Origin of the sequence: Pseudomonas sp. JZ134 (assembly GCF_051027695.1) — a bacterium.
In the GTDB taxonomy this organism is placed as follows: domain Bacteria; phylum Pseudomonadota; class Gammaproteobacteria; order Pseudomonadales; family Pseudomonadaceae; genus Chryseomonas; species Chryseomonas luteola.
Map to the genome: position 1 here is coordinate 57,672 of NZ_CP069251.1, position 57,671 is coordinate 115,342.

Consider the following 57,671-nt stretch of genomic DNA (forward strand, 5'->3'; position numbering starts at 1 on the left):
GTGTCAGCGGCGGAAAGCTCTATATCCAAGCCCACCAGCCGTTATCGACAAAAACAGGGCAGCCAGCGGTGATCGATCAGAAAACTGCCTTGGTCAATGCGCTCATTCAGCGGACGGATCTGGGGCTGAACGCCCCAGTGGACTGGACCAGAATCGATGAGGCTGTAAAAACCTTGAGCGGCGTGCCGGTTGAGATTGCGACGCTAGGCCAGCCTGGCGTATAGACCTCTCAGGTAACAACAGCAACCTCTACTACGTATTAGCAGTAAGCAGTGATAGAAGCACCTGGATTGCTAGCGTTAGCACACTACTCATATTCGGTTGAGCAATCGATCCGGCTGCTGCGGGAGCTGCTTACACAGTGCCCGCAGAAGGAGCTTTGAAACTGGCTGGGTTTGACAGCCGGCACTGCTCTGAACCGTAACTCCTCTTGAATGAAGCACTACGCAGCTCATGCTTAATGGCATGTTGAGCTTGCCATGCCGTGAGGTGCAATCCTACTCAAAGGCTTCTCTATGGTTTAAGCACTGCATCCCTTGCCTTACGTCAATGTATCCGTTCGTAAAGGTCACGTAAACGTTGCTTAATAGCAAAGTGCTATGGTTAGAATCAGCGTGTCTTAATTCAGTGAAGTAGTGAAATTAAGGAGCGCAGATGCCTACGGACAACGCCAGCGGAGCGGTTGGTGATGTGTTGGAAAAGACGGGTGATATGGAGCGTGCGGACTATCTGGCCTTTGCACGAAAGCTCCATGATGCTGCCGTAGACGCTGCCAGAACGCAGCTATATCAACTCGATGATGCAGACGCCTGTACACGAGAGCTGCATGAATTGTATGAGCGCTTTCGCAAGCAATATCTGTGATGTATGAACCTGACAGATGAGGCGTCCAGGTTAGAACTTCTGCATTGCAGCCGGAAGAGTATTTAGAGCCGCTAACAAAACCCTCTTGAATCTAAGCTTGGCTATGTCCACGATAGAGGTATGAGACATCGCAAAGAGATTACGGCTGCGCTGTGGAAGCGCATCAAGCCGCTATTACCAGAGCATAAAATCTCACCCAAAGACGCCCGCCCTTTTCTGGATGATGAGCTTGCCCTTAATGGCCTCATATTTCTCCCGCGTACCGGCATCCCCTGGTAAGGTCTACCCCAGGAACTGTGCTACGGCAGTGGTATGACCTGCTAGAGGCGTCTTAAGCAATGGCAGGCGTGTGGTGTCTGGTACCGCTTGCACCGTGTCCTGCTCGAAGAACTGCGTGGCGCGGTTCGCCTGGATCTAAGCCGAGCCAGTATAGATGCCGCCAGCGTATCTAGCCCCGGGGACGTATGTACACGACGGCTCGGGGCAAGCTTGGCAGCAAGCGGCACCTAATTACCGATCGCAACGGCGCGCCACTCGCCTTTTATATCAGCGGTGCTAATAGGCATGACTCGGTTATGTTTGAGCCACTGGTTGATGTGTTATCAACGCTTCGAGGTAAACCAGAAGGAGTTAGCCGTTGGCCCGCGAGACTTCATGCTGACGAGGCTTACGACATAGAGCGCTGTCACAGGCATCTATGCAAACGAGAGATCACCGATCGAATCGCCTGTAAGGGTGTAGACAGCAAGGAGCGACTTGGCCGCTATCGCTGAGTAGTAGAGCGTACCTATGCTTACAAACATTGACCACGATACGGGACCGGCTGGGCTTGGCCGCTCTTGTGATATTTTTGGACATGACGGGCGACTGGGAGCATCTTTTCTGAGAACGAACCGCAGATTCGGATGATGTTGTATAAGGGATCTCGTCGAGGATCGCAGCGCTCTGAAGCGCTACGGTTATATCCTAGAGTGATTTAGCGTTTAGCGGATACGGATTTCTTTCCAGCTTCTTGGTCAGCCTCGAAAATCGGGGTCGGGAAGCGGCCGCGTTCCTTTGCGTACCACCACATAGCAAATACCCCAAGAAGAGTAGTTAGCACGGCCAAAATTAAGATGACATTCTGGGTGCCCAATGGCGCAGCTAAAAAAGCTACCAATAAACCTGCCAAGGGCTGGGACATGTTGTTCAGCAGCGTGATCACGCCTACCGTCTTGCCGAAGTCCCGGGTTGGGATCACCCGCTGCCGGATAGTGCGCATATAGACATTGAACATTTTGTCGAAACCTACGATCAATAGAAAACCTAGCACATAGCCGATCAGGTTCGGACTTAGCGCGCTCATAAATGCCCCAATTGCAATCATTGAATATCCGACACCCCCGAGTACTCGCAGAGGCAAAACAATCCGAGCTAGAAGAAACAGAATCACGATTGTTGTTACCGCTCCTGCCGCTTGCAGACCTGCATAGATATCCTTACCGGCGCCGTACTGGCCAATGACCATTGCTGCTGAGGTAGACAAAGTGACACCGACGATCAGATTAACTCCTACCGCTAGAGTGATGATCTTTTTCAGTTCCGCCATTCTACGGATATGGCCAAAAGCGATTCTTAAGGGCTGCAGCCAGATGTCTTGATGCTGCTCAAACACCTCTAGCGTGATACGGCTAAGACGTTGCCACGCCAGCATGCTCAGGTCAGCTAGAAGGAACAATCCAGCGATCCAAAGCACTACCCAATGCCAAGCCCAAACCTCAAGCATCAATGCCGCTACCAGAGGCCCGAGCACCAGTCCTGTCTGGTCGGCGATCTGGGAGTAGGACAAGGTCTTAGTGTAGCTGTAGTGCTGGAAGATATGCGGCATCAGTACTTCACGAGCCATGACGCCTTGCGTGGTAAGTACTCCGCACAGTGCCGACAGCAACACTAACCAGCCGATGCCGTCAAAGATTACGTAGAGCGTCATTGCCAGTACACAGAGGATCGCCCTGTAGATCTGACTGATGTGCAGGATCTTAATGGGTGGGTATTTGTCGCAAAGGGCGCCGCACAACGGGAACACAAGAAATCGCGGCAGTGATTCGACGAAAAAAGCTAGTCCCGCCAATGAAGCACTGTTGGTGGTCTGGAACACCACCAGCGGCACAATAAATAACAGTATCTGATCCGCCAACCTCGATAGAAAAAGTGAGATGAAAAAAGCGAGGTAATCCTTACGCATAAAGAATCCTCAAGAGTAAGCGATGTTGCATAGCGGCCAGAAGAAACACTAGTAAGCGGACCCTGAACTGTCATTGAGATTATGTCGCTCGTCACCACGCAGTGGCGGATTGAAGACGCTCACTAGCACCAAGTCCTCTTCCCTACCTCCGCGTAAAATATGCCGGTCATGTTGATCAAGCACATAGATATCTCCAGGTCGGATCGGAAATACATTGCCTTGCATGTCCTCGACTTCACCTACTCCTGCGATGCAATAGCACGCCTCCAAGTGGTTTCGGTAATGCAAAAGTGACTCTGTGCCCGCGCGGACAACGGTGTGGCACAATGTAAAGCCCATGGCATCGCGCTCAGTAAGTAGACGGTGACTAGTCCCGGCGCCCCATTCAACGAAGTAAGGGGTTTTCTCAACATCGGATTTATTTCGAACGAACATTTGAAACCTCTCTGGGATAGCCGATTGGAAAAATCAGGTCTCTGGAGCATTTACAATGGAGGACCGTAGAATGGCTTCACCGCTGGCCTGCATCGCTTCGTACCAAGCTACGTCGCGGTGTGCAGCCATCGCTTGGATGTCACGCCAGTGGCGCTGAAGCGGGTTGCAGGCCGCCAAGGATGAAGCGCCGAGCCTCTCCACAAGACGGCGTACAATCTGCACGCACTGTTGAGCTAAGTAGGCGCGATCACGTTTGAGCTGCAATAGATGCTGAGTGTCTAGAACCCAGTCATTAACCCCTGCCTCATGCAGCCGAGTGATTAGCGAGTCATACAAAAGCTCTGCGCTATATAGCTGCGCGGCCGAGTGAGCGGCCTGTTCGGAAATCCGAGGATCTTTCATCATCATGGGACCGTTGAACGTCGCTACAAACGCCGCAAGAGCACCCTCGGCACAGCCCAATAGCGGGCCAACGATCGATGTGGTGAGGTAGGGAACCAAGGGCGACCTATCGATGTAGTCGGGCGTTAGCGCAAACAGGTTCTGGGCGAACACCTCATGCAGCGCAAAGACGCGATCATCGGGCACTACTAACCCGCTGGTCATTACATCGTGAGATCCTGTTGCCGCCATACCGCAACTGTCCCAGGTCTCAAGCTTTTCAACTTCATTAGCGGGTACTAGCACCAGAAAACGTGGTGTGTGAGCAGCTTCGGGGTGCGTAAGGCAAGGTGCGTTGAGCATCAGCCAAGTAGCATCCTCAATGCCTGAACTGAAGCGCCATCGTCCGTCGACCCGTATACCTTCAGGCTCAAAGGACAATAGGCTATCGGCGCTGGTGGACGCTGAGACAAAAAGCTGGCGTGGGCCATCGTTGTACAGCTGATCGATGCAGGTAGAAGGGAGGCGACGTATAATTGAGCCGTGACCGCCGACTAGCGCAAGCATCCAACCTGTTGACGGACACGCTCGAGCGGCGATACGCGCGCTTTCTACTAATGTCGGCCAGTTACCGGTGTGTGTGATCGGAGCGAGTGGCGATACTAGATCTAGCAAGCCTTCGGTAAACAATTCGTCGAATGTGTCACTGCTCAGCCGACGATTTTTTTCAGCGGATACGGCTCGATCGCGCCATAGAGGCAAGTAGTGAGCTGCCCTGTGACAGGGCAAGGACAATGCGTTGCGATGTATCGCTTGCTCTGCGGTGTTAAGCATCTACAAGCGCCTTATCACCGCTTAGCATGGTGCCTAGATCGCCAAGACGCACAGCTTCAAAGCAAAAACCGGATGGCTGAACTACCGGGCCTAGTAGTTCCACAAACTGCTTAACCTTTTCTGGGTCGTCTGAGGCAACGAATTCACAGAAGTTACTGCTGCTCCAGAGTAGGTGCACGCTTTTGAAACGTGCGGACAAAGCGCTGACAAGTTCTTCGAATGTGACTTGGCCATTTTGCATTTGCTCGAGCATCTGTTGACGTTTCCAGTGGATCTCTTCTTCGCTGAAGTATCGGGTCTTGAATTCCTCATCCTTGATCCGTTCCCGTAGGTTATACTCATCTGGGTCAGGGTGATTGAGCTTTTCTAGAAAAAATACTAGCCCACTTGGCTTCAGAAATTGCTTGATATGGGAGATCTGGCTGGCTCGATCCTTTGAATAGAACTGGAATGCCGCCATCTCATAAATAAAGTCAAAACCCTCGCTGAATTGACCATATTCTGGGGCTTGCAGCAGAGCGGGGGTTACCTTAAACACGGATTCTGGAAAGAAAAGCGAAAGCGCCGGATCAGCGTGCCGCTCAAAGGGTATTTGATTGGCCAAGTTCGGAGAGGAGGTAAAACTGCGGATCAGTCCGTGCGAATGGCTGGCAAGGGCACAGCCGTTACTACCATCAAACGCGTCTACCTCGAATAGACTAAAGGTTTTGCCTGTTTCTGCGCTATCTGCGTGAGCTAAGCGGGTGAGAGCGACGCCAACTCTGGCGAGCTCTTCAAGAATGTATGGCACGCTTGCCAGGAAGTGGGAGAATAATGGTCCAGCATTTGCGATTAGTTGATCGTGGTAGTCGAGGACCTGTGGGTCTCGGATCATGGACCGCAGATGACTGTCCAGGGACTGTAGAGGTACTTGACTCGCGCCTGTGGCCAGACTGTGGAAGTGTCCCGCGAGTTTGAGCATCGCACTTTGTTGCAGGTCGCGGTCGAGGGCAGTGCAATCTATTTTCTGGAGTGGCGTCTTCATAGCATAGCCTCTAGTATCGGATCAGACCTTTAGCATTAAATTTGCCCGAATCGGTTTTTGGGAGAGCTTCGAGAAATACGCACTGGGTCGGAACCATGTGCCAGTCCAAATGCACCTTGCAGTAGTCGATCAGCATCTGTCCGCTCGTTTGTCGATGATCGATATCAAGCACGATGTAAGCCTTTGGCACGTGCCCGGCTGATTCGTCAGCGACCGGCACCACTAGCACCTCGGCAACAGCTGGGTGCGAGGCTAGGCACTCCTCAATTTCTCTTGGATTGACGTTCCACATATTGCGCGCGAAAACGTCGTCCTTGCGGGCGACATAGTAAAGATAGCCCTCGGCATCCTGCTTGAATAGGTCGCCAGTGCGGTACAACCGTGAATGACCGAAGGCATCGTAGATAAAGGCTTTGGCATTCGCCTCGGGCATGTTCCAATACTCGAGCATCAGGTAGTCGCTTGTCACAAGAAGCTCACCAACCTCGCCGGGCTGATAGATGACTTGGTCTTGCTCGTCCAACAAGTACAGACTGACACCGGGTAAAGGCTTACCTACTGACGTTGGGCGGCGGTCAATTTCCTCAGGAGACAAATAACTTACTCGTTTACATTCCGTGAGCCCGTAGTTGGAAAAGATTTGCACCTGAGGCAGCGCTTTGCGAATTCGCTGGATGTGTCGAGTGTGAAGGGCCTGCCCGCTGCTGGATATGTAACGCAAGCTTGGCACTCGCACTTGACACTCTGTTCCTGTGTTAGCTAGCAGGAAGAACACTGGAGGAAATACGTGCATTGCGGTGACGCTCTCACGTTCGACGACCGCGAATACATCTTCTGCGCTAAGTGCGGGCCTAGTTTCAATGACGCTGGTGGCCCCAGCGTATAATGGCATCATCACGTTATAGACGCCGTAGTCCGATGCTAGTGTCGAATAGCTGAGGATACGATCCTTAGGGGCAATCTTCAGGTACTCCGTAACCCGACTACAAGCTGCCAGCATTATGCGGTGGTTGACGAGCACGCCCTTAGGATTGAAGGTTGAACCCGTGGTATAGAAAATCGATGTAGGCCTTTCAGCATCGTCGATAAGGGATGAGGCAACTACATTTGTTTTGTTCCCATGCCTCAAGACTGCCTCGGCAAGCTGAATAACGCGAGGTACCGCTATCGGAATTGGAGTGGTAAGCAAAACAAGTTCGAGACCAGCTTCTTCGATCAGGCTAGGTAAATCATCGGTATAGTCGGTTATCAGGGTCCGGGCGCCAGATTGCTTGAGCTGATGAATTAGCTTTGTTCGATTTAGGGTGTGATGAGTCGCAGAGGTGATCGCTGCTATTTTCAGCAGTCCCAGGTAGCAGGCGATTAAGTCTATAGAGATCGATGCGTACAAACCCACACGGTCGCCTGGCGCGACACCGAGCATCGACAGCGCCGACGCGATGTCGTCTATCCGCTTTTGCAACACCTGATATGAAGTTACTTGCCCGTCGAGAACGATGGCCGGCTTTGTCGGATATCTATTGGCGTTACTTGCAATGACTTTATGGAAAAGCTGCATGCTCGACATTCCTTTATGCGAAACGTCCTGAAGTCATTTACGTTTTCGCGCACACAACGAGACATAGGTGCCCTGCCATGTGTAAGGATCTATAGGCAAGCTTTTGGCATCGCTCAAAGGCCAACTTTGTTTATCAAAAAAGTGATTGCATTCGAATATATCGAAATCACTAAGCCAAGCATCGAAAAAGGCTTCGCTGTCCTGGATCGATAGTCCGGCCTCTTTATCCCAAATGAAAGGCTATCCAGTCGCTTGAAAAAAACGGGTTAGATCCGACAGTAAATCCAGAAAAACATATCCGCCTGGTTTCACTGCGCTGATTATCTTTGGCATCACCTTCTGAAGCTCATCTTTCGTGAAAAAGTGGAGAACTTCTGAACATATAAGCACATCGTAACTTTCGAACTCAGGCGTATAGGTCAAAATGTCAGTCTGCTGAAAGTTCATGCCCTGTAGCCAAGGATTGAGTTCACGGCTATGAACCGTGCTATCGACCATGTCTACGCCGTTTAAGGTATAACCTTTACGCGCCAAGGCAGTGAGATTACGACCGTCTCCACACCCAAGCTCAAGCGCTGCACCCGGGCCATCAGGTAGCCTGGAAAAAAATTCTTGAGCTCCCCTCGTAATTCACCAAACAAAGTGCCGTGATCACAGGCGCTGTATTCACTGAGGTACCATTCTTTGAGAACGGAACTATCCATTATTTTCATAGTTATTCCCTGTTAATAATATAGGTCAGTGCACAACACTTTGCTTCGCGAAGAGAACGCGAGCCATGGAGAGTAAAGATGCCGTCGTGAATTTGGTCAAGCCTATAGGTCCTTGGGCGTTCATGCTCCTTAAGAGTGGTGCGGTCATAGCTCAATGATCCAAAAAGATAAGCTATAGCCCTGTCCAGACTGGGCAGATCCCGAACTCGCAAAGCCTGTCGACTACATGCAGCAAGCGGTGCAAGACGTGCTCAAGAAACATAGTTCGAAGAGTGGATTGACAAGTGCTTGCACACTCGCATCAGCTGAGCAGCTCTGTATGGTTACGCGGCTCGCCGCTACCTTTGAATTTCACACTCTGGAAAATCATTACGAGCGCGCTGCATAAGCACACGTACGGACGTTTTAAGAGCCGCTAACAAAACCTGATCAAGTGAGCGCAGGCAGAGGGTCTAAAATAGGCAATTTCAGCGAGTATCAGGCGTGTGCTTGCCTATACCAGCTAACCAGAAATGGGTTTTGTTAGCGGCTCTTAACCCTATGCGTGTATTTAAGAGGGTGATGCTAAGGCCGTAAAGAACTGTTTGGCTGGTGGTGTCCGTCGCTAGGATGGAACGACAGAGCCTGAATACATCAGGCTCAGCAGTCCTAGTTGTTTCTTTGGCCCATGGAGTTGCCATGCAGGGGAATGGGCTGCTTGGAAGCCTGGGGCGTGCTGTCTTGCCCGACCATCTCTTCGTAGACTGCAGGCTGAACCAGGAATAGCTGAACGTCTCCCTTCAGATTGACCAGTGTTTTTCGGCCTTCTTCGACCGAGGCGATATGCAGCGTTTCACCGTGATCGTTCACAACGGGATGGGATTCATTATTCATTAACGCATGTATGACGAAAGAGCCGCCCTCCATGGAAACGAAATGGATTTCCTTAACATCTCCGTCCTTCACATGCTTGGTCAGTTCTGCCACTTTCATGAAGGTTCTCCAGTGCTGGGGTTGTTGTTCAAATAAGCGTTTCGCTATCGTTCTTTGAAACGTGGTGGGTGGGCGAGTTCAATAGAGGAACGTCCGTCTTGTGATATCTGCACGGCCTTGTGGTGCCCATCATCTACCTTGCTACGATGAAAACGATGCGCGGCAACGTGACGCGCTGAAGGGGCGACATAAAACGTCTGTTCAGTAGTATGCTAATGAAATGACGATCCGCTGAGTCCTTCGGCTCGACTTTCAGAATCCTTCCTATTGCCGTGGCCATCCCTCCGCTCGTCAGACGTCGAATCTGCTACAGATTTTGTTTATTGCGAGGTTTCAAGTGCCCAGTTCTTTCCCTCTTTCTCGCCCACGCCGTCTTCGTCGGTCCGATCAGCTTCGCTCGATGTTTCAGGAAACTGAGCTGAGCCTCAATGATCTAGTACTGCCGATCTTCGTCGAGGAAGAAATCGATGATTTCGTTCCGATCAAAGCCATGCCGGGTGTCATGCGTATCCCCGAATCCAGGCTGGCCAGCGAAATCGAGCGTTATGCTCGCGCCGGTATCAAGTCGGTCATGACCTTTGGCGTGTCTCATCACCTGTCCCATGACGGAAGCGATACATGGCATGAGGACGGCCTGGTTTCACGTATGGCGCGTATCTGCAAAGACGCGGTACCGGAAATGATCGTCATGTCCGATACCTGTTTCTGCGAGTACACCACCCATGGTCATTGTGGCATCGTTCATGATGATCACATAGATAACGATGCCACGCTGATCAATCTGGGCAAGCAAGCAGTTGCTGCGGCTCAGGCCGGTGCAGACTTCATTGCGCCGTCGGCAGCCATGGATGGACAGGTGCATGCGATTCGCAGCGCTTTGGATGAGGCAGGCTTTATCAATACCTCGATCATGTCCTACTCCACCAAATTTGCGTCGGCAATGTATGGCCCGTTCCGCGAGGCCGGTGGTAGCGCGCTCAAGGGCAATCGCAATGCCTACCAGATGAATCCCATGAACCGCCGTGAAGCGATCCGTGAATCTTTGATGGATGAGCAGGAAGGCGCGGATGCGCTGATGGTGAAGCCTGCTGGCGCCTACCTGGATATCATTCGAGACATTCGTGAGGCCTCCAGGCTACCGCTGGGCGCCTATCAGGTCAGCGGTGAATACGCCATGATCAAGTTTGCGGCAGCCGCAGGGGCCATTGACGAACACCGCGTGGTACGGGAAAGCCTGGGCTCGATCAAGCGTGCCGGTGCCGACCTGATCTTTACCTATTTCGCCATGGACCTGGCCAAAGACGGTATCTAACACTGCGAATAGCGAGCCGGCACTCCTTTCGCCGGCTCCGCTCAAGGCTACAGGTAGATCACCAGCGGATGGCCATGCACTGGGTGCTCTTGAATCAAGACGTCCAGATCAAACACTGCCTTGAGGCGATCGGGGCATAAGACTTCTTCAGGGCTGCCCAAGCCCTCCATTTGACCATGCTTGAGCAGAAGCAGCCTGTCGCAGTAGCGGGCCGCCAGGTTCATGTCGTGCAGCACGACGGCTACGGCTAACCCTTGATTGGCCATCTGCCTGATCACCTTCAGAATGCTGTGCTGATGATGGGGGTCGAGGGCTGACGTCGGCTCATCCAGTAAGAGCACCTTGTCAGAGGTGGCAGGCCATAGCTGCGCGAGTATGCGGGCCAAATGGGTTCGCTGGCGCTCCCCGCCGGACAGGGTCGTATAGTGGCGTTGCGCAAGCTCGGTCAGGTCGCAAAGATCAAGTACCGTATCGACAATTCGGGTATCGGTATGGAGGCCTGTTGCATGGGGTAGTCTGCCGAAACCTGCAACTTGTCTTACCGTAAACGCAAAACTTAACGTCGAGGTTTGAGGCAGTACAGCCAGATTAAGAGCCCTCGCCTCGGGCGACCATGCTGCCAGGGGCGTTGCTCCAAGCATGATATCGCCTGAGGTCGGTCGTATGTCTCCACATAACGCGCCAAAGAGTGTGCTTTTCCCCGCGCCGTTGGGACCGATAACTCCCAGGATTTCGCCGCTGCGCAGTTCCAGATCAATGTCACGAATACGCCACCCGTTGGCATGCTGAACGCTTAATTCTGTTGCCTTGAGCATTACATGGCCCGTCGCAACAGCAGGAACAAAAAGAAGGGCGCCCCGATAAAAGCAGTCACGATCCCTATTGGCAATTCGGCGGGCGCCAGCAACAGGCGTGCAATGATATCGGCCAGAAGCAACAGGCTGGCGCCGCCAAACAGTGCGCTGGGTAAGAGTACCCGATGGTCGGGCCCTGCAATCAGGCGGAGCAGGTGTGGCACGACCAGTCCTACGAAGCCGATCAGGCCTGCTGCTGCGACTGCGGCACCTACACCCAAGGCAGTACACAGGATCAGCTCGCCCTTGAGTCGCTCTACATCGATACCCAAGTGTCGTGCCTCGGACTCTCCAAGAAGCAACGCATTCAGGGCGTCGGCACGCCGGGGCAACCATAGCGCTACGGCCAGGCCAATCCCCACCAGCGGCCATAGCCGGGCATAGCTGGCACCGTTCAGGCTCCCCAGGTTCCAGGAGGTCAACAGGCGCAGCGTGGTGTCATCAGCTAGATAGGTGAGCAGACCTATGGCAGCGCCTGCCATGGCCGTTAACGCAATACCTGCCAGGAGCATGGTGGCGACGTGTGCTTGACCGTGCCGGCAACCCAGCCGGTAAACGATGGCAGTGATTACCAGGCCGCCCATGAAGGCAAACAATGACAGCAGATAAGGCTGGAGCCCAATCGGCAGGATGAAGAGGTACTCGCCACCGACAATTGCCAGGGCTGCGCCCAACGCCGCTCCACTGGACACTCCAATCAGGCCAGGGTCTGCAAGGGGATTGCGGAAAAGCCCCTGCATGGCAACGCCCGTCAATGCCAGCACCGCACCAACCATCAGGCCCATCAGGGTGCGAGGCAAACGAATCTGTCCAACTACCAGTAGAGCCTGGTCACTGGCGGTAACAGGTAGACCGGAAAGATGAGCCAGCGCGCGCAACGTTTCGCCCAGGGGGAGGCGAAGCGGCCCCAGCGCCAGTGACAGCCACAGGCTGAGCAGGGTCAAGCCGATCAGCCCTATAAGCAATAACCGAGGCGACGCGCGCAGGCTCATGGTTGTCCGGCTGCCGGCTCTGGAAGATCTTGCAGGTAAAACTGTCCGGCTAGGTGCTCCGCTACTTCCGGCAGACGAGGTCCCAGTCCGCCTACCAGTACGGTGGCATCAATAGGCAGTAGGTGTCCTTCACGCACGGCCTGACTTTGCTCTAGGGCAGGATTCTGCTTTAACAGCGCCTGCGCAGCAGCAGCGGCCTCAAGGCGGCGGTCGGCAATAATGATATACGCCGGGTCAAGCCCAGCCAGCACTTCGCTGGAGAGCGCCTTGTATCCTGGCTGCGTCGCCAGGTTGATACCTCCTGCCTGCTTGATCAGCCAATCGCCGAGTGTACCGGGCCCTGCGATCAACGGCCGATCTCCCGTGCCTCCAATCAGTAGTAGCACGCCAGGGCTGGTGTGATGCGCCTGAGCTGCATGAATGCGGGATTCCAGGCTGTGCAACGCATCACTGTAGCGGGCAAATTGCCTTTGGGCCTCTTCCGGTCTCCCCAGCCAGGTACCCAGTGCTTCCAGGGTACGGTGCAGGGTGTCCAGACTGGCTTCGGCCGACAAGGTCTCTACTCGCACTCCTGTTCTGCGCAGTTGATCAAGTACGGGAGGCGGCCCCATCTCTTCGCTGCCTACCAGTATGTCTGGCCGCAAAGTAAGAATGCCTTCAGCGCTGAGCTGGCGTTGATAACCTATCCTGGGCAGCGTTTGAAGCGACTCGGGGTGCTGGCTTGTAGTGTCTACGCCAACCAGTCGGGATTGACCGCCCAGTACGGCGATCCATTCAGTCAGCGAGCCGCCTGCACTGACCCAGCGTTGGGGCTGCTCGGCAGATAAAACGACCACGGCGGTAGCCCAGAGCAGAAGTCCGATGGCAAGACGAATCTTTTTCACTGAGCAGACTCCGCCAGGGCTGTCCATTGTGCACGTTCGGGTTGGCCAGGTTTACGTGCGCCAAACATCTGCATGATCAGTTCTCCGTTGTGGTCATACGCCTCAAGGCTGGTAATGATGCCGTCCACACTCGGTTTACGCACGCGCCAAAGTGCATGGATACCCGACGTTTGCAGGTGCAGATTGAAGGCACTGTCCAATACATTGAACCAGGTGTCTACCCACTTGAGTGTTGTGAGGGTTCCGGTATGGATCTGAATACAGTGCTGGTTGCCCACAAATATCATGATGGGTAATTGCTGTGCCGCGGCAGTGTTCATGACCTGGGGCAGCGCGTCCACATTCAATGATTCAGCCCACTCCTTGCCCGCCAGTCGTAAGGCCTGGGTTCTGGCGATGCCCAGTCGCTGCAGGAGCGCATGGAAGTGGTGGGTATCCTTTAGCTGCGCCCACCCTGAGCGCAGGGCCTCGATATCAACCTTCTGATCGGAACAGGGCGGTACGCGCGTTTTCAACGGTACCCGTGTAAGTTCGCAGCTTTGCTCATTTTCCTTAAAGCGTGTCTTCAGCGCTTCCCAGGCATCCTTATGACTGTTCTCAGTCAGATAGACTTTATGAACCGCCATCCCTTGTGCATCAAAGACCTGAAGGCTATGTAACAGGCCGCGCGAAGTCACTTCGTCTACCGCAAACGCAAATGTCCAGCCTGAGAGAAACAGCCGTAAATCGATGTCGGGCGAGACGACCAACCCCATACGACCATTTCCTGATATGGCCAGTTCGCGGTAAGGCCCCTGGCGCTCATGGACGCAGTATTCATTGCGCGTAAGCGCCATGACAGGTCCCAAGTTGGCAAGCTCACCCAGTAGCGCTTTCCATTCAGGACGCAGGCGGATCACATCGTTCCCAATCCGACTGGCTACAAGCTCCGCCTCGCTGACCTTCAGCTGTTGGGCGGCATCACGTGCACGTATAGAGGGTTTTTCCAGGCGCAGACGTTGCCACTCCTTGAAGAGATCGCACGCAACGGCAGGCTCTAACGTAGACAGGCTCATAGGGGATTTCCTTGAAGGTTAGGGTAGAGCGGCATGGCTAGACATCCGTCTAGCGAACCAGTGCGAGTATATTAAAACGATAATCATTTACAATAAAGATGATATTAATTCTCATCTTTGGCTTTACAGATATCGCTCGGATAGTAATGATTATCAAATGCATTAAACAACACCGAGCCCTCTATGAATATGTCTCCGCCGTTTCCGCTTCGCCCGTGGATTGTCCTGTTGTGCCTGACACCTGGCTTTACAGCCGCCGCCGAAAGCGCCAGCGCTCTTCCAGTCACTACCATTACTGCAACCTTTACCGAACAGCCGATCACCGCCGTTCCCACTACCGTCACGGTCAAGGAACAGACGGATATAGACCGGGAAAATATCAATACCATCAGGGATCTGGTGCGGCATGAGCCGGGTGTCAGTGTAGGAGGTACAGGGCACGCAGCTGGCATTAACGGTTTCAATATCCGGGGGATCGACGGCAACCGAGTCTTGACCCAGATTGATGGCGTGACGGTACCGGACGCGTATGCGTTTGGTCCTTATGCCAATACCCGGCGAAATTATGTCGATCCCGACCTTGTCAAGCGGGTAGAGATCCTGCGTGGCCCGGCTTCTGCTCTGTATGGAAGTGATGCCATCGGTGGTGCTGTCAGCTACTTCACGCTTGATCCAGAAGATCTGCTCAGAGAGGGTAGGAACTATGGTGCCCGGTTCAAGACAGGATACAGCTCCGCTGATCGTAGTTGGTTGACCTCCGGTACAGTGGCAGGCCGGACCGGCGATTTCGATGCGCTGGTGCATTATGGCAAGCGCAGTGGGCACGAAACGGAGTCGTATGGGGGCCATCATGGACTCGGTAGCAGCCGTACCGCAGCCAACCCGGAAGATCACGACAGCTACAACGTGCTGGCGAAACTAGGCTATCACTACGATGACGACAGCCGTTTGCAATTGACCTATGAGCATTATCGCTCACGTTTGGACGGTGATATCAAAAGTGCACCGACCCGTATTTTCGGCGTACAGACGCGTAGTTATCTGGGACGTAATGTCGTTGATGTAGAGGAACGAGATCGCTTCAGTCTGGAGAACGCACTGAGCCTGACTACCGGCTTCGCTGATCGTTGGACCACGTTGCTCAGCTACCAAAACGGTGGGACGGATCAGCGCACTTACCAGCCCAATAGCAGCGCCAGCTATTACCGTAAGACCACGTATGAAGAGCATACTTGGGCATTCGATAACAAACTCGACAAGCATTTCGCCATGGGCGAGAGCGAGCATCTGGTGACTTATGGACTGCGTTATGAGCACCAGGAGGTCAACGGCTTGCGGACAGGGACATCCAACCGTGGTGTGGCTAATCTTTATGCCAGCGATTTTCCATCGCCTGCGGTGGACACCTGGGGAACGTTTGTTCAGGACCAGATCGATATAGGGGCCTGGACCTTTCTGCCAGCGTTACGCTATGACCATACGACGCTGAAGCCGGATGCCAATACAGCCTATCTCGCCGGGTTGGCCAGCGGTACGGCTTTCGATGATAGCGAAAAGAGCTGGCACCACGTTTCACCAAAACTAGGCGTGACCTATCGCTTCAATGATCATTACAGTGCCTTCGGCCAGTACGCCGAGGGCTTCCGCACACCAACACCCAAAGCGTTATATGGCAACTTCACCAATGAAAGCGCAGGTTACCAGGTGGTGGGCAATGCCGACCTTGATCCGGAAACCAGCCGTGGCGTTGAGTTGGGGTTTAGAGGACACTTCGATCAGGGCAATTTCAGTGTCGCGGTGTTCTATAACAAATATCGCGATTTTATTGAAGAGGATGCCCTGGGCGGAGGGGGCAGTTATGCTGTTTTCCAGTCCAGCAATATCAGTCATGCCACGATCAAAGGCGCCGAAGCCAAAGGGCATCTGGAACTGGACACCGTTGGCCTGCCTGAGGGCGCCTACAGCGAAGGCACCATCGCCTACGCCTGGGGCCGCAACGATGATACTGGTCAGCCGCTCAATAGCGTGAGTCCGCTGACAGGGGTCTTCAGCCTCGGATACGACGACCGCACAGGTCAATATGGCGGTCGTCTCGACTGGACACTGGTACAACGCAAGAAGCGTGTCGATGACGCGCGCTATCACGCTGCCGACGGCAGTACGCAGTTTCGCACGCCGGGGTTTGGCATACTGGATCTTACGGCCTACTACAAGCTCACCCGCGATCTCACGGTCAACGCTGGACTCTACAACCTCACCGACAGGAAATACTGGCTGTGGGATGACCTACGAGGTTATGACACAACCGGAGAGGGAGGAATGCTGGCGCCTGCCAATATCGACCGCCTGAGTCAACCTGGCCGAAATGTATCGATGAATATTGTCTGGGAAATTTGAGTGTTTGGGGTAAGGGGCGTCAGTAAAACAGGAGCTGACCGCCTCTACCTTCGAATTGGAGGCGGGTCTACAAATATCTTTGGACATAAGTCTCACTTTAGGGAAAAATCCGCTCGCCTTGTTGCTTATGGCCTCGAAGTCCACTTTGGTGAGGAAGTCATTATGCGTTACTACGTTATTATCTGGCTGGGTATCGCCGCCTGCTTTGCCTTTATGCAAGCGGATCATGCGCTTCCTGCCGTTCTAAGTCTCATGGCCAGCTGGTTGGTTGCCTTGTTCTTCAAGCCAGCGCCGACACGAGTGCGTGGATTCTCTCCCGTGATTGATACGACGCCCCCTCGTGCGGTTGCTGATACGCCGGCAGGGCAAGTCTGAGCGCCTATGACAAGCCTGACAGTGTTATCGGCTGGTAGCCTGTTTACAGAATAAGCCGCTTATCCAAGGTTAGGGGCAAGGTTCGAATCCGCTGTCCCGTTGCATGGAAAATGGCGTTGGCGACAGCAGCGGCTACGCCAACGACGGCAATCTCGCCAAGACCCTTGATGCCAAGAGGATGGCCGCGGCGGTCATCTTCTTCAATCATGATGATATCCAGATCCGGCACATCTGCCTGAGTGGGAATCAAAGCCTCGGAGAGGTCTGCATTCATCCAGCGGCCGTTGTGCCGGTCAAGACGCGTCTCTTCCATCAATGCCTGTCCCAGCCCCCATACCATTCCGCCCAAGAGCTGACTATGGGCAAGGGTTGGATTCACGATGCGACCACAGCCAAAGGCGCCTACCAGACGCTCAACCCTGAGAGTACCCAATTGCGGATCTACCAGCACTTTGACGAACTGTGCGCCAAACGCGGCGCGTCCTACCTCGGGTGGATTGATCTGATCTGCGGTACCGGCCTCGGCTTCAAGGTAATCCAGTTGGTGACGCGTTAGTAACGATACGAATGACTCCTGGCGACCTGTCTGTGAAACAAGGCCGCTTTCCTGGAGCTTCAGTTCTGCCGGGTTTGTCCTATGAAGCGGCGAGGCGGGATCTGTACTGGCTAGCGTACCCAGCTTCAGGCGCAACGCATCGGCTGCGGCGTGAAGCGCTGCGCCAAGACTCAGGGTTGTCGACGAGCTGGCCGTCAATGAGCTGTAGGGCAGTCGTGTGTCTCCCCATTCCAGTGTGACACTGCCCAACGGCAGCCCCAGCGCTTCGGCGGCAAGTTGTGACAGGGCCGTGGCGCTGCCCTGACCGATCTCATGGGTTGACGAGGAGGCGACCGCTGTTCCGTCTGCCCTTATCCGCATACGGGCGCAAGCGGCCATCTGCGCGACATGGTAAATGGACGTCGCCATGCCGTAGCCGACCTTGAATCGGCCCTCCTGCTGTGCGCCCGGACGAGGATCGCGTGATTGCCAGCCAATACGTTCAGCCGCTGCCTGATAGCAGTCCTTGAGAGATTTGCTTGACCACTCATGACCGCTCTGCGGTTCCTGGTCAGCATAATTACGTAGGCGGGCCTCCAGAGGGTCAATACCCTGCTGATAGGCCCATTCATCCATAGCGCTTTCGATCGCGAACTGGCTTACCGCCACGCCAGGTGCACGCATCCAGCTGGGTGCATTAACGTCGAGCCGCGCGGTTTTATGCTGCGTGCGCAGATGCTTAGAGGCGTAGAGCTTGGGCGTCATTTCGCCAACGGGTTCGATGAAGTTGGATGTGGTGGAGTTCTGGATCAAGGCGTCCTGCATCAGTACCTGTAATCGACCATCCTTCCCGCCGCCCAGATGGACCCGCTGCCGTGTGGCCCCGCGATAGGGCATCATGGAAAAGGTCTGGCGTCGTGTCAGAGCAAGCTTGACGGGTCGCCCGGTCCGCTTTGCCGCCATGGCCGCCAGGAGTGGGTGGACGTTACCCTTTTTGCCTCCAAAGGCGCCACCCACGAAAGGCACGATTATCCGGACCTTGTCGCGTAATGCCTCTTCAGGTGAGCCGGTTTTCATGACCTCCATGAAATCCTTTTGCAGGCCCATGTCAAAGGCCTGAGCCAAGCCATATGCATCGCCATAGGAATATTGCGTGCCAAGGTACAGTGTCAGTCGCCCATGGCTATCCCACGCAGCGATTGCGGCGCCAGGCTCCAGGGCGTTGTGATGGTGAGAAGCCGTCTCGTAGACCTGCTCGAATGTCTGCTCGGCCATTGCAAAGGCGGTATCCGGATCGCCTCGCTCCGTTGTGCCAGGCTCACCGACCCCCACCATTTGTGGCCGTTCGGCCTTTTGTTCGTCCAAAACCAGTAAGGGCGGCTGCTCGGGGGCTGCATAACGTATTGTTACACAGGCAGCGGCGCGCTGTGCCTGCTCAGCAGTGTCAGCGATCACCAGCGCAACAGGCTGCCCGTTGTAATGCAGCCGGCTATCCTGGAGCGGCTGAAAACGCGTCAGCTCTCCACCTGGCAGGGTATGAACGGGTTTGAGTTTTGGCGCGTCCAGGTGCGTCATCACACAGTGCACCCCTTCCAGTGCGAGCGCGGCGGCCGTATCGATAGCCTCAATGCGTCCTGTTGCTTGCGTACTTTGAACCACGGCTGCATGAGCCAGTGGTCCATCTCCCGGCCCATGGGCAAGATCCGCCGTGTAGCAGGCCTTGCCGGTGACTTTGTCATACGCTTCGAGACGGTGGGGCGCTTTCATTGCAGAAACCTCATAACAGAAGCCAGCCTCTCTCTAATGGGGACACCGTGGTCAAAAAGGCGGTTCCAGTAGGTGCCTTGTTCCTTTGCCTGACGAGTGGGGCAGTAGAGGTGGGATACACACGGTCCATCGTAATAACCGTGAGGGTATGGCCCTCATACATCTCAACCCACCCATAAGGAGACGATATGAGCAAGCTGGCAGGTAAAATCGCGGTTATAACCGGTGCTGATTCGGGTATGGGAAAGGCCATGGCAGCCGTGTTCGCGCGGGAAGGTGCTCATGTGGCGATCACGTATTACTCTGATCAGCAAGGTGCTCAGGACACCCTCGAGCAAGTCCGCAACGCGGGGGGCCGCGGTCTGGTAAGGCAAGTGGATGTCAGAGACGAACACAGTGTGTCGGCCCTGTTCAAGGCAGTGGACGAGGAGCTGGGGACACCCGATATTCTGGTTAATAACGCCGGTACGGGCAAAAGCAAACCCATTACCGAACTGACTACTGAAGAATTCGATCTGGTGATCAAAACCGATTTATACGGGCCGTTTTTCTGTGCCCGTGAGTTCATCCGGCGCCGTCAGCAGGCCGGTGGGCAGGGAAAGATCATCAATATCACGTCTGTTCATGACTCAATCCCCAGCCCCAACAATGTGCCTTATGGTGCTGCCAAAGGTGGGCTTCTTACCATGACGCGCAGCCTTGCGCTGGAACTTGCGCCGCTCAAGATCAATGTGAACGCTATTGCGCCAGGGCTTATCCGAACCCCGATGACAGAGGCTCGAGTCGACGATCCGCAAAAGCGCGAGGAAGAGCTGCCCAATATTCCCTGGAAGCGTCCCGGGTATCCTGAGGAGATTGCTGAGCTGGCGCTATATCTGGTCAGCCCTGAGTCCGACTACGTCACCGGTCAGAACTTTACGATTGATGGCGGGCTGGAAATGAATTGGGGGCAGGGCGCTTAGTGGCGTACTTGGTGTTGGAATACCTACGGATCTGGTTGGCGATGCTGTACCAACCAGATCTGGTATTATCTTGAAGACGCAAACGCTAGCCTCATACCTATCAGCTAGCGGCTTTCGTCAGTTACAAGCATTACCTGCTGAATAATGCGTCAGTGTCCAGCTCAGCGATCGGTTAAACATCGCGCCATGGCCTAGCCCCTCAAACTCACGGTATTGACCGCTCACCCCGGGGGTCTGAACCAGCCGCATAGTAAGTGCTTCTGCTGTGGAAGTGGTTACCCGAGATGCCGATTCCGCCAGCAGCCTGGACGGATAGGCGGGTTCGTCTTTACCACGCAAGACAAAGAGGCATACAGAGGTATCTGCGAGGCGTTTGTCAAAGCCGGCTTCTTCTTGCAAGAGCTGGCCGTTACCCCACCATAGTGAAGGACTGGCCGCATAGTAGGACCGGAAGTTGCCGGGACGCGTTAACAGGGCATGCAGTACCAAGAGCCCACCATACGAATGGCCCCAGATCGCTTTATGGTTGGGGTCAAGCATGATCCGCTTTGCCAGTTCAGGCGCCAACGTAAGGTCCAGCCAGTCTAGAAAATGGTCAGCTCCGCCAGTTGGCGAGCCGGTTAGGCTATCGTGGGTCGGTCCAGTCGCCTGGGTAGGCAGAGTAAAATCGTAGCTTCGCGTGTCCTGGTCGAATCGCAGAGGCGTGTCGTGTCCAATAATCACCAGAACAGGCGAACTACCTTCTGCCAGTTGCTTCAAGTTATCCTCGCTCAATGCTCCGAGGGCAGCATTACCGTCCAGCAGAAACAGGGACGAATAGCCGGACGCGGGAGCAGGCCGATGCGGCGTAGCGATCCAGATATGGTAGCCACGCTTTCCATCCTGACTTCGTAGGTGGAAGTCGCTGAATCCGTAGGGAAGGTTAGACTGCGACAGGATATGGCTGTCCATGGGTTCTTCAAGATTAGGCCGGGCCAGTGAGGGCAGGCTGACAAGGCATGTCAGCACCGCCGCCAGTATGATTGGGATACGCATAAGGTCAATCCTGGCCCCGCTGCGGAGCTATTACGCAGCGGGGCTTACAGTCAAAACGAAACGGTTACGCTGGAGAAGAAGGTGCGGCCTGGCTCGTTATAGGTAGCAGCCCCTGCACCTGCAATGTTGTTGACGCCTTGGGCATTACCCTCACGGAACAAGCGCTTGTCAAACAGATTCTCTACACCTGCCGTCACGCTGACGTTCTTTGTTAGCGCATAGGTGCCATTGAGACCTGCAAGGGCATAGGGCGAAAGCTGGTTGTTGGACGAACCTGTTACGCGATTACCCTGATAATCGTATTTCTTGGGCTTTTGTTTGCCATACCAGGTCACGTTGAGCTGAAGTGAAAGGTCTTCCTGCACCTGCCAGTCCAAGGTGGAGTTAAGGGTGTACTTGGGCGTCACTGACAGTACGTCCCCGGTCTCCTTGTTTTTGGATCTCAGCATATAGGTGAAGTTATTACGCCAGGTCACGTCCTCGGACAGCGGCAGCGTAAGCGTACCTTCAAGGCCTTCCACTAAGGCCTTGGGAATGTTTTCCCACTGATAGATATTAGAGTTGGCGTAGCTGCCGGTACCGCCAGTTGCCCGCCCTGTAGGGTTCAGGCCGGATTCGATCTTGTTTTTGTAGTCGTTACGAAAGTAGGTCAAACCGGCGACAACGCCGTCATGCTGGTATTCAAGTCCCAGCTCCTTGTTGATGCTGGTCTCGGCCTTAAGGTCTTGATTGCCTTGTAGATAGCAGCTTGTGCTCTGTCCATAACAACCCTGACCACGGCTATAGAGCAGGTAGTTGGGATTGAGCTGGTAGAGGTTCGGCGCCTTGTAGGCGCGGGCGATACCTGCCTTGAGCGTGACGGTATCCGTCAGCGTTTGTGAAAGGTTGAGTGCGGGACTCCAGTTGTCGCCAACTACATCATGATGATCGAAGCGCAGTCCGGGTGTCAGAATCGTGCCTGGCCTGAGTTCAATATTGTCCTCGGCGAACAGTGAGAAGATTTCTGCTGATGCGGTACTGTTGCGGTTGCTGCCCGAAAGCCCGGGGACACTGCCACCTTCACTGACGCTCTGACTGGTGGAAGTGGCGTCGTCAAGCTCCTGACGGACCCATTCGCTGCCCAGCGTTAGCACATGATCGACCTCCGACGTCTGCAATGGCATATTCACCTCGGCATGGGCGGTGATATCTCGCAGCACGGAAGTGTTTACATTATTTCCGGAAAAGATACCTTCTGTACCGCCGGCCAAACCTTCCTGAATGCGGCTGTTACGAGTCTTGGCATATTGCAGATAGGCCAGGCTGCTTCCAAAGTCCCAGTTACCCTTATGGGTAACAGCGTAGGTCTCACGGTAGAGCCGGTTAGTTTCGTGACCCATCAGGTTTTTTACGTAACTGTTGCTGTTGGTATTTTGCGTGTCGCCCGTATAGACATTGCCTTGACGGCTGAATCCCGCCTCGAATTCCAGCGTCTGATCAGGTGTAAGCTGCCAGCTGAGCAGCCCATTGATATCCCTGTTGCGTACACCCTCTCGGCCTGCCGGTAGTGTGCCAACCTGGTTACCAGTACGGGTAGACTCATGGCCCGAATTGATGTCCCAATCATCCGAGTCCGTCTTGGCGACGTTGCCATAGACGCGATAGCTCAACGTCTCGGTAAGAGGGCCGCTAAGACCAAAGTCGGCCCGTTCGGTTGCGCCCTCATCGCTGTGCTGGGGAAAGCTGTGGTAAAGCGTGGCTGAACCATGAGTCTCCTGGGGCGTGCCCTTGGTGATGATATTGACCACACCGCCGGCCGCACCATTGCCGTACCGTGCGGCAGCCGGTCCGCGAATGACCTCGATGCGCTCGACCTGATCCGCAGGCACCCAATTGGTGTCACCCCGAGTATCACGTTCGCCTCGCCACCCATAACGCACGGCGTTGCGGCTGGCGACAGGCTTACCGTCTACCAGGATCAACGTGTTTTCCGGACCCATGCCCCGAATATCGATCTGGCGGTTGTTGCCACGCTGGCCGCTGCTGGAATTGCCGGTTAGGTTGACGCCTGGCATGGTTCGAATGATCTGTGAGAGATCGTTGACGGGAGGGCGCTTTTTAATGTCCTCAGCGGTTATGATCGAAACCCCAGGCGCTTGCTTGAGCTCCTGTTCGGCGGTACCGAGGACCACCTCATCGTTTAACTGCGTGACATTTTCCTCAGCGTGAAGAGCGGTAACATGAGCGTACAGACAGCTCAGAACGGCCAGACCAAGGCGGGTTCGGCGGGCGGGAATCGAGGGCATACGCAAACTCCTGTAGAAACGACTTCCGTATCGCGCCAGCAGCAAAATGCCTGCCCATTGGGCGTTTGGCGCTGATGGGATAAGAACGCAGTCGGTGTGTTTGCGCAAATGATAGTCATTGCTATTTGCCAGTAAAGCGCATTAACAATCTAAACACTTTCCCCAGCAGGAAGGCGCAACGTCATGCGCAGGCCACGACCTGTGTTTCGGGCCCAAAGGTCGCCGCCTTGAAGACGAACGTTTCGCTGCGCGATGGCCAGTCCAAGGCCAAAGCCGCTACGTGAGGAATGTTCTTCTGCGAGCCGGTAAAAGGGTTGAAAGATGTTTTCCAGTTCATGTTCAGGAACGCCAGGTCCCTGATCATCAAGATGAATCAACCAGTAAGCGCCTTCACGTACTCCGGTCAGTTGCACGCATCCGCTCGAAGGGGAGTGTCGGATAGCATTACGCAAAAGGTTTTCCAGCGCTTGCATGATGCCATTGATATTCACACGGACTACACAGGTCGGGTCCACGGTGTACATCAAACGGTCTGGTGCCCAGCCGCTTTCAAAGCAGGCGTTTTCAACCAGCGCCTCCCAGATCCCGAGAAGCGATACGTCCTCCTGATGAAAGCGGGGGCGCTCGGTATCCAGCCAAGCGAGGTCAAGTGTGTCATCTACGAGTTGCTGCATATCTTGCACATCACTTTCGAGGCGACGTTTGAGTTGAGGCAAGGCCAGATGACTGTCGCTGGCCACCCGCAGGCGAGCCAGCGGCGTACGTAACTCGTGGGAAAGGTCGCGAAGCAATCGGCGCTGCTGTTCTATCTGATCCAGTAGCCGGCGCGTCAGGTGATCGAAGGCGCGGGCCAACTCGCCCAATTCATCGTGCCGTCTGCTCAGCGGCGCACCTAATGGGACCTCAAGATTATCTGCTTCCAGGGCTGCAGCACGCTCGCGCAATCTTGAGAGCGGTACGATTAGATGCCAATACAGAAGCAGGCCAAGAGTGAGCGCCAACAATACCGGCATTACACCGTGAGTCACGACATGGGTCCAAGGGGTAAGCCCTGTGGGCAAGAAGCGCTGCGGTAGTTGAAGAACCAGCCGACCCTGCTCGGGATGGAGAGGGAACTCGATGCTGACGTAGGGGAGCTCATCCTGTAGCCGGCGACTCATGGGCCAGTCCAGCTTGCGCATAAAGGTAAGGCGAGCATATTCCTGGGGTGTCAGGGGTGTCTCACCAAGTGCTCGGAGGTCCGGCCCTATTACCCGTGCCCAGGTGTTTTCTTTGGTTTCGAGCTGACGTTGCCAGGTTTCTATCGCCTCGGCATTCTGATCTCGTAGCCATAGTTGCTCTGCCTCGGCAGCATAATGGGATAGCAGTGCCCGAGCGGAAGTGTCGAGAAAATAACTGCTTCGCTCAACCTGCAACCCCCACGTCCACACCAGCCATACCAATAGCAGGCAGAAGGCGGCCAGCATTAGACCCAGTTTCCAGAAAAGCGAATGACGCAGGCGCATCAGGGCTGTATCCGTGCCACGTAACCTTTTCCCCAGACAGACTGGATCACCACGCGCTGGCAATGGATACGCTGGAGTTTGTGGCGCAGGTTACAAACATGCACATCAAGTCCGCGATCAAGTCGGGTATAGCTGCGACTGAAGACCTCTTGGTAAAGATAGGCCTTGCTGAGTGTTTCATCCTGATGCCTTAGCAGCGTTGTAAACAGTCGGTATTCAGAGTGTGTGAGCTCAGCCCATTGGCCCGCCAGACGGATATCCTGTCGCTGATCATCGGTGTGTGGTAGCCCGGGAGCCGCCACGGGTGGGTTAATATTTCGCTGCCGCTCCAGGGAGACTCGACGCAAAAGCGCATCTACACGGGCATCCAGCTCGGCAAGGCTGAACGGCTTGGGGAGGTAATCATCCGCACCCCGTGTAAAACCAGTGATTCGATCTTGTTCAGCGCCCAGTGCGGACATAAGTATGACCGGCGCTGCACTTTGGGTTCTGAGCCTCTCCAGTGCTGTCAGACCATTGAGCCCTGGCAGCAGGATATCCAGCAGCACCAGATCGAAGCGCTGTGTACAGGCCACGTCCAGGCCATTATCACCACGGCTCTCATGGATAAGGGTAAAGCCACGGGCTAACAGGTGCTGCTGAATGCCTTCGGCCAGAACCGGGTCATCTTCAACCAGTAAAACGTGAGGCTGTGCAGACATAAATGCAGATGAGAGTCATTAACGGATACCTAGTATCCGAACGTCTACATCCGAAAGCAAATGCCGATTACCTCTACAGGTCTTTTGACTGCGGAATCAGCACGGCCTGTCCCTGATAACGCCCCTCCGCATCATGGAGCTGCCAGAGCGTTGCGTTCTGTATCAGAAAGCGTCGACCGCTCTTCATGACCCGGACGCCGCTGTAACCGCTGGAATAACCGTCGCGCTTCACCTGATCTATGAAGCGCTGCCGCTCCTCGCGATCCTGTGGACTGGCAGACAGGCGTGAGGGGAGTTGGGTAATTTCCTCCCAGCTATAGCCAAAGCGCTGTTGCGCCGCCTGGTTAGCGTACATGAACACAGGGTCATTTTCGGCGTTATGGGCCAGGACGCAGAAAGGGGCGGAGTAGTACAACCAATCGGCCGCAGCTTGCCCGGCGAGCGGCACTGGTACAAGACGTTTGCCCACGTGCTGCTCGTAGGACGTAGCCAGTAACGTAAACAGCAGGACATCAGTCTTCATAGGAGTTGCTTCTTTCATAAAGGCGCCGTGCATGAACCATGAAGGAAGTGCCAACGTACAAAAGCCGCCTTCATGTGAAAAGAGCTAGCCCTGTCAATCTGTTCAATACCAGAAGGCTGCCTCTTTTTCCCGGGACATGATCACCTCCCTTGGGCGAGCCATACCGTGTATCGATGTTTAAGTTTGCTTACCGCTACCCAGCAGTACCTGAAATAGCAAGGCAGATATGTTCGTTTATCGAACATAAACTAACCAGTGAGTACAAAATAATTTATAAAAGGAGCACTATGAAGGTGAAAGCTATCCAGAGTTAATACCTATCACCGCTGTAGGCGCAAAGAAAACCGATCCGGGCAGCCGAGCGGCCTGGGTCCTACAATATGCCTGCCAAGAGGGACTGATTATGCAGCGCTCGATCGCCACGGTTTCCTTGAGTGGAACCCTGCCTGAAAAACTGGAAGCCATTGCTGCCGCAGGCTTCGACGGTGTGGAGATTTTTGAAAACGATCTGCTCACTTACGGCGGAACGCCGCGAGAAATCCGTCGATTATGCGCTGACCTGGGACTCGCTATCACATTGTTCCAACCTTTCCGCGATTTCGAGGGGTGTCCGCGTGACCGTTTGCCCCGTAACCTGGACCGGGCCGAGCGCAAGTTTGACCTGATGCAGGAGCTCGGTACGGATCTGATACTGGTGTGCAGCAACGTAACGGTCGACTCGATAGGCGAGGAGGCTATTCTGGTGGATGACCTTCGCCTGCTGGGTGAGCGGGCGGGTGCACGCGGCATGCGCATAGGATACGAAGCCCTCGCATGGGGGCGGCACGTCAAGACCTGGCATCAGGTCTGGTCGATTGTGCAACAGGTCGATCACCCCAGCGTGGGCGTATTGCTGGACAGTTTTCATACCCTGTCATTGAAGGATGATCCTGCCGGTATCGCCAGTATTCCGGGTGACAAGATCTTTTTTGTGCAAATGGCTGATGCGCCGATTCTCAATATGGATGTACTGGAGTGGAGCCGGCACTTCCGTTGCTTCCCGGGGCAAGGCGAATTTGATCTGGCCGGTTTCCTGGCGCCGATCCTGCGCTCGGGGTATACCGGTCCGCTCTCACTTGAAGTATTCAACGATGGTTTTCGCGCAGCACCTCCACGGGCCAATGCGGCTGATGGTTTCCGTTCCTTGCTTTACCTGGAGGAACAAACCCGCAACCGCCTGGCCAATGAACCGCCTGCCGCTCCGGTTGCGCCGGAGCTGTTGTTCGATCCGGTGCCGCCGCTCGAGTTTGACGGTATCGAATTTCTGGAGTTTGCCGTAGACGAGCCACTTCGTGCAGAGCTTACGCAATGGCTAACCCGTCTGGGTTTTGCTCAGGCCGGGCAGCATCGCTCTAAGAACGTTACCTTGCTCAGGCAAGGCAGCACCAATCTCGTACTCAATGCCGAGCCTTATTCGTTTGCCCATAACTTTTTCGAAGTTCATGGACCTTCGCTGTGTGCCAAGGCCCTGCGGGTCAGTGATAGCGCAAAGGCCATGGAGCGTGCCTGCCAGTATGGTGCGCAGCCATATCGCGGCCTGGTAGGCCCGAACGAGCGTGAGATTCCTGCGGTGCGTGCACCGGATGGAGGCCTGATCTACTTTGTCGCCTCTGGCACGGATGGGCGCTCGATCTACGAAACAGACTTCAACCTGAGTGCAACCTCGTCCATGGACGATGTGCTCAACACCATCGATCATGTGGCCATGGCGCTGCCCGCAGACAGCCTCGACACCTGGGTACTGTTCTACAAGAGCCTGCTTAATTTCAAGGCTGACGATGAAGTTGTGCTGCCGGATCCCTATGGTCTGGTGAAAAGCCGTGCGCTGCGCAGTCCCTGCGGGTCGATACGTATGGCGCTCAACATCTCGGAAAACCGTAATACGGCCATCTCCCGAGCCTTGTCGAGCTACCGTGGATCAGGCGTCCACCATATCGCATTCGAATGTGATGACATCTTTGCGGCCGCTGCCCAGGCCAAGGAGGCCGGAGTGCCGTTATTGGAGATTCCGTATAACTACTACGACGACCTCTCAGCGCGGTACGGCTTTGACGATGACTACCTGAGCCGGTTGGCCTATTACAATGTGCTCTATGATCGGGACGCACAGGGAGGCGAGCTGTTCCATGTTTATACGGAGCCGTTCGCGGATCGCTTCTTTTTCGAAGTTCTACAACGCAAAAACAGTTACAGTGGCTATGGTGCTGCCAATACGCCGGTCCGCCTGGCGGCCATGGCTCAGGCGCGCACCCGAAAGACGGCCGGACGTCTTTGAAGGAACGGCTGTGCCCTAGGTGGCATAGCCCTACCTTAATTCAATAACAACAACTACCATAAGGTTTTTGAACCTGCCAATGACACAACCAATAATGGCTGCCGAATCCCTTAGCCCCGATGCTGTAAAAACGCAGTCTGTTCCCCGACTGCCACGAAAGAACAACCCCGAAGAAACCAAGCAGGAAATCCTCCTGGCGGCGGTTGCCGAGTTTGCGGAAAACGGCCTGAGCGGGGCAAGAGTCGATGCCATTGCCGAGCGCACCCGAACATCGAAGCGCATGATCTATTACTACTTCGAGAGCAAAGATCAGCTCTACTCTGCGGTGCTGGAAAAGCTCTACGGGGAGATCCGCTCGACCGAGTCCCAGATGCATCTGGATGCGCTCGAACCGGTAGAGGCCATTCGGCGACTGGTCGAGTTCACGTTTGACTACCACGATCTGAATGTCGATTTCGTTCGGATCGTGTGTATCGAGAATATCCATCAGGGAAATTACATTCGCCAGTCACAGGCCATTACCTCAGTCAACTCGTCGATTGTTCAGACCATCTCTAGGATTCTGGTGCGTGGCGTAGAACAGGGCGTTTTTCGGGAGGGGCTGGATCCGCTTGAGTTGCACATGATGATGAGCTCGTTCTGCTTCTATCGGGTGTCCAACCGCTATACCTTTTCATCGATCCATCAGATCGACCTGACGGATGCAGATAACCGGGAGCGGCACAAGGAACTCATTTGCGACGTGGTACTGCGCTATGTATGCAAATGACTGATTGGTGCGCGAATACCGCTGCATCAATTTATGCAGCGGTATCGAGAAAGGGGCTTACTGTGATTTACGCGCTTTTTGTATTTCATCATCCAGCATCTTGACCAGTGCGGGATCGACATCCTTCGCCAGTTTTTCGATGACCGGCTTCGTTTTCTCCCGGAATCGATCCATCTCTTCCGGAGTAATTTCATTGACGGCCATGTGGCCTTTTAAGGTTTGATAGGCACTGTCCTGAGCCTGCCCGGAAACCATGCGCTGATAGGCCTGAGCCTCAGCGGCGGCCTCGGTAATGACCTTGCGCTCGTCCTCGTTCAGCTTGTTCCATGACTTTTCGCCTATGATGAACGATTGCGGGTTGTACACGTGGCGTGTCACCGACAGGTATTTCTGCACCTCGTAGAACTTGCTGCCCAGAATCACGGTATTGGGGTTTTCCTGCCCATCAACGGTTCGCTGCTCAAGGCCTGTATACACTTCAGGAAAGGGCATCGGTACGGGGTTGGCGCCCAATGCGGAAAATGTCTCCAGATAGCTGGGTGACTGTATGACACGGATCTTCAAGCCTTGCAGATCCTCCCAGCGGGCGATGGACTTCCTGCTGTTGGTTATGTTGCGAAAGCCCAGGTCCCAATACCCCAGGGTATGCAGGCCCTTGCCTTCCAAGCGTGAGGCCAATGCCTGGCCCACCGGACCATCCATGACCTGCTGAGCCTCCTGAGCATCATTGAAGAGGAAGGGGAAATCCAGAATCGCGAAGTCCTTTACCTGGGCCGCCAGGATACCGGCATTGAGGACGGTCAGGTCCAGTGTGCCGCCCTGAATGGCCGATACGGTTTGCAGATCACCGCCGAGCGTGCCGCCTGGAAAGAGCCGCACCTTGATCTTGCCCTCGCTCTTTTCCTTCACCAGATCTGCAAATTTCTGTGCGCCCTGACCCTGAGGATGTTCCTTCACATTCTGGAAGGCAAACCGTAAGGTCTGGTTACGCACCTCGGCAGCTACCGTGCCGGCATACAACACACCGATTGCGCAGGCGGTAGCCAAAGCTGTTTTGATCATCGTCATCTTGAAAGCTCCATCTTGTTTTTGTTGTTTGCGAAACGGGGTGCAGTGACTTAGCCCGCCAGGAATTTCATTGGACCTGTCACTAGCACCGGGAAAATGACCAGCAGGAGCAGTACCAGCAACTGCGCCAGGAGAAACGGCCAGACACCGCGGATGATTTCATTCATCTGGATCCCGGAGACGCCACATACGACGTTCAGGACGGTTCCGACTGGAGGTGTGATGAGTCCTATGGCGGTGTTGATCAAAAAGAGCACGCCAAAATACACAGGGTCGATACCCGCTTGAACAACGGTTGGCATCAGCACAGGCGTCAGGATCAGGATGGTGGGCGTCATGTCCATGACGGTGCCGACAATAATAATCAGCAGCATGATCATCAGCAGCAGTACGGTGGGGTTGTCCATGAACGGATCGAGCAGGTCAACCAGCTGGCCGGGGAGGTCGGCTATGGTCACCAACCAAGACGAAACCATGGCAGCAGCGACCAATAGCATGACGACCGAGGTGGTTTTTGCCGCACTCAGGATGAGTTCATACAGATCGCTGAGCTTCAGTTCCTTGTAGATCACCGTTGCCACGAATAGCGCATAGACCGCAGCAACCACAGCGGCCTCGGTCGGTGTAAAGACGCCGAACTTCAAGCCAAACACGATGATCAGCGGCAGCCCCAATGCCCAGCTGCCTTCGATGAGCGTCTGCGCAATTTCCCGGCCGGAACGCTTGGGTGAGGTTTCTACGACCTCCTTGCGAGCGATCCACCACCAGGCAACCGCCAGAGCCGCACCGAGCATGAGCCCCGGCACAATACCGGCCAGAAACAGCTTGGAAATGGAGACACCGGAGGCGACACCGAAAATGATGAAACCAATGCTAGGAGGAATGATGGGCGCAATGATGCCCCCTGCTGCGATCAGGCCTGCCGACCGTTCGCGGCTGTGTCCAGCCGAGACCATCATCGGTACCAGAAGGGCGGCAAGGGCAGCGGCATCGGCGACGGCAGAACCGGACAGCGAAGCCAGAAGGCACGAGGCGATAATCGCCACGTAGCCAAGTCCACCTCGCTTGTGCCCTACCATGGACATCGCAATGTTCACGATCCGGCGAGACAGGCCACCTGCATTCATGATCTCGCCTGCGAGCATGAAAAACGGTACCGCCATCAATGGAAAACTGTCGGCACCGTTAAGCAGGTTTTGCGCAATGATCTGAGCGTCAAACAGATCCAGGTAATACATCATGGCGGCGCTTGCGACGAGCAGCGCAAAGGCGATCGGCATGCCGATGACCATACTGCCGACCAGAGAGCCCAGGAAAACGGAAAGAATCATCAGCTGCGCTCCCCTGAGGCTGTCTTGGGCGGGGTTACGAACGGTGTCTGCTTGTCCTTGGAGGAGGGCGAGGATACAGACGGCAGGGGAAGGAACAGTGCGGCATAGAGTTCGTACACCATGATGCCGACCGAGGTGATCCCAAAGACGAGCCCTGCCGAATAGAACACTGCCATGGACAGTCCCGATGCCGGCGCCAGTACGTCTTTATTGATGACTGCCTGTTGCCAGCTTCCCTGGATTATCAGCCACAGCATGTACAGCACGATCAGGTGAGAAAGGGTGAGACACAGGCGCTTGCCGCGGGCTGGCAGGGCTGCGAGCAGGCTACCCATGCCGATATGCGAGCGCTCCTTGAGGCCGATGATAGCCCCAAGGAACACCATGAATACAAACAGCCAGCGCGACAGTTCTTCCGATACGCTGATGCCGGAATTGAAGACGTATCTCAAGACAACGTTGCCGAACACCAGAGCCACCATGCCAAGCATGCACAGCACCAGTAGAAGTTTGATGAAGCGAAAGTACAGGTCGATTATTGTTTTCATGACCATGCCTTTAGGTTTCTCTGCGTATGTTGTGTTTGTTATGAATCACGAGAAACAACGACAGCCAGGCTCCGCGCGTCCCTGCGCCAGGCCTTTTAAAGTTCTATACGCTTCACCTCTCCTAGAATGAAGATGTACGAAAACGCACCGATTAAGGCAAGAACACCGATAAACAGCAGTGCTCCCACAAACGAACCCGTGGTGGCTACGATAAAGCCGACCACCAGCGGCGTAATGATACCGGCCAGATTGGCCGCCAGATTGAAGATGCCGCCGGTAAGGCCCATGAACTTCTTGGGCGCGATGTCAGAAATGACTGCCCACCCCAGGCCCACCATGCCTTGCCCAAAGAAGGCGATGGAGAGAATCGCGATGACCAACGTGTCATTATCGACATAGTTCGCCGCGATGATGGTAGAAGCCAGCAATAGCCCGCTGATAATGGGTAGCTTGCGGCCTACGCTGGCGTTACCGGTGCGCTTGATGATCCAGTCGGACAACCAGCCACCAAACATCACACCTACGGCCGCGGCAATGAACGGCAGTACTGCAAAGAACCCCATCTTTACCCAACCCATATGGCGCTCGGTGGCCAGATAGGTGGGGAACCAGGTCAGAAAGAAAACCAGGGTGGCGTTACCGGCAAACTGACCGATGCACGCTCCCCAGATCTGCCGGTACTTGAGCAACTGGCTGACATTGCTCCATGTAAAGGGAGCGCGCTCCTGCGAGGGGGCTGACAAGCCACCGCCAGCCTGGATGTGCTCCCGCTCCGCCTGATTCATGGCAGGGTCTTCATGGGGCTCACGGTAGCGCTTCCACCAGAGCAGGCCGAAGGCGATGCCAATGCCTCCGATGATCATAAACAGCGCGCGCCAGCCAAAGTGCGCGAGAATCATGAACAGTACCGGACTGAGAAAGGCCAAGCCGATGTATTCACCCACGGTATAAATACTCGTGGCACGGGCACGCTCTTGCTGAGGGAACCAGGTACTGACCACTCGGCTGTTGGTGGGAAAGCACGGTGCTTCGGCAAACCCCAGCATCAGGCGCAATCCCAGCAGGGTATAGAAGCCTGAAGCAAATCCGTGCAGCAGCGTAGCGAACGACCAGGAGGTGATCGACGCAAAATAGGTGAATTTCGATCCGAACCGATCGAGAAACACGCCACCGGGTACCTGAGCCAGCACATACGTCCAGGAAAAAGCAGAGAAGATCAGACCCATGACCGCCGCATCAATCCCAAGCTCTTGGGTCATGACCGGCGCCGAGATACCCAGAATAGTCCGGTCCAGGTAATTGATCATGGTTCCGACCGCTAGCAGGGCAAGAATCACGAAGCGTGCCCGGGTTGGCTTTTGGGATGTGGTTCCAGCATGAGAAGGGGCTTGCGCTATCTGGCCTAGTTTACTATCGGCATGCATTGTTATTGTCCTGTGTCGCTTGGCACGAAATAGAAGGCTTGTCAGTCACCCAGGCTGGCGAAATGCGCCTGCATTCTCTGGGAATCAGCGTGCTGCCCGGTAAAGAGCTCAAACGCCTTCACAGCCTGGAAGACCGCCATGCGGCTACCGTCCAGCGTCTGGCAACCGATCTTGCGGGCGTGCTTGAGCAGTTCGGTTTCCAGTGGAAAATAAATGATCTCAGCTACCCACACCTCGGGCCTGAGCAGTTCGGCCGGTAGCGGCATGCCTGGCAGCTTGGCCATACCCACCGGTGTCGTGTTGACCAGCCCTTGAGTCGCCTGCATGGCGGCGGTCAGGTCTGTTCCCACGCACGCACGATCAAGACCGAAAATAGCCTTGAGGTTGTCGACGAGCGCGTGGGCTTTGTCCTTATCGACATCAAAGACCGTCAATTCAGCTACCCCCTCGCGGAGTAAGGCATGAGCAACGGCTGCCCCGGCACCGCCAGCGCCCATCTGCACAACGCGCTCGCGTGAGACGTCTGGCAGCCCACGGCGAAATCCTTCCGCAAACCCGAGACAATCGGTGTTATGACCTATCCGCTTGCCCGCTTTGAACACTACGGTATTGACGGCGCCAATACCCAAGGCCTCCTCTGAAAGCTCATCCAGCAGTGGGATAATGGCCTGCTTGCAGGGAAAGGTGACATTCAGACCTGTGAATCCCATGCGCTCGGCTGCTGTGAGTAGTTCAGGCAGAGCGGACGCCTCAAGGCCAAGCGCATCAAGGTCGATCAGCCGATAGAGGTAACGAATGCCTTGCGCATCACCCTCATGCTCATGCATGGAAGGCGTACGGGAGGATTGAATACCTGAGCCAATCAGACCGGCCAGGACAGAAGGAGAAAATAGAGTGGACATAATGGTCACTTCTTGTTCGTGAAGACGTGAGCGAAGTACTCGATGGCCATGCGATAGCCCGCCACACCAAAGCCGCATAGGACCCCTACGGCAATGGGTGAGACAAAGGAGTGATGCCTGAAGGCTTCGCGCTGATGAACGTTGGAGAGATGGACTTCCACCAGGGGCAGCGCTACCGCTGTCAGGGCATCTCGGATCGCAACGGAGGTATGAGTCCAGGCCGCGGGATTGATGATGATTCCAGCATGGGCGGTTCGCGCCTGGTGAATCCAGTCGATCAGCTCACCTTCGTGGTTGGTTTGGCGGAAATCGATCTGTAGGCCGAGCGTGTCGGCTGCTTCATGACAAAGCTGAGCGACATCGTTGAGGGTCTCGTAACCATAGATCTGTGGTTCACGGGTTCCCAGCAGGTTAAGGTTTGGGCCGTTGAGGATGAGAAGAGAGCAAGTCATCCAGAGCACTCCGTGTTGTTCTTATGATGTTTGGGCACGCTGAATAACAAAGTGTACTAACTGGTTAATACAGTCAATCCGCCCAGAAGGTACTTTTTATTTATTGCCTGGGGGGAATCGACTTACCAATGACAGCATCATTAAAAGAGGTCGGAAAAAAGCCTGAAAAATCAGAAGGTTCTTGATGAAGCGCGAATTTCTCTGTCGAGAAGGAGATAGTGTGCTGGGATAAAAAAACGTGCGGTTATCGTCCATGATGACGAAAGAGGGAAGCCTGCCCTAGGCGCTTACCCAACGAACAAGCATCCCTATAACTCTAGGGAAGGAGGAGCGGATGGCAGAAGGCATCACTCAGGACACCTCCTGCCAGTTTGTCAGGTACGCTCCTCCACTGGATCAGCCCGGGGCGAACATTCCTGTATCCGATTACTCTGGTAGATCAGCGCCAGAGCGCCAAACAGCAGTGCGATAGCAACCAGTCGAGACACATCCAAGGGTCGCTCGGCATTCCCCAGCCAAGCAAAGTGATCGATGAGAAGACTCATCAGCAGCTGACCAGTAATGACGGCTACCGTAGCGGCAGCGGTGCCAACGCGAGGGATGGAAAACACCATCGCGAGCATATACACAACGCCAAACAGCGCACCGATCAGCTGCCATTTTGGAGCAGTGAAAAGTGTCATGGGATGAGGGGGTTCGAAGAAAAACACCAGCAAAAATGTAAGCAGGGCACCGCTGGTAAAAGTCAGCCAGGCGCTTTCCAGCACGCCTACCTGCGCGCCAAGCCGGCCGTTGATAGAGGACTGGGCACTGAGTACGGCGCCACTACCCAATACGGCAAAAAGAACCAGAAACTGGAGCATAGGATATACCTCAGTGAATCAGCCAGAGAGCGACCAAGATCAATAGGAACGCCATTGCGCGATACCGGTCGACGGGACGGCGTGTGCTGCCTAGCAGACCAAAATGATCGATAACCAGACTGGCTCCTACCTGGCCGCACAGGATGCCCACCATGGTCATCCCGACACCAATCAGCGGCGTGGCAATGGTCAGTACGACGACATAGATAGGACCCAGAATGCCGCCCACCAGCAGCCAGCGTGGCTGACTGAATAATTGGGCCATTTTCGGGCGCGCAAAAATCAGTGCAAATGTGAGCAGTGCGGCGCCAACGAGAAAAATCGACAAGGTAGCGGAGAAGTGACCTATTTCCCCTCCCAGCGGCCCTAACAGGCCCGCCTCCATCGACAGACCCATGCCGGCAATCAGCACAACTAACAGAATCAGAGCGTGTTGCATGTTTATCCTCAAGAAAAAACAATGCGCTACGCTAGTAAGTTGTCATAATTGGAACAATCGGCTTTCAGACAAATAACTATTGTTTTATGAGCAACTCGCCTTCCATGCTGGCCTTGCGGCTGTTCGTCAGGGTCGCGTCGGTCAAGAGCTTTACGCAGGCAGGTGCAGAGTTCAATTTGCCTGCCTCATCCGTTTCGCGCCATATCTCTGCGTTGGAGGCGACGTTGGGGCAGCGGCTCTTGTATCGCCACACTCGGGCAGTCCGATTGACCGAGGCAGGGGAGCGCTATTACCAGCATGTCCGGGACGCCCTGCTTCAGCTGGATATGGCGGCGGAGCAGATTGGTGGAGACACTTCAGAGCCACAGGGAACACTTCGGCTCAATGCTGCCGTCGCGCTGGGGCGTCTGCATCTGGTTCCATTGCTGGTAGAGTTTCAAAAGCGATATCCAAAAATAGACGTTGAGCTGACATTAACGGATGCGTTTATTGATCCTGTGCAGGAAGGGGCTGACATTACTTTCCGAGTAGGACGCCTGGAAGATTCCAGCCTGGTGGCGCGCAGTTTAGGAGAGCAACGGTTCGTGGTGTGTGCTGCGCCGGTGTATCTGGAGCGGCAGGGTATACCGCAAAGTCCCGGGGCGCTTGAGCATCATAACTGCCTGGTCTACAAGGGGATGCGCGGTGTGCGTCAGTGGTATTTCCGCTCTACAAGCCAGACACCCTTTCAGGCCTATCAGGCCAAAGGTAGCTTTAGAAGCAATAATGCCGAATGCCTGCTTGAGGCGGCGGTGCTTGGGGAGGGGATCGTACTGTTCCCGACATGGCTCGTGCATCAAGCGCTAAGCAGCGGTGCACTGGTAGCAGTGTTGACGGACTGGGAAGCGTCAGAAGATCTCGAAACCCATGCAGTGCATGTGATCTATCCGGAAAACCGCATGCGCTCAGCCAAGGTGAAGGTTTTTCTGGATTTCCTTTTTCATCACGTCGGTCAGCCACCCTACTGGGACAATGGCTTGCCCGTTCAGCGTTGAGAACGCTTAATCCTCGATGCCTGTACCCGCACGACTGACTTTGGGATGCGCGTGAAAAGCTAGGCAGACGTCGGCTATGTGGGAGAACGCGATACTGTTAATCTGCTTCACGACTATTTACCGCTTCAGTCGCGTTACAAGTATCTGATCCTGTACCAGTAGTCTGATATAGACGCTCTACAACGCCCGTTCAGCCTAAAAGCCCGTTCGCAGGCGAACTCATTCATCTTTCGTCTTACCAAGCTTGTATCTGCATCTCGTTAAAGGCTTCAAGTAAGGTTCTCAAGATGAGCGAAGACGATATCGAGTTCATTGCTTCCTGGCTGGGACTCATTCTTTTTGCGCGGATTGTACTATTCAGTCTGGGCTATGGTTGATGGCCCTAACGCTAGGCGGAATGCGCCATGAAGACGCTTGCAGACGGACATAAAAAACGGCACCCGAAGGTGCCGTCTTAACCAAGGTAAACGAGCTGTTTAAAGCTCAGCCGTTTTTGCCTCAGTCGGCTGATTTTCTTCAGCCTTGTTTTCAGACGCTGCCTGCTGGGTAGCGGTAGCATCTTTAAGCTGGAGTACACCAGCTGTGTAGCTGCGGACTTCCTTGATCAATGGAGCATTGTTATCCAGCGACTGACCGTAGGACGGAATGATTTCCTTAAGCTTGCCCTGCCATTCTGACGTCGCAACCTTGTCCTTGAACACTTTTTCTAACAGATGAAGCATAATAGGGGCGGCAGTTGAAGCGCCAGGCGAGGCACCCAGCAGCGCAGCAACGGAGCCGTCCTGTGAGGAAACCACTTCGGTACCAAACTGCAATTTGCCATTGCCGTTCGCATCTTTCTTAATGATCTGTACGCGCTGGCCGGCGGTCCAGAGCTTCCAGTCTTCCTTGCGAGCGTTCGGATAGTAGTCCTTCAGCGCAGCGAAGCGGTCTTCATCAGACTGCATCAACTGACCAACCAGGTATTTGACCAGATCGAAGTTGTCCATTCCCACCTGCATCATGGGCCAGGTGTTGTTGCTGGTCATGGAATGCATGAGGTCCATCAGCGAGCCGTTCTTCAGAAACTTGGTCGAGAAGGTTGCGAACGGTCCGAACAGAATAACGCGCTTGCCATCCAGCGTACGACTATCAATGTGCGGCACGGACATGGGCGGCGCGCCCACAGATGCCAGGCCGTAGGCTTTTACCCCGTGACGTTTGGCGATTTCCTGATTTTCAGTTACCAGGAACTGGCCTCCAACCGGGAAACCAGCATAGCCATCGGCTTCAGGAATACCTGTTTTCTGCAGCAGCATCAGAGAAGCGCCGCCTGCACCAATGAAGACGAAGCGGGTGTTCACCGAAGTTTCCTTGCCGCCGTTGGCCAAGTCTGCAACGGTTACTTTCCAGGTGTTATCGGGGTTGCGCTTGATATCACGAACTTCGCTGTTCACTGAAAGCTTGAACTGCGAATGATTTTCCAGCGAACCTACCAGCTGGCGAGTGATTTCACCGAAGTTTACGTCAGTCCCTGCTGGCATCCAGGTCGCTGCCACTTTCTGCGCAGGGTCACGACCTTCCATGATCAGCGGTGCCCACTGCTTGATCTGGCTGTGGTCTTCCGAGTACTGCATGCCCGCATACAGCGCGTTTTTCTGCATGGTTTCATAACGCTTGTGCAGGTAGTTGACGTTGTCGTCACCCCAGACAAAGCTCATGTGCGGCGTGGTATTGATGAACGATCTGGGGTTCTTCAATACACCGTTCTTGACCTGGAAAGACCAGAACTGACGGGAAATCTCAAAGCCTTCAGTAATCTTCGGAGGCTTGGTGACATCGATGGTGCCGTCCTTGAGTTCGGGCGTATAGTTCATTTCCGCGAAGGCAGAATGGCCCGTTCCGGCATTGTTCCAGCCGTTGGAACTTTCTTCGGCTACCTTGTCCAGACGCTCGTACATGTTGATCGTCCAGGTGGGCTCAAGCTCTTCCAGGTAGGTAGCCAGGGTAGCGCTCATGATACCGCCGCCGATCAGTACAACATCGACAGGGGCATTATCGTCGGCCCAGCTGTGTCCGGACATCGCGAACATGCTGGAGCACAGAGCAGCGAGAACACGCTTTTTCATGCAGATTTTCTCTAGTTAGGCATACAAGCAAATGAAATCAGATAGCGCTGTCTTATCGGCCATCTACACATTTGCTTGAGTAGGCAAGGCACACTTCTTTTTGAATCTGTAACGCATCAAGTCGAATGAAAGGTCGGGTCGATTCGACATGAAACACGCGTACAGCCAAAAAAATTCAAGGTCCGGATCAAGAGGTGGCAGGACATCCACTCGAAAATGTCACTACATTGCGTTGGGTGTAGCGGATACATCATGAGAGGTTTATCTGGGCGCTCAGTGAAACGTGTCCAGTAGAATATCGCGAAAAAGCCGCGACGGAAAGTCACACCTTAAAGTTCCGGTCAATAAGACTAAAGTTTAATGTCTGGCAGGAAGTCGGCAGGACATTATCATCGACACGTGCAGGTCGTCCGGTATTGCTCTGCTCGTTCTGTCCTCCCTTCTGTACCAGCCTGCAATCAACACCTAGGCTTTTTATCCTTGCGTGGTAAGACGACTATGTTGTCTTTTGCAGGAGACGCTGACCGGTCAGTCATCACCTTTTCAGATTTGAAAAAATAAATTACTTGATCTGCTTATAAGCTTGCTGAGGTTACATCTCCGCCAGGATTCGCTTTTTAGAGCCTATTTGGCGTAATTTTTCAATTCTATTAAAGTCTCAAGCTGGAAGCTGTAGCCTCCTTGACAAAATAGCGCTCAAGAAAAATACTGTGTCACGTGGTATGACGACATACCGGAAATTGCTCCAAAAAGAACAATAGTCATGGACAGCCTTCCTCTTATGAATATCTCCCGTGTCAGTGTCGATGTGTTTTCCTATCCCACTCGCCGTGCTGTCGATAGCGCAGGGCATTCCCATCCGGGAGATGAAGTCCAGGCCCGTATGGCATTGTTGAAGATCACCACGGAGGACGGTTGCGAAGGTTATGCCTTTGGCGCTCCGGAACTGCTTCGCCCATACATCATTGACAATTTTGTACGCAAGGTACTGGTTGGACAGAACGCGCTTGATCGTGAACGACTCTGGCAGGATCTGGCGCATTGGCAGCGGGGAAGTGCAGGTCAACTTACCGACCGCAGCCTGGCCTTGGTGGAGCAAGCGCTCTGGGATTGGGCTGGCCGCAAGTTCCAGGTCCCAGTCTACAAGCTGTTGGGTGGCTACCGAGACAAGGTCTTGGCCTATGGTTCTACCATGTGTGGCGATGATTTGCCGGATGGCCTGTCAACACCTGACGAATATGCGCGTTTTGCCGAAAAGCTCGTAGCCCGTGGTTACAAGGGTATCAAGCTGCATACCTGGATGCCGCCCATCTCCTTCGCACCCGATGCCAAGATGGACGTAAAAGCCTGTGCCGCTGTACGTGAAGCAGTAGGTCCGGATATTGCCCTGATGCTTGATGGCTACCACTGGTACAACCGTACTGATGCCCTCTACATCGGACGTGAAATTGAAAAGCTGGGTTTTGCCTGGTTTGAAGAGCCTATGATGGAGGAGTCCGCAGAGTCGTATGCCTGGCTGGCTGAAAACCTCACCATTCCTGTATTGGGGCCTGAAAGCCTGGGCGGCAAGTATCACAGCCGTGCGGGGTGGGTGAGTGGAAAGTCTTGCGACATTCTACGCGCCGGGGTAGCTGGCGTAGGCGGTATTGGCCCATGTCTCAAAGTCGCTCACCTGGCTGAGGCGTTCGGATTGGATTGTGAAGTTCATGGTAATGGTGCACCCAATCTGGCTGTCGTGGGTGGAATCAAGAACTGCTCCTGGTACGAGCGCGGGCTATTGCATCCATTCTTGGAGTATGACGACGTACCTGCCTATCTCAACAGTATCGTCGACCCCATGGACAAGGACGGTTACGTCCACCTGCCTGACCGTCCTGGCCTGGGTGAGGACATCAACTTTGCCTATATCGAAGCCCATATCGTGAGCCAGCACTAATCCACGGTTGTGCCTGGGCTAATCATGCCCAGGCAGGTCTTGAACAATTATAAAAAAGGACTGAGCTATGAACCTGAACACCTTTCGCCTCTCGCATGTCTTCTTCGAGTGCCTGGCCCGTATCTCCAGGCGAGTACCGGAACTGTATAACCTGGGACTGGCTGGTACAGCGCACATTCATGCTCAGTCCCCCTCGTGCATCGCCTCGATACCCTGCCGTATCAACCGGCTACAGGCTTTCCGCTCCTGTTCTCTTGATGCTCTGCCATTACCTCTGGCGATGACCGGCCGATGTAATGGTCGGCGCGGCCGGGCCAAAAGTCCTGCCTAAGCGCCGCTGGCAGGCCTGGCTTGCCGTTCGCGTGTTATCCATCTGAACCAATCGTGCCGCCGAATAGATCGGGAGCCGTACACCCCTGAATGCCGGGCTGTTACCGCTTAAGCCTATTCAATCTCTCTGTACGTTATTAACAAGAATAAGATCATGAAGATAACAATAAAGACGCTAGCTGTTGCGACCTCTCTGGGAATCACCGTTTTGGCAGGCAATGCTCAGGCTGCCGATTCGGGTTATATCAACTATCGGCACCAGTATCTGGAAGACTCGAAGCTTCACTCTGATCGCGTTCTGATCGGTATACGTCTGGACAATGGACTCGGTTTCGAAGGGGAACTGAAGTACAAGACCGGAGGCAGCCGTAAGGACGTCGCGTTTGATAACACCGTAGGGGATGGTCACGAATTTACGGCTGATTATCGATACTCCCTTACTCCCCAATGGACGATTGCACCCTTTATCAGCCTGGTTGCAGTAGAAAACGCAACGACGTATCGAACCGGCGCGCGTCTGGGGTACAAGGTAAACAACCAGTGGACGATCAGCGGGCGCTATCGCTACGAGGCTCGCAAGCTGGATCGCAACCAGGTCGACGAGTCCGTGCCTGATAGAGCCAAGCGTGACCAGCACGTTCACCGCTTCGATGGGTGGCTGGGCTACGCTCCGGGCGGGAAATTATCGTACGAATATAACCTGGTCTATTTCAAGGCGGACTATACCCGTTACGACGGCAAGAAAACCGACTACGAACAAAACCTTGCCTTTAAATACAAGTGGGACAAGCGCTGGCAGCCCTTTGTTGAGTTGGGTGATGTGAAAGTTAATTCCACCGACAGTGATCGCCAGCTACGTATGCGCGTGGGTGTGCATTACAGTTTTTAACATGCAGTAAATATCCTGCAATGAAGTACAGATGAAGTTATTGGAAAGTACTTTATAAACTTTAAAGATTCTCACTTCATCTGTCTTCATTCTTGTTTCTGAAACAACAAGAACATCATTTCAGAACAACGAAGTCATGTTCTCTTTTATTCGGTGAATAATATGAGAATCATCAAGGTAAAAATAACAGAGAGCACGCTTCGCTCTGTCCCTAATACCTCAAAGTTCATACCAGAGACTTTCCATAGTTCTTTCCGATGGGCGCGAAACAGGTTGCTTTAACATTTTCTATATCCCTCTGATTTGTTTTCGGCCAGTGGCGCCAATATTGTGAGAGAACGCTATGAACATAGATATGTTGGTGGTGGCAGGCTATTTTTTGCTGATGATCATCATTAGCCTTGCCTTCAAGAAAATGGCCAATAAGTCGGCAAGTGACTATTTCCGGGGCGGCGGTCGTATGCTGTGGTGGATGGTAGGCGCTACTGCATTCATGACACAGTTTTCGGCCTGGACCTTTACCGGGGCGGCGGGCAAGGCGTTTAACGACGGTCTGGCGGTAACGTTTGTTTTCTTGGGAAATATCTTTGCCTATGCTATTTCCTATTGGTGGTTCAGCCACCGCTTTCGCCAGATGCGTGTTGATACGCCTACCGAGGGTATCAAGATGCGTTTCGGCAAGACGAACGAGCAGTTCTTTACCTGGGCCATTATTCCTTTAAGCGTGCTCAACGGTGGTGTGTGGCTAAATGGTCTGGCGATCTTTGTCGGAGCCGTGTTTGGCTATGACATGGCGACCACTATTTGGATCACAGGTATCTCCGTACTGCTTATCTCGCTCTTGAGCGGAGCATGGGGGGTGGTCGCCAGCGACTTCGTTCAGACGTTGGTCGTTGCCGTCATCTCTGTGGCCAGTGCCATTGTCGCCTTGGTCGCCGTTGGTGGGCCTTCTGAAATGATTGCCCGGTTCCCGACCAATTTCGTGATGGGACCCGATATGAACTACGGCCTGCTGTTAATAGGCTCGTTCCTGTTCTTTCTGGTCAAGCAGCTGCAAAGCATCAACAACATGCAGGACTCCTATCGTTTTCTCAATGCGAAAGACTCTGACAACGCACGCAAGGCGTCCCTGCTTGCTCTGGCATTAATGGTCGGGGGAACGCTGATCTGGTTCATTCCACCCTGGGCCACAGCCGTCCTGTATCCAGATGCTCCGCTGGCACATGCTGAATTGGGAAATAAGGCCAGTGATGCAGTTTATCTGGTCTTTGCAGAACGCTTGATGCCGGTAGGAACGATAGGACTTCTGGTTGCCGGGCTATTTGCTGCCACCATGTCGTCGATGGACTCTGCCCTGTGCCGTAACGCCGGTATTTTTGTACGCAGTTTCTGGGCGCCTGTAGTGTGCCGTAACAAGCCTCTCAGCGAGAAAAAGCTGCTGCACGTCAGCCAGATCGCCACGATCGTAAACGGTATTCTGGTTATCCTTATTGCTCAACTCTTTGCTCAACTCAAAGGTCTGAGCCTATTCGAGCTGATGATGCGGGTTGCCACACTGCTTCAATCTCCCATTCTGGTGCCACTGTTCTTCGGCATGTTTATTCGTAAAACGCCAAAATGGGCGGCCTGGGGTACCGTTGCCTTTGGCATGTTTGTGTCCTGGTTGGTCATGAATGTATTCACTGCTCAATGGTGTGCCGGCTTGTTTGGAGTGACCCTGACCGCACGTGAACTTTCTGAGCTGACGACTACTATTACCGTGGCAGCTCATCTGGTGCTGACGGGCGGTTTCTTCTGCGCCACTACCTTGTTCTACAAGGAAGAGACATTTACTGCAGAGGAAAAACAGCAAACGGCCCAGTTCTTTAAGGACATCGAAACGCCTGTAATTGCTGAAGGTGATCAGGACGTGTATGACCGCCTACAGCGCAGCAAGCTAGGGCAGATTACCTTGATGATGGGGGCTGGCTTGATGTTGATGGTACTGGTACCCAACCCGCTCTGGGGACGGCTCCTGTTTGCAGCATGTGCCATCTCCATCCTACTCTGTGGCTACCTGCTCAAGCGCAGCGCTCATGTAGAAAAAAGTATAGAGACACTCCAGGCTCGATTGACTACCGAGCGTGCGTCCTGAGAAAGCGCTGAAAGATGCCGGCATCCGAAAGGGTGCCGGCTTACGCATGACCTGGCGTTTTCCAGACTGTTTGTTTCAGTATGCCTCAGCCCGCCTGCTTCAGCGTCACGTTGGCATAAGGCTCAAAGAATGACCTCACTCGATCTGTTGGTGGTTGCGGTATACCTCGTTTTTATCATTGTGGCAGCCTGGTGCTTTCGTCGTTATGCACAGAGCAGCAGTCAGTTCATCAATGGCGGTGGCTCCATGCCCTGGTGGATGGCCGGAGCGACTGCCTTTATGACGCAGTTCAGCGCCTGGACGTTTACCGGCGCCGCAGGAAAGGCCTTTACCGATGGCTTTCCCGTTCTGGTCCTGTTCTGGGGCAATGCTCTGGGATTTTTCATCGCCTGTCTGTTCTTTGCGGCACGCTACCGCAAGCTTCGGGTTGAAACCTCGATGCAGGTGATTGCCCTGCGTTTTGGCAAGCCGACCGAGCAACTCTTTACCTGGCTGCAGTTCCCGCTCTCAACCCTTACGGCCGCCATCTGGCTTAATGGATTGGCCTATATCCTCGCCTCGATGACCGGCTTTGGCATGGTACCGACCCTGCTCATCACCGGTACGGTCATTACCTTCATTTCCGCCAGTGGTGGTGCCTGGACAGTCAACGCAACCAACGTCATCCAGCTGGTTCTGATCTTGGCAATTACCCTGGTAACCGGCTGCTTTGCGCTATACACAGGCGGTGGGCCAGGCAATATCGTCGAGCGCTTTCCCGTGGATTTTTGGCAGGGGCACGACATGAATTTGTGGCAGATCCTGTTGTTCTGGATTGCCATGATCCTGATGCAGCAGGTGCTGTCGACCAACAACGCGATTACCTGCTATCGCTTTCTGGTTACTCGAAACGAGCATGAGGCTCGGCGGGCAGCCTTTCTGGCCGGGGTTCTTTTTGTGGTCGGTCCTGTCCTATGGTTTATTCCGCCGTGGGTAGCCGCCACGCAAGGTGCAGACCTTGTGGGGCAGTACCCTCAACTGGGCGAGCAGGCAGGAAACGCGGCCTATCTCTACTTTGTTCAACAGGCAATGCCAGCCGGTACGGTCGGGCTTACATTAGCCGCGATGGTAGCTGCGACCATTGCTCCCATGAGCACTGCGCTCAATCGCAATGCGGGGATCTTTATTCGTAACGTTTATCAGCGCCCTGCCCATGGGGAGGCCCACTTGCTTGCCATGGGCCGCTGGGTGACGCTGCTCAATGGTGCCCTGGCCACCCTGACAGCGTGGTGGATGGCCGAGCAGGAAGGCATAGGGTTCTTCGAGCTGGCAATGATGGTCAGCTCCCTGTTTCTTCTGCCCCTTTCCATTCCTGCTCTGTTGGCCGTGGTCGTACGACAGACCCCGGATTGGGCGGGTTGGAGTACGGTGCTGGTCGGCGCAGCGGTATCGCTGATCTTTTATGTTGGCTTCAACCCCGTGGCGCTTCCTGCGTGGTTGGGTGGGTATACGCTCACCGAACGTGAGGCGAGCGATCTGAAGTTTGGGGTGACGGTTCTGGCGCATGTGGTTTTCACGGGTGGTTTTTTTATCGGGACCCGCGTCTGGTATAGCCCTACCCGTAACACCGAGAGGCGGCAACAGCTCACGCTATTCTTTCGCAATATGTATCGTCCCCTGCAGCCCGATGAGATTGCCTGCGTCGATCCTTCCCAAGCCAGGAGGCTAGGCGCCCTGGTAACAGGTATGGGGCTGCTTTTACTTCCACTTCTTCTATTGGCTGAGGCTCCCCAGGGGCGCTGGTTGCATGCCGCTATTGTAGGAACGGTACTGATATCAGGATTAGCACTGCGACATTGGGCAGGCAGTAGTAGAACATAAGCAGTTAACGCTCAGAATTAAGACTTCGTTATCAATAGCGAAGAGGGCGAATCCATATTGTTGAGCAACTCATAAACAGTCCAATAGAACATCATTGAAAACAACAGAGGTGTGTTATGGCAAAGGGTTCCCATATTGAACTGGATTACCATACGTATAGTGATGAAGGTACTGGTGCTGAAGTAACACGCCTTACACCCACCGATACCGTGTGTCACCGAAACTATTTTTATCAGAAATGTTTTACCAATGATGGTACCAAGCTGTTATTTGCAGCCGAGTTTGATAATAACCGTAATTATTATCTACTTGATATTCAGAAAAAACAGGCGGTACAGCTAACGGAAGGCGCTGGTGATAATACTTTTGGCGGCTTTTTATCTCAGGATGACCGTTATCTCTATTATGTGAAAAACGAGCGTCAGTTACGTCGTGTGGAGTTGGCAACGCTGGAGGAAACAACAGTCTATCAGGTAGCCGATGATTGGGTTGGGTATGGTACATGGGTAGCGAACAGTGCCTGCACCAGCCTGGTTGGAATCGAGATCGCCCGCTCGGACTGGACGCCGCTGACCGACTGGGAAGTGTTCCGGACATTCTTTACCAGTAACCCCCATTGCCGACTGATTCGCGTCGATTTGGGCACAGGAGAGGCTCGTGTCGTTCACGAAAACACGATCTGGCTCGGGCATCCCATTTATCGCCCCTATCACGATCATACTGTTGCGTTCTGCCATGAAGGTCCTCATGACATGGTGGATGCCCGGATGTGGCTGGTCGATGAGGACGGCTCCAATGTACGCAAGGTGCGGGAGCAGAAGCCGGGGGAGAGTTGTACCCACGAGTTCTGGGTGCCGGATGGCTCCGCCATGATCTATGTCATCTATCCAAAGGGCCAGCAGGCGCGGCAGATCTGGCGATTTGATCCCGACACCGAAACCAATGAGATGCTGATGGAGATGCCGGCCTGCTCGCACCTGATGAGCAATGAAGACGGCACGATGCTGGTAGGTGACGGTTCCGGTACGCCTGTCGATGTAAAGGACACTCAGGGGTATACAATCGAGAACGACCCCTGGCTTTATGTCTTCGACGTGAAACGCCAGCAAACTGCGCGCCTGGCTGCGCACAATAGCTCCTGGCGGGTACTGGATGGCGACAGACAGGTGACCCATCCACATCCATCGTTCACGCCGAATAATCGCAAGGTCTTATTCAGCTCCGATTTCGAAGGCAAGCCCGCCGTGTATCTGGCAACGCTGCCCGACACGTTGTTTACCTGATTGACATGTCATGCCCAGCCAGTGGCTGGGCATGAGCGCCCTTACTCGTAAAGTGTATGGCGAGCCTCGTGAGCCTGATAGAGGCGTACACGACTGTTGCTTAAATGCAGGTACATGGCCGCCCGTGCCGAATCAGGGCTCTGCAGCGCAATGGCGCTGTAGATCTTTTCATGTTCGCGATACACCAGATCAAGATACGCGACGCGATCCTTCTGAGCGGCATAGGCCGAATTCATCTTGGTACGTGGAATGAGCTTTGTACCCAGATGCTTCATGATGTCGAACATATAGGCGTTGCCGGATGCCTTGGCAATGCGCAGATGAAACTGTGAGTCCGCATGGATGGCAATGCCTGTTTTCGGGCCACTGTCTTTCATGGAAAGCAGGGCCAGCTCGATCTCCTTGAGCTCCTGCGGGCTGCGATTCTGCGCTGCCAGCCCAGCCGCCTCGACTTCCAGGCTCATGCGTAGCTCCAGCAGGCTCAACACATCCTGCAGCGTGGAAATGGTTTCCGGTCCCAATTGCAGAGTAGGCGGGGGCGGCATATCAACAATAAAGGTGCCGACACTGCGGCGTGTTTCGACCAGACCCGCCGCTTGCAGTCGCAGCAGCGCCTCTCGCACCACGCTGCGACTGAATCCTTCGCTACTGGAAATTTCCAGTTCCGAAGGCAATTTTTCTCCCCGCTTGAAAACCCCATCGCGAATGTACTGCGACAAACGGGCAACCAGTTCTTCAGCTAGACGTTTTGGCTTTTGGGAAGGCCTGTCGATCATAAAGGGCTCATTTGTTTTTCTGGGCTCGATGACTTCCGCAGCAAGCATACACATTTCGGCTGATCCGCTCAGAAGAAAAGCATGGCAAACCGAACACCTTTGTGTGCCGTTGTGCAAGGAAGATGGCTTTCGATGCCATTGAGCTTTGATGCCTGAAACATGCCTGAAGGCACGTTGGAATCAGAGCGATCTGCGTCACATGAAAATTGATGGTCTCGGTTACTGACTGATCAGTCAGGCTGCCCGGACCGTAAGGCAGAGCAGGGTATAAACCTACCGGGTTGTTTTGTTATGGTCAGGTGCAAGCCATAGCCATAAGCGAGACAACAAGAATGAAACGTTCCGCCCTTGCCACCCTGGCGGTACTTGGAAGTCTGGTGGCAGTTGCCCAGGCCCAGGAGCACTCGGATATTCCCGCGCGCCAGGAGTTTTATGCCTATGCCTCCCAGACCCTGAGTGATACCCAGTTCCTTACCGGGCAGTCAGGCAGGCCTGTCACCTTAACTGCCGGATTGAGCCTGCCAGCTGGGGAGGGGCCGTTTCCGGCGGTCATTCTCCAACATGGCTCCGGTGGTATTGGCGATAACATTGCCTATTGGCAGCGCACCCTTAACCAGCAGGGAATCGCCACGTTTGTGCTCGATGGATTCACCGGCCGCGAGCTGATCAGTACCGGTAAGGACCAAGCTCAGCTGGGACGGCTCAATTTCATTCTGGATGAATACCGAGCCTTGGCGCTGTTGGCCAGTCAGCCTCGTATCGATGCCTCCCGTATCGTATTGATGGGCTTCTCTCGAGGCGGCCAGGCGTCGCTTTATGCCAGCCTTGCTCGCTTCCAGAAGGAATGGATGGCGGGAGACGCCCGCTTCGCGGCCTATATTGCCTTCTATCCTGACTGCTCCATTTCCTTCAAGGATGAAGACAAGGTGGTAAACAAACCCATTCGGGTCTTTCATGGCGAGGCAGATGACTACGATCCCTTGTCCCGGTGCACTCCTTACCTGGATCGCCTGGCCAAGGCAGGCGCCGATGTAAAGGTGTTTCGCTATCCTGAGGCCCACCATGGTTTCGACAGTCCTGCCTCGCAGCCTGTACGTGTAGCACAAGGCAGTCAGACGGTACGGGCATGCCAGATTGTCGAGGGTGAGCAGGGCGCGCTGATCAATCAGGAAACGGGGGAGCCGTTCCGCTATACCGACGCCTGCGTCGCGCATGATCCCCATGTAGGGCCCAATGCCGATGCCACACGGCAAGCCACAGAGGATGTATTGGCGTTTCTGAAAAACGTATTGGATAAACCGTAAAACGAATTACCCAGCCTCTTGTCAAGGCTGGGTGACAGGATTAGGCGTGGCGACGCCGACGGACGAACCAGATTGCGGCAACGATAGCCAGTAAGGTGGCGGCTATTCCTGCCAGCCATAGTCCGGCATGTGGCTGGGTTGCAAAAAGCCGTTGCACGAACTCTCCCACACCGTAGCCAATACTGACCATGATGGTTGCCCAGAGAAAGGCGCCAACGATATTCAGTGGTACGAAGCGTCTGGCAGGGATGCCGCTGGTGCCGATGATGATTGGGCCAATGGTTCTGAAGCCATACGCAAACCGCGTCCCGATTACCCATAGCGATGGATAGCGCTGAATCAGTTGGCGTGCTCGCTCGATTCGGTGCTGATGACGGTGAAACTTCCTCAGGACGGGATCGCCATATCGCCTTCCGATGAAGAAGAGGAACTGATCACTGATCATTGCGCCAATGGCCGTCATCAGGATGGTCAGGAAAAAATTCAGATAACCATGGCGGGCAGCCACACCTGCCAATATGGCCAAGCCGTCGCCTTCGATAAGCGGCCCGACCATGACGGCCAGGTAGCCGTAGTGGGTTATCCATTCGTTCGGTTCAAGCATGTTGCGGTCCTGATAATCCAGGTATTGTCTCAAAAACAATACCGTCCAGGCGTTGGTCGCGCGTACCAGGCCTCGTTGAGATAGCGATCCGGGAATTTTGGCATAACCGCGTTTCGAAAGGGCAAATGAACCCTCTGCGTATCGCTATACGAAAGGATTTCGCAAACGGATCGCCATTTTGCCAAGCTAGCTAGAGAGTTACTGGCACCTGATCAAGGGAAGCACCGTTGATGATCACTTAGCGAGATCCTTGATGGCTTACAGGTATGATTCACCGATACTGCCGATAGCGCCAAAGCGGTTCATTGAATAAACTGCTCTGGCGCTAGGCTGTTGAGTTAGACTGCCCGCAGCACCACGAAATTGCGTACGCTGAAGTAGCCATCGTCACGGCTCCACGGAAGCGCCTGCAGGTTCGAAGCACCTTCTTCCCAATGAATATTGTCACTGAGTGCCTCAAAGCGGTGCTCCTGGTTGTAGTTGCAGAAGAACGTACGAAACCAGTGGGTGTTGCCTTTCAACGGCATGTTTTGAATGGTGGTATGAATCGACGGCACCAGATTCTCCGGCAGCTCGATGGTGCTTCCTTTGGCGGCGCGGATTCCGAGGTTGCCTACATAGGCCCGGTAGCGGCGCTCATTGATCAGCCAGTTTTCAACCGAAACGTGTTCGGCTGCATCGACTTCCCAGAACGCTGCCAACAAGACATGCAATGAGTTGGCGATAAAGTTTTCGAAGGCATTTGCCAGCCCTTCATCACCCTCACCGATACCTGCAAAAATCTCTTCGACCAGCACGCCCTCTTCGACCATCACATGAATATCCAGGCGCCCGCTGCCTTCGCCAGGATACCAGCGGGCACGTATGGCCGGGAGCTGATTGTTGGGCGCTACCCAGCCATCATATACAGCACCGGTCAGGCCGTGTTTTTCCAGAATCAGTTTGAGTGCGTCGGTTGGGTTCAAGGTCGTCATAGGAGTAGCCGTCAGTAAATAAGGAAGAGCATGCCGAGTTTGCCGGGGCTCAGAACTGACGAGAGTCAATAGGCCGGGCCGCAGAGTAAAACCTGCCGGCGATCACGCGTGGCTCATAAAGGCGCGGATCATAGGGAGCGCAGCGGCAATGAGCAATCCAAATGCCTTTACATTATTGGATCTGAGTTCTCGCTCATCTTTTGAAACATTCAAGTTCACCACACGGTGTGCGTGGTGAACTTTTTTGCACAGCGGCGCTAGCGCACCAGATTGGTACGTGCCAGCTCCAAGACTTCATCGCCACGGCCATTCATAACCGCTCGTAACAGATAAAGGCTGAAGCCTTTGGCCTGCTCGAGCTTGATGGCGGGCGGCATGGCAAGCTCCTGCGTAGCCGTCACGACATCGACCAGTACCGGGCCGTCATGGGCCAGGGCCTCCCGTAAAGCAGGTTCCAGCTGTTCGGCGCTGTCGACACGAATTCCCTTGACGCCCATCGCATTGGCCATCGCAGCAAAATCCGGGTTCTGCAACTGGATACCAGTATCCAGATAACCGCTGGCTTTCATTTCCATGGCGACAAAGCCCAATGTGGCATTGTCATAAACCACCACTTTGACCGGTAGACCCAGTTGGGCCAGCGAGATGAAATCACCCATGAGCATGGCGAAACCACCGTCACCGGACATCGAGATAACCTGGCGCGTGGGATAAGCTGCCTGAGCCCCTATCGCCTGAGGCATGGCATTGGCCATGGAGCCATGATTGAACGAGCCGATCAGGCGGCGTTTGCCGTTCATTTTCAGATATCGGGCAGCCCATACCGTTGGGGTTCCGACGTCTGCCGTGAAAATGGCATCCTCATCCGCCAGCTCACTCAGGATCCGGGTCAGGTACTGCGGATGAATAGGTCGACCGGGTTGGGAGGGTTTGGCCAGATCATCCAGTCCCTCACGAGCCTTGGCATAGTGCTTGAGCGAATCTTCGAGGAAGTGCCGATCGGTACGACGCTCCAGTCGTGGCAAAAGCTCACGAATGGTTTCGCCTACATCGGCGGCGATTCCCAAGTCCAGGGCGGTTCGGCGGCCTAATGCCTGAGGGTTGATGTCGACCTGTACAATCTTGGCATTGGTTGGGTAGAACTGACGATAGGGAAAATCAGTGCCGAGCAAAATCAGCGTGTCACAATTGAGCATCGCATGGTAGCCGGAACTGAAGCCGATCAGGCCCGTCATGCCAACGTCGAACGGATTATCCCATTCGACATGCTCTTTACCCCGTAACGCATGAACGACAGGTGCACCGAGCGTATCGGCCAGCGCAACGACTTCGTCGTGGTAGCCCGCACAGCCGCTACCGCACATCAATGTCACGGCTTTGCTATCCGCGAGCAGGGTGGCGAGTCTGTTGATATCCTGCTCCGAAGGCATCAGGCGAGGCGGATTGAGAACCGGCCAGGCGGTCTTCCCGACGTCCACTTCCAGCAGCGCCACATCGCCGGGAATCACGATGACCGCAACGCCGCGCTGGAGGATGGCGGCCCGCATGGCACGATGCAGGACTTCGGGCATTTGTGCCGGGTTACTGACGAGCTCAACGAAATGACTGCATTCCTTGAAAAGCTCCTGAGGATGGGTTTCCTGAAAGTAGGAAAGACCAATTTCCGATGAGGGAATGTGCGCAGCGATTGCCAGAACCGGTACGTGGTTTCGGTGGCAATCATAAAGTCCGTTGATCAGATGCAGGTTGCCTGGCCCACAACTGCCTGCACATACCGCCAGCTTGCCCGTAGCTGCTGCTTCCGCCCCGGCCGCAAAGGCTGCGGTTTCCTCGTGGCGTACATGCATCCAGTCAATGGTTTCCATCTTGCGCAAGGCATCGTTCAGGCCATTCAGACTGTCTCCGGTGACGCCCCAGATACGCTGTACGCCTGCCTGCTCCAGTGTGGTAGCCAACTGCTGGGCAATGGTGATCTTAGCCATAACGATTTGTCCTTTGACAAAGTAAATGATCGATGGCTCAAGGCAGCATAGGACGTGGCTGGGTTCGGTTTAACGCCAGGGATTGCAGCCATCCAGATGATAAGATAGCGATGCTGCAAACAAGTACGCTCTAGATCAGCCTGCCATCGAAGCTCTTTCGAAGCAGGCGTTCCAGGCTAAGTTCAATCGATTTCTGGAGGAAGATAGGGCAGGACTAACCCTTGGCGGATTGAATGGCGTCCAGCAGGGCTTGGTCAGACGTCTTGTCAATCCATGCTTCAGGCAAGCTCACGCGTACTGACTGCTCACCACCACTAGGCGTACATACCACGGTAACGTTGCCTTCGGCATCTTTGGTAAGACTCTTGGCCGCTTTGGCCGTTTTCTGGCTTCCTCCCGAGAAAGCCTCTACACAGGTCCACGTGGTATTGCCTTCGTCCTGAACGGTGCGTTGTTTCATGGTGTCACTCTATCGACTGCCTGCATGGCGTTACGCTATAGACGTAGCGCGCATGGTTAGAGTTCTTGACCTCAACGCCTTGCAGGCTTTCGGCAATCCAGAGTCATACCCGACCCTCACTCTTCAAGCAGCTCCAGCAAGTCATCCGAGGGTGCCGTGGGGGTTTCAGGCTGACCTGATGGAGTGGGCGTGTCAGCCGACGCTGGCGAAGCGGCGGGCTCGGTTGTGGGAGAGGCTGGAGCGGCGGCTGGCGCAGTAAATTGCTCGAAGGCTGACGTGTCGATAGGTGTAATGGGCGGCGCTTGGGGCGGCAATGGTACGGGTACAGAAGAAAACCCCGCATCATGATCCGGGCGTGTCTCAGGAGCAGGTGCCGCCGAGGCTGGCTTCGGTGCCAGCGCCTGTGCAGGTTGGCTGGGCTGTGCAGAAGAGGGCGTGCTGGCGAGTGGGCTCGGCGCGGGCGCTGCTTTTGTTTGATGTATTCCTTTGTTGGCCTTTTGGGCCTGAGCCGGCAAGAAGCTTTCTACCAGGGAAAAATAGCGGCTATAGAACTTGCCTGACGTAACCGTCTCGCTGGCGACCTTGACCATGGAGTCGTTTGTCGAGCCGATAGGCATCGAGACTGATCCAAGCACACCTACTCCCAGGCTCGCCGAGTTATTGAGCTTTTTTAGCGCATAACGGTCCTGAAGCGCGTTGGCAAAAATGGTTGAACCATGATCGTTGGGGGTATTGGCCGTGCAGACAACATTAAAGCTGATTTCGAGGTGGTTCTCTCCGGTCTGCTGAAAGCTCTTACGGCCACTGACGAGCTTTGGATCATTGCTGGTAATGATATAGCCCTGACTGAGCAGCGCACGTCGAGCTGCTTCGCAGGCAGCCGTATCGTTTACCGGATAGCTACGCGAAAACGTACCCGAGTCATCGAAATTTTCATGTTCGTACACGGCAGGCTTGTTGTTCGAGCAGCCAGCCAGGCCGGTCAGCATAGTGGCCAGTGCCAGTGCGCCGATACCAATCGATTTTGACATTGCAGATCCTGAAAACAGCCAACGCCAGACAAGAAGCGCATGGCGTACAACGGGCATGAAGAGAACGCATTAAACGGAATGCAATGCTACTACGGAAGGGTGAGGCTAAAAAGATATCAATTAGGCGCTAGGTGACCGGATGTGTCCTCTTATCAAGCCGGACTGACAGGCTGGCGTGACCGCTTGCCATTACCTGGTGCCGTCTTGGTTGAGGCCTTGCGCGGAGCCGCCTTGCGCTTTTTCTTGAACGGCGTGGACTTACGCCCCGCTGGAATAGCCGGCCCGCTAAAGGTCAGGTTCAACCCCATGCAACGCTCGACCTGCTTGCTCATCCAGGCGGATTGCTTGGTCACGAACTCTTCAAGGCTCATCTCACCGGTTTGAACCATATCCAGCGCTTGCTCCCAGATAGCGGTCGTACCGGGGTCGGCAATAGCCCGAGGCACAGCGTCGATCAGGCTGAAGGCAGCAGGCGTGGCGACCAACGCCTTACCCTGCTTGGTCAGATAACCACGGTCCAGCAGCCCCTGAATGATCCCGGCGCGTGTCGCCTCCGTCCCAATACCTGTGGTGTCCTTCAGTTTTTGCTTGAGCTTGGGGTCGTCCACCAGTTTGGCTACATTCTTCATGGCCTTGATCAGGTCACCTTCTGTGAAGGGCTTGGGCGGTTGTGTCCAAAGGTCTTTAAGCTGAACATCCACCACAGCGCATAACTGGTCTTTGGAAAGCATGGGCAGCGGCTGTGGTGCTGGCGCTTCCTTTCCCTTTGCTGGCGTAAGTGCTTCCGGCAGGGCTCGCTTCCAGCCTGGCTCGACGATGCGCTTGCCTACAGCCCTGAGCAACTGTCCTGCGCAGTCGAAATCGGCTTGAGTACGGTCGTACTCATGGTTTGGGAGAAATTGCGCCAGGTAGCGGGCGCGGATCAAGGTATAGACTGCCTTGTGCTTGCCCGTCAGTCGATCCAGGCTGCTGATAGCTGCGGTTGGGATGATGCCGTGGTGTGCGCTGACCTTTGCATCATTCCAAGCCCGCGAGCGGCGCCTCAGGTCCAGGTGCGCCTTGAGAGGCAGAAGGGAGGAGTCGGAGCGCTCAAGCGCCGCCATGATGGCAGGGGCTTCGCCATGCTGGCTCAAGGGAAGATAGCCGCAATCGCTGCGCGGATAGGTAATGACCTTATGGGTTTCGTATAGCGCCTGGGCAATATCCAGCGTTTCCTGGGCGCCCAGGCCAAGCTTTTTCGAGCACACCTCTTGCAGCGTGCCCAGATCAAACGGCAATGGAGCAAGCTCACGCATGCGTTCGGTCTGTACCTTCACCACCTGAGCAGTGTCTGTCTGGCGCATCGCCTCTGCTGCACTCTGGGCGATATCCTGGCGCAGGCAGCGGCCCTGATCGTCGCAGACATCCTCAGGAGCCTTCCATTGGGCCGTAAACTGATGGCCCTCGGCAGATAACAGCACATCGATTGCCCAGAACGGTACAGGCACAAAGTTGGCAATGCTGCGATCACGGTCGACTACCAGTCGCAGGGTAGGGGTTTGCACACGTCCTACGGGCAGGACGCCCTGGTACCCTGACCGTTGGCCCAGTAATGTAAACAGACGGCTCATGTTCATGCCGATCAGCCAGTCGGCACGCGAGCGACCCAACGCCGAATGATAGAGGCTGAAGGTATCGGCGCCGGGTTTTAGCGTAGCCAGCGCTTTACGAATGGAAGCATCATCCAGCGCCGACAACCACAGACGCTGGATAGGTCCCTTGTAGCGACAATGTTCGACCAATTCGCGGGCAATCATCTCGCCTTCGCGATCAGCGTCTGTTGCAATGATCAATTCCCGGGCTTCGCCAAGCAGCCTTTTGACCGCCTTGAATTGGCTTGCGGTCTTGGGCTTGACGAGCATTTTCCACTTTTCCGGGATGATCGGCAGATCTTGCAGATTCCACCGCTTATACCGATCGTCATAGGCATCTGGCGGGGCTGTTTCAAGCAGGTGGCCAATGCACCAGGTTACAGTGGCCTGCGGGCCTGTCCAGCAGCCTTCGTCACGGCGAGTAGCGCCCAGCACCTTGGCAATGTCTTTGGCTTGGGAAGGTTTTTCGCACAGGAAGAGCCGCATAGCTATCGTCATTCAAATCAACAATAGCGTAAGCATGCTAAAACCGCAGCGCAGAGGCAATCGAAATCTGTATATGCATACAGATAATGCACGCTGCCAGCTTTATTTGGCGAATCGATAAAGTACGAAGTGGGCCGTCGATCATACTGTCATTCGGCCCAACCGGTTCTGCATTAGAACTTCAAGAGATCCACCATGTTAAGAATGGCAGTGGAGAACATCAGGGTAAAAAGGCATACCAGTGAGAGTTTAAGCTTTTTCAAGCCTGACTCCTGACGCTGGCGCTTGGCCTTTGTTAACGCCTTGATGGCTGCAGAGGGACGAATACCGTTGTTCAGCATCCAACCCAGAATTTCATTTTCAGGCCGTCCTCTCATTACCGCTGAGGTAGCCAGTCGCGTTAGCCCTTCTGAGCACGCTTCGTCACGCATGAGTTAATCCAGTGATTTCGACCATCTGAGCGTAATGCGATATGCATGACGATTCAATGATGGCCGTATTACAAAAACGCATATTTATCGCTTACTTCGTAGGAAGTTGAGCCAGGTCAAC

General features: G+C 54.5%; 50 protein-coding genes and 1 pseudogene (1 of these 51 only partly in view). 17 read left to right on the top strand and 34 right to left on the bottom strand.

From position 1 onward, the window contains the following. The 3 genes and pseudogenes from JQR86_RS19725 to JQR86_RS19735 form a co-directional block, all read left to right on the top strand. A protein-coding gene (locus JQR86_RS19725; RefSeq protein WP_434155234.1) for a L,D-transpeptidase family protein crosses the window boundary here: on the top strand, window positions 1-224 show its end. It extends 715 nt beyond the left edge of the window; 224 of the gene's 939 nt are visible here — the last part of the coding sequence; its start codon lies off the left edge, out of view; it ends in the stop codon at window positions 222-224. A 430-nt stretch (window positions 225-654) separates the two neighbouring features. Beyond that, window positions 655-864, top strand: a complete 210-nt coding sequence (locus JQR86_RS19730) for a hypothetical protein (RefSeq protein ID WP_010798888.1) — start codon at window positions 655-657, stop codon at window positions 862-864. Between the two features lie 120 nt (window positions 865-984). After that, window positions 985-1,634, top strand: a pseudogene (locus JQR86_RS19735) (IS5 family transposase); the annotation flags it as partial. 206 nt (window positions 1,635-1,840) lie between these two features. Here the strand turns inward: JQR86_RS19735 and JQR86_RS19740 are convergent. From JQR86_RS19740 to JQR86_RS19770, 7 genes are all read right to left on the bottom strand, one after another. Beyond that, window positions 1,841-3,088 (bottom strand): MFS transporter, encoded by a 1,248-nt coding sequence (locus JQR86_RS19740; protein WP_434155235.1) that lies wholly within the window; start codon window positions 3,086-3,088, stop codon window positions 1,841-1,843. Between the two features lie 48 nt (window positions 3,089-3,136). Then, on the bottom strand, window positions 3,137-3,523 hold the full coding sequence (locus JQR86_RS19745) for an ectoine synthase (protein ID WP_010798890.1): 387 nt from the start codon (window positions 3,521-3,523) through the stop codon (window positions 3,137-3,139). 33 nt (window positions 3,524-3,556) lie between these two features. Further along, complete coding sequence (locus JQR86_RS19750) at window positions 3,557-4,738, bottom strand: hypothetical protein (RefSeq protein ID WP_010798891.1); 1,182 nt, start codon at window positions 4,736-4,738, stop codon at window positions 3,557-3,559. Next, on the bottom strand, window positions 4,731-5,762 hold the full coding sequence (locus JQR86_RS19755; RefSeq protein WP_286786752.1) for a class I SAM-dependent methyltransferase: 1,032 nt from the start codon (window positions 5,760-5,762) through the stop codon (window positions 4,731-4,733). The genes JQR86_RS19750 and JQR86_RS19755 overlap by 8 nt, the downstream gene beginning before the upstream one ends. A 10-nt stretch (window positions 5,763-5,772) precedes the next feature. Further along, complete coding sequence (locus tag JQR86_RS19760) at window positions 5,773-7,320, bottom strand: class I adenylate-forming enzyme family protein (RefSeq protein WP_150346223.1); 1,548 nt, start codon at window positions 7,318-7,320, stop codon at window positions 5,773-5,775. 240 nt (window positions 7,321-7,560) lie between these two features. Next, window positions 7,561-7,950 carry a class I SAM-dependent methyltransferase gene (locus JQR86_RS19765; protein WP_434155461.1) on the bottom strand — a complete coding sequence of 130 codons (390 nt, stop codon included), beginning with the start codon at window positions 7,948-7,950 and terminating at the stop codon, window positions 7,561-7,563. Window positions 7,951-8,681: 731 nt separating this feature from the next. Continuing rightward, entirely contained in the window at window positions 8,682-9,005 is a 324-nt protein-coding gene (locus JQR86_RS19770) for a DUF6482 family protein (protein ID WP_010798896.1), read from the bottom strand. A 337-nt stretch (window positions 9,006-9,342) separates the two neighbouring features. On the opposite strand from JQR86_RS19770, the gene hemB reads away from it, so the two are divergent. Further along, the gene (gene hemB / locus JQR86_RS19775) at window positions 9,343-10,317 is read left to right on the top strand and encodes a porphobilinogen synthase (RefSeq protein ID WP_122043891.1); all 975 of its coding nucleotides are present in this window, start codon (window positions 9,343-9,345) and stop codon (window positions 10,315-10,317) included. A 47-nt stretch (window positions 10,318-10,364) separates the two neighbouring features. Here the strand turns inward: hemB and JQR86_RS19780 are convergent, their stop codons facing one another. From JQR86_RS19780 to JQR86_RS19795, 4 genes are read right to left on the bottom strand one after another with little or no spacing between them, the layout of a single operon-like run. Further along, window positions 10,365-11,132, bottom strand: coding sequence for a heme ABC transporter ATP-binding protein (locus JQR86_RS19780; protein WP_074828437.1), 768 nt, complete (start codon window positions 11,130-11,132; stop codon window positions 10,365-10,367). Next, window positions 11,132-12,109 (bottom strand): FecCD family ABC transporter permease, encoded by a 978-nt coding sequence (locus JQR86_RS19785; RefSeq protein ID WP_162493727.1) that lies wholly within the window; start codon window positions 12,107-12,109, stop codon window positions 11,132-11,134. The genes JQR86_RS19780 and JQR86_RS19785 overlap by 1 nt, the downstream gene beginning before the upstream one ends. Before the next feature lie 50 nt (window positions 12,110-12,159). After that, window positions 12,160-13,074, bottom strand: coding sequence for a heme/hemin ABC transporter substrate-binding protein (locus tag JQR86_RS19790; protein WP_074828432.1), 915 nt, complete (start codon window positions 13,072-13,074; stop codon window positions 12,160-12,162). After that, window positions 13,044-14,102 carry a hemin-degrading factor gene (locus JQR86_RS19795; RefSeq protein ID WP_434155238.1) on the bottom strand — a complete coding sequence of 353 codons (1,059 nt, stop codon included), beginning with the start codon at window positions 14,100-14,102 and terminating at the stop codon, window positions 13,044-13,046. The genes JQR86_RS19790 and JQR86_RS19795 overlap by 31 nt, the downstream gene beginning before the upstream one ends. 183 nt (window positions 14,103-14,285) lie before the next feature. On the opposite strand from JQR86_RS19795, the gene JQR86_RS19800 reads away from it, so the two are divergent. After that, the gene (locus tag JQR86_RS19800) at window positions 14,286-16,499 is read left to right on the top strand and encodes a TonB-dependent hemoglobin/transferrin/lactoferrin family receptor (protein ID WP_434155239.1); all 2,214 of its coding nucleotides are present in this window, start codon (window positions 14,286-14,288) and stop codon (window positions 16,497-16,499) included. A 162-nt stretch (window positions 16,500-16,661) separates the two neighbouring features. Further along, on the top strand, window positions 16,662-16,874 hold the full coding sequence (locus tag JQR86_RS19805) for a hypothetical protein (RefSeq protein ID WP_197871525.1): 213 nt from the start codon (window positions 16,662-16,664) through the stop codon (window positions 16,872-16,874). A 43-nt stretch (window positions 16,875-16,917) separates the two neighbouring features. On the opposite strand, the gene JQR86_RS19810 is transcribed toward JQR86_RS19805, so the two are convergent. Continuing rightward, window positions 16,918-19,176, bottom strand: a complete 2,259-nt coding sequence (locus tag JQR86_RS19810; RefSeq protein WP_434155241.1) for a xanthine dehydrogenase family protein molybdopterin-binding subunit — start codon at window positions 19,174-19,176, stop codon at window positions 16,918-16,920. A 188-nt stretch (window positions 19,177-19,364) separates the two neighbouring features. Between JQR86_RS19810 and JQR86_RS19815 the strand changes: the two genes are divergently transcribed. Then, window positions 19,365-20,138, top strand: coding sequence for an SDR family NAD(P)-dependent oxidoreductase (locus JQR86_RS19815; RefSeq protein WP_434155244.1), 774 nt, complete (start codon window positions 19,365-19,367; stop codon window positions 20,136-20,138). A 117-nt stretch (window positions 20,139-20,255) separates the two neighbouring features. Here the strand turns inward: JQR86_RS19815 and JQR86_RS19820 are convergent, their stop codons facing one another. The 5 genes from JQR86_RS19820 to JQR86_RS19840 form a co-directional block, all read right to left on the bottom strand. Continuing rightward, window positions 20,256-21,173 (bottom strand): alpha/beta hydrolase, encoded by a 918-nt coding sequence (locus tag JQR86_RS19820; RefSeq protein WP_434155245.1) that lies wholly within the window; start codon window positions 21,171-21,173, stop codon window positions 20,256-20,258. Between the two features lie 50 nt (window positions 21,174-21,223). Further along, complete coding sequence (locus JQR86_RS19825) at window positions 21,224-23,458, bottom strand: TonB-dependent siderophore receptor (RefSeq protein ID WP_434155247.1); 2,235 nt, start codon at window positions 23,456-23,458, stop codon at window positions 21,224-21,226. A 149-nt stretch (window positions 23,459-23,607) separates the two neighbouring features. Further along, complete coding sequence (locus JQR86_RS19830; protein WP_434155249.1) at window positions 23,608-24,963, bottom strand: histidine kinase sensor domain-containing protein; 1,356 nt, start codon at window positions 24,961-24,963, stop codon at window positions 23,608-23,610. Beyond that, window positions 24,963-25,664: a response regulator transcription factor gene (locus JQR86_RS19835; RefSeq protein ID WP_434155250.1), complete on the bottom strand. Its 702-nt coding sequence runs from the start codon at window positions 25,662-25,664 to the stop codon at window positions 24,963-24,965. Before JQR86_RS19835 ends, JQR86_RS19830 begins: the two co-directional genes overlap by 1 nt. A gap of 73 nt (window positions 25,665-25,737) precedes the next feature. Next, a complete protein-coding gene (locus JQR86_RS19840) occupies window positions 25,738-26,187 on the bottom strand; it encodes an MEKHLA domain-containing protein (protein WP_434155252.1) in 450 nt (149 codons plus the stop codon). 403 nt (window positions 26,188-26,590) lie between these two features. On the opposite strand from JQR86_RS19840, the gene quiC reads away from it, so the two are divergent. Further along, window positions 26,591-28,501, top strand: coding sequence for a 3-dehydroshikimate dehydratase QuiC (gene quiC, locus JQR86_RS19845; protein ID WP_434155253.1), 1,911 nt, complete (start codon window positions 26,591-26,593; stop codon window positions 28,499-28,501). 94 nt (window positions 28,502-28,595) lie between these two features. Continuing rightward, window positions 28,596-29,270 (top strand): TetR/AcrR family transcriptional regulator, encoded by a 675-nt coding sequence (locus JQR86_RS19850; RefSeq protein ID WP_019364568.1) that lies wholly within the window; start codon window positions 28,596-28,598, stop codon window positions 29,268-29,270. A gap of 57 nt (window positions 29,271-29,327) precedes the next feature. Here JQR86_RS19850 and JQR86_RS19855 read toward each other — a convergent pair whose 3' ends face one another. From JQR86_RS19855 to JQR86_RS19890, 8 genes are all read right to left on the bottom strand, one after another. Then, window positions 29,328-30,338, bottom strand: coding sequence for a TRAP transporter substrate-binding protein (locus JQR86_RS19855; RefSeq protein ID WP_434155255.1), 1,011 nt, complete (start codon window positions 30,336-30,338; stop codon window positions 29,328-29,330). 50 nt (window positions 30,339-30,388) lie between these two features. Further along, window positions 30,389-31,669, bottom strand: a complete 1,281-nt coding sequence (locus JQR86_RS19860; RefSeq protein WP_434136447.1) for a TRAP transporter large permease subunit — start codon at window positions 31,667-31,669, stop codon at window positions 30,389-30,391. After that, window positions 31,669-32,217, bottom strand: coding sequence for a TRAP transporter small permease (locus JQR86_RS19865; RefSeq protein WP_125888857.1), 549 nt, complete (start codon window positions 32,215-32,217; stop codon window positions 31,669-31,671). The genes JQR86_RS19860 and JQR86_RS19865 overlap by 1 nt, the downstream gene beginning before the upstream one ends. Window positions 32,218-32,312: 95 nt before the next feature. Further along, window positions 32,313-33,641 carry an MFS transporter gene (locus tag JQR86_RS19870; RefSeq protein WP_416615130.1) on the bottom strand — a complete coding sequence of 443 codons (1,329 nt, stop codon included), beginning with the start codon at window positions 33,639-33,641 and terminating at the stop codon, window positions 32,313-32,315. Between the two features lie 41 nt (window positions 33,642-33,682). Next, window positions 33,683-34,543 carry a shikimate dehydrogenase gene (locus tag JQR86_RS19875; protein ID WP_434155257.1) on the bottom strand — a complete coding sequence of 287 codons (861 nt, stop codon included), beginning with the start codon at window positions 34,541-34,543 and terminating at the stop codon, window positions 33,683-33,685. Between the two features lie 5 nt (window positions 34,544-34,548). Further along, a complete protein-coding gene (gene aroQ / locus JQR86_RS19880; RefSeq protein WP_312270671.1) occupies window positions 34,549-34,995 on the bottom strand; it encodes a type II 3-dehydroquinate dehydratase in 447 nt (148 codons plus the stop codon). Between the two features lie 374 nt (window positions 34,996-35,369). Continuing rightward, complete coding sequence (locus JQR86_RS19885; RefSeq protein WP_125888854.1) at window positions 35,370-35,858, bottom strand: DMT family transporter; 489 nt, start codon at window positions 35,856-35,858, stop codon at window positions 35,370-35,372. Window positions 35,859-35,868: 10 nt separating this feature from the next. Then, window positions 35,869-36,297 carry a DMT family transporter gene (locus JQR86_RS19890; RefSeq protein ID WP_434155259.1) on the bottom strand — a complete coding sequence of 143 codons (429 nt, stop codon included), beginning with the start codon at window positions 36,295-36,297 and terminating at the stop codon, window positions 35,869-35,871. Window positions 36,298-36,383: 86 nt separating this feature from the next. Between JQR86_RS19890 and JQR86_RS19895 the strand changes: the two genes are divergently transcribed. Beyond that, window positions 36,384-37,331: a LysR family transcriptional regulator gene (locus tag JQR86_RS19895; protein WP_150346204.1), complete on the top strand. Its 948-nt coding sequence runs from the start codon at window positions 36,384-36,386 to the stop codon at window positions 37,329-37,331. 476 nt (window positions 37,332-37,807) lie between these two features. On the opposite strand, the gene mqo is transcribed toward JQR86_RS19895, so the two are convergent. Continuing rightward, window positions 37,808-39,439: a malate dehydrogenase (quinone) gene (gene mqo / locus JQR86_RS19900; protein WP_434155260.1), complete on the bottom strand. Its 1,632-nt coding sequence runs from the start codon at window positions 39,437-39,439 to the stop codon at window positions 37,808-37,810. 781 nt (window positions 39,440-40,220) lie between these two features. On the opposite strand from mqo, the gene JQR86_RS19905 reads away from it, so the two are divergent. From JQR86_RS19905 to JQR86_RS19930, 6 genes are all read left to right on the top strand, one after another. Continuing rightward, window positions 40,221-41,375, top strand: coding sequence for a mandelate racemase family protein (locus JQR86_RS19905; RefSeq protein WP_434155463.1), 1,155 nt, complete (start codon window positions 40,221-40,223; stop codon window positions 41,373-41,375). 67 nt (window positions 41,376-41,442) lie between these two features. Further along, window positions 41,443-41,706 carry a hypothetical protein gene (locus JQR86_RS19910; protein WP_434155262.1) on the top strand — a complete coding sequence of 88 codons (264 nt, stop codon included), beginning with the start codon at window positions 41,443-41,445 and terminating at the stop codon, window positions 41,704-41,706. Between the two features lie 153 nt (window positions 41,707-41,859). Continuing rightward, window positions 41,860-42,594 (top strand): oligogalacturonate-specific porin KdgM family protein, encoded by a 735-nt coding sequence (locus tag JQR86_RS19915; RefSeq protein WP_434155265.1) that lies wholly within the window; start codon window positions 41,860-41,862, stop codon window positions 42,592-42,594. Window positions 42,595-42,937: 343 nt separating this feature from the next. Next, window positions 42,938-44,728, top strand: a complete 1,791-nt coding sequence (locus tag JQR86_RS19920; protein ID WP_219653155.1) for a sodium:solute symporter family protein — start codon at window positions 42,938-42,940, stop codon at window positions 44,726-44,728. A gap of 129 nt (window positions 44,729-44,857) precedes the next feature. Continuing rightward, on the top strand, window positions 44,858-46,588 hold the full coding sequence (locus JQR86_RS19925) for a sodium:solute symporter family transporter (protein ID WP_434155268.1): 1,731 nt from the start codon (window positions 44,858-44,860) through the stop codon (window positions 46,586-46,588). Window positions 46,589-46,704: 116 nt separating this feature from the next. Beyond that, on the top strand, window positions 46,705-47,871 hold the full coding sequence (locus tag JQR86_RS19930) for an oligogalacturonate lyase family protein (protein ID WP_434155270.1): 1,167 nt from the start codon (window positions 46,705-46,707) through the stop codon (window positions 47,869-47,871). A gap of 41 nt (window positions 47,872-47,912) precedes the next feature. Here the strand turns inward: JQR86_RS19930 and JQR86_RS19935 are convergent, their stop codons facing one another. Further along, the gene (locus tag JQR86_RS19935; protein ID WP_019364554.1) at window positions 47,913-48,647 is read right to left on the bottom strand and encodes a FadR/GntR family transcriptional regulator; all 735 of its coding nucleotides are present in this window, start codon (window positions 48,645-48,647) and stop codon (window positions 47,913-47,915) included. 332 nt (window positions 48,648-48,979) lie between these two features. Here JQR86_RS19935 and JQR86_RS19940 point away from each other — a divergent pair, with 332 nt between their 5' ends. Next, window positions 48,980-49,951, top strand: coding sequence for a dienelactone hydrolase family protein (locus tag JQR86_RS19940; RefSeq protein WP_122043876.1), 972 nt, complete (start codon window positions 48,980-48,982; stop codon window positions 49,949-49,951). A 40-nt stretch (window positions 49,952-49,991) separates the two neighbouring features. Here JQR86_RS19940 and JQR86_RS19945 read toward each other — a convergent pair whose 3' ends face one another. From JQR86_RS19945 to JQR86_RS19975, 7 genes are all read right to left on the bottom strand, one after another. Beyond that, window positions 49,992-50,555 (bottom strand): DedA family protein, encoded by a 564-nt coding sequence (locus JQR86_RS19945; RefSeq protein WP_434155272.1) that lies wholly within the window; start codon window positions 50,553-50,555, stop codon window positions 49,992-49,994. 338 nt (window positions 50,556-50,893) lie between these two features. Then, window positions 50,894-51,529 (bottom strand): DUF6348 family protein, encoded by a 636-nt coding sequence (locus JQR86_RS19950; protein WP_434155274.1) that lies wholly within the window; start codon window positions 51,527-51,529, stop codon window positions 50,894-50,896. A 257-nt stretch (window positions 51,530-51,786) separates the two neighbouring features. Continuing rightward, a complete protein-coding gene (poxB, locus tag JQR86_RS19955; RefSeq protein WP_434155275.1) occupies window positions 51,787-53,511 on the bottom strand; it encodes a ubiquinone-dependent pyruvate dehydrogenase in 1,725 nt (574 codons plus the stop codon). 214 nt (window positions 53,512-53,725) lie between these two features. After that, a complete protein-coding gene (locus JQR86_RS19960; RefSeq protein ID WP_010798935.1) occupies window positions 53,726-53,971 on the bottom strand; it encodes a hypothetical protein in 246 nt (81 codons plus the stop codon). Between the two features lie 116 nt (window positions 53,972-54,087). Then, a complete protein-coding gene (locus tag JQR86_RS19965; RefSeq protein WP_010798936.1) occupies window positions 54,088-55,002 on the bottom strand; it encodes a DUF2242 domain-containing protein in 915 nt (304 codons plus the stop codon). 152 nt (window positions 55,003-55,154) lie between these two features. Next, window positions 55,155-57,119 carry a DNA topoisomerase III gene (locus tag JQR86_RS19970; protein ID WP_434155464.1) on the bottom strand — a complete coding sequence of 655 codons (1,965 nt, stop codon included), beginning with the start codon at window positions 57,117-57,119 and terminating at the stop codon, window positions 55,155-55,157. Window positions 57,120-57,292: 173 nt separating this feature from the next. Further along, complete coding sequence (locus JQR86_RS19975) at window positions 57,293-57,550, bottom strand: hypothetical protein (protein ID WP_010798938.1); 258 nt, start codon at window positions 57,548-57,550, stop codon at window positions 57,293-57,295. Between the last annotated feature and the right edge of the window lie 121 nt (window positions 57,551-57,671).

What these genes read in the sequence shown, in the direction of transcription:
- JQR86_RS19730 (WP_010798888.1), top strand. Translation starts at nt 655, where the DNA reads ATGCCTACGGACAACGCCAGCGGAGCGGTTGGTGATGTGTTGGAAAAG.
- JQR86_RS19740 (WP_434155235.1), bottom strand. Translation starts at nt 3,088, where the DNA reads ATGCGTAAGGATTACCTCGCTTTTTTCATCTCACTTTTTCTATCGAGG.
- JQR86_RS19745 (WP_010798890.1), bottom strand. Translation starts at nt 3,523, where the DNA reads ATGTTCGTTCGAAATAAATCCGATGTTGAGAAAACCCCTTACTTCGTT.
- JQR86_RS19750 (WP_010798891.1), bottom strand. Translation starts at nt 4,738, where the DNA reads ATGCTTAACACCGCAGAGCAAGCGATACATCGCAACGCATTGTCCTTG.
- JQR86_RS19755 (WP_286786752.1), bottom strand. Translation starts at nt 5,762, where the DNA reads ATGAAGACGCCACTCCAGAAAATAGATTGCACTGCCCTCGACCGCGAC.
- JQR86_RS19760 (WP_150346223.1), bottom strand. Translation starts at nt 7,320, where the DNA reads ATGCAGCTTTTCCATAAAGTCATTGCAAGTAACGCCAATAGATATCCG.
- JQR86_RS19770 (WP_010798896.1), bottom strand. Translation starts at nt 9,005, where the DNA reads ATGAAAGTGGCAGAACTGACCAAGCATGTGAAGGACGGAGATGTTAAG.
- JQR86_RS19780 (WP_074828437.1), bottom strand. Translation starts at nt 11,132, where the DNA reads ATGCTCAAGGCAACAGAATTAAGCGTTCAGCATGCCAACGGGTGGCGT.
- JQR86_RS19790 (WP_074828432.1), bottom strand. Translation starts at nt 13,074, where the DNA reads ATGGACAGCCCTGGCGGAGTCTGCTCAGTGAAAAAGATTCGTCTTGCC.
- JQR86_RS19795 (WP_434155238.1), bottom strand. Translation starts at nt 14,102, where the DNA reads ATGAGCCTGTCTACGTTAGAGCCTGCCGTTGCGTGCGATCTCTTCAAG.
- JQR86_RS19800 (WP_434155239.1), top strand. Translation starts at nt 14,286, where the DNA reads ATGAATATGTCTCCGCCGTTTCCGCTTCGCCCGTGGATTGTCCTGTTG.
- JQR86_RS19805 (WP_197871525.1), top strand. Translation starts at nt 16,662, where the DNA reads ATGCGTTACTACGTTATTATCTGGCTGGGTATCGCCGCCTGCTTTGCC.
- JQR86_RS19810 (WP_434155241.1), bottom strand. Translation starts at nt 19,176, where the DNA reads ATGAAAGCGCCCCACCGTCTCGAAGCGTATGACAAAGTCACCGGCAAG.
- JQR86_RS19815 (WP_434155244.1), top strand. Translation starts at nt 19,365, where the DNA reads ATGAGCAAGCTGGCAGGTAAAATCGCGGTTATAACCGGTGCTGATTCG.
- JQR86_RS19820 (WP_434155245.1), bottom strand. Translation starts at nt 21,173, where the DNA reads ATGCGTATCCCAATCATACTGGCGGCGGTGCTGACATGCCTTGTCAGC.
- JQR86_RS19825 (WP_434155247.1), bottom strand. Translation starts at nt 23,458, where the DNA reads ATGCCCTCGATTCCCGCCCGCCGAACCCGCCTTGGTCTGGCCGTTCTG.
- JQR86_RS19830 (WP_434155249.1), bottom strand. Translation starts at nt 24,963, where the DNA reads ATGCGCCTGCGTCATTCGCTTTTCTGGAAACTGGGTCTAATGCTGGCC.
- JQR86_RS19835 (WP_434155250.1), bottom strand. Translation starts at nt 25,664, where the DNA reads ATGTCTGCACAGCCTCACGTTTTACTGGTTGAAGATGACCCGGTTCTG.
- JQR86_RS19840 (WP_434155252.1), bottom strand. Translation starts at nt 26,187, where the DNA reads ATGAAGACTGATGTCCTGCTGTTTACGTTACTGGCTACGTCCTACGAG.
- quiC (WP_434155253.1), top strand. Translation starts at nt 26,591, where the DNA reads ATGCAGCGCTCGATCGCCACGGTTTCCTTGAGTGGAACCCTGCCTGAA.
- JQR86_RS19850 (WP_019364568.1), top strand. Translation starts at nt 28,596, where the DNA reads ATGGCTGCCGAATCCCTTAGCCCCGATGCTGTAAAAACGCAGTCTGTT.
- JQR86_RS19855 (WP_434155255.1), bottom strand. Translation starts at nt 30,338, where the DNA reads ATGACGATGATCAAAACAGCTTTGGCTACCGCCTGCGCAATCGGTGTG.
- JQR86_RS19860 (WP_434136447.1), bottom strand. Translation starts at nt 31,669, where the DNA reads ATGATTCTTTCCGTTTTCCTGGGCTCTCTGGTCGGCAGTATGGTCATC.
- JQR86_RS19865 (WP_125888857.1), bottom strand. Translation starts at nt 32,217, where the DNA reads ATGAAAACAATAATCGACCTGTACTTTCGCTTCATCAAACTTCTACTG.
- JQR86_RS19870 (WP_416615130.1), bottom strand. Translation starts at nt 33,641, where the DNA reads ATGCATGCCGATAGTAAACTAGGCCAGATAGCGCAAGCCCCTTCTCAT.
- JQR86_RS19875 (WP_434155257.1), bottom strand. Translation starts at nt 34,543, where the DNA reads ATGTCCACTCTATTTTCTCCTTCTGTCCTGGCCGGTCTGATTGGCTCA.
- aroQ (WP_312270671.1), bottom strand. Translation starts at nt 34,995, where the DNA reads ATGACTTGCTCTCTTCTCATCCTCAACGGCCCAAACCTTAACCTGCTG.
- JQR86_RS19885 (WP_125888854.1), bottom strand. Translation starts at nt 35,858, where the DNA reads ATGCTCCAGTTTCTGGTTCTTTTTGCCGTATTGGGTAGTGGCGCCGTA.
- JQR86_RS19890 (WP_434155259.1), bottom strand. Translation starts at nt 36,297, where the DNA reads ATGCAACACGCTCTGATTCTGTTAGTTGTGCTGATTGCCGGCATGGGT.
- JQR86_RS19895 (WP_150346204.1), top strand. Translation starts at nt 36,384, where the DNA reads ATGAGCAACTCGCCTTCCATGCTGGCCTTGCGGCTGTTCGTCAGGGTC.
- mqo (WP_434155260.1), bottom strand. Translation starts at nt 39,439, where the DNA reads ATGAAAAAGCGTGTTCTCGCTGCTCTGTGCTCCAGCATGTTCGCGATG.
- JQR86_RS19905 (WP_434155463.1), top strand. Translation starts at nt 40,221, where the DNA reads ATGAATATCTCCCGTGTCAGTGTCGATGTGTTTTCCTATCCCACTCGC.
- JQR86_RS19910 (WP_434155262.1), top strand. Translation starts at nt 41,443, where the DNA reads ATGAACCTGAACACCTTTCGCCTCTCGCATGTCTTCTTCGAGTGCCTG.
- JQR86_RS19915 (WP_434155265.1), top strand. Translation starts at nt 41,860, where the DNA reads ATGAAGATAACAATAAAGACGCTAGCTGTTGCGACCTCTCTGGGAATC.
- JQR86_RS19920 (WP_219653155.1), top strand. Translation starts at nt 42,938, where the DNA reads ATGAACATAGATATGTTGGTGGTGGCAGGCTATTTTTTGCTGATGATC.
- JQR86_RS19925 (WP_434155268.1), top strand. Translation starts at nt 44,858, where the DNA reads ATGACCTCACTCGATCTGTTGGTGGTTGCGGTATACCTCGTTTTTATC.
- JQR86_RS19930 (WP_434155270.1), top strand. Translation starts at nt 46,705, where the DNA reads ATGGCAAAGGGTTCCCATATTGAACTGGATTACCATACGTATAGTGAT.
- JQR86_RS19935 (WP_019364554.1), bottom strand. Translation starts at nt 48,647, where the DNA reads ATGATCGACAGGCCTTCCCAAAAGCCAAAACGTCTAGCTGAAGAACTG.
- JQR86_RS19940 (WP_122043876.1), top strand. Translation starts at nt 48,980, where the DNA reads ATGAAACGTTCCGCCCTTGCCACCCTGGCGGTACTTGGAAGTCTGGTG.
- JQR86_RS19945 (WP_434155272.1), bottom strand. Translation starts at nt 50,555, where the DNA reads ATGCTTGAACCGAACGAATGGATAACCCACTACGGCTACCTGGCCGTC.
- JQR86_RS19950 (WP_434155274.1), bottom strand. Translation starts at nt 51,529, where the DNA reads ATGACGACCTTGAACCCAACCGACGCACTCAAACTGATTCTGGAAAAA.
- poxB (WP_434155275.1), bottom strand. Translation starts at nt 53,511, where the DNA reads ATGGCTAAGATCACCATTGCCCAGCAGTTGGCTACCACACTGGAGCAG.
- JQR86_RS19960 (WP_010798935.1), bottom strand. Translation starts at nt 53,971, where the DNA reads ATGAAACAACGCACCGTTCAGGACGAAGGCAATACCACGTGGACCTGT.
- JQR86_RS19965 (WP_010798936.1), bottom strand. Translation starts at nt 55,002, where the DNA reads ATGTCAAAATCGATTGGTATCGGCGCACTGGCACTGGCCACTATGCTG.
- JQR86_RS19970 (WP_434155464.1), bottom strand. Translation starts at nt 57,119, where the DNA reads ATGCGGCTCTTCCTGTGCGAAAAACCTTCCCAAGCCAAAGACATTGCC.
- JQR86_RS19975 (WP_010798938.1), bottom strand. Translation starts at nt 57,550, where the DNA reads ATGCGTGACGAAGCGTGCTCAGAAGGGCTAACGCGACTGGCTACCTCA.